Origin of the sequence: Streptococcus sp. 263_SSPC (assembly GCF_001071995.1) — a bacterium.
Taxonomy (GTDB): domain Bacteria; phylum Bacillota; class Bacilli; order Lactobacillales; family Aerococcaceae; genus Granulicatella.
Genome location: NZ_JVNU01000040.1, coordinates 1 through 40,934, shown reverse-complemented (window position 1 = coordinate 40,934; position 40,934 = coordinate 1). Strand labels below are relative to the sequence as shown.

39 protein-coding genes, 5 tRNA genes and 1 other annotated feature are annotated in these 40,934 nt (G+C 40.9%); of the genes, 39 read left to right on the top strand and 5 right to left on the bottom strand.

The window, feature by feature from the left end:
* The first annotated feature begins 2 nt into the window (after positions 1 to 2).
* From ADH02_RS06385 to ADH02_RS06355, 7 genes are all read left to right on the top strand, one after another.
* Positions 3 to 75 (top strand) — tRNA-Thr (locus tag ADH02_RS06385).
* Between the two features lie 13 nt (positions 76 to 88).
* Positions 89 to 160: transfer RNA gene (locus ADH02_RS06380), tRNA-Gly, on the top strand.
* A 25-nt stretch (positions 161 to 185) separates the two neighbouring features.
* Positions 186 to 271, top strand: a tRNA-Leu gene (locus ADH02_RS06375).
* An 18-nt stretch (positions 272 to 289) separates the two neighbouring features.
* Positions 290 to 363: transfer RNA gene (locus tag ADH02_RS06370), tRNA-Arg, on the top strand.
* A gap of 4 nt (positions 364 to 367) precedes the next feature.
* A tRNA-Pro gene (locus tag ADH02_RS06365) sits at positions 368 to 441 on the top strand.
* A 134-nt stretch (positions 442 to 575) separates the two neighbouring features.
* Positions 576 to 1,043 carry a CtsR family transcriptional regulator gene (locus ADH02_RS06360; protein ID WP_048783518.1) on the top strand — a complete coding sequence of 156 codons (468 nt, stop codon included), beginning with the start codon at positions 576 to 578 and terminating at the stop codon, positions 1,041 to 1,043.
* Positions 1,044 to 1,062: 19 nt separating this feature from the next.
* Positions 1,063 to 3,540: an ATP-dependent Clp protease ATP-binding subunit gene (locus tag ADH02_RS06355; protein WP_048783516.1), complete on the top strand. Its 2,478-nt coding sequence runs from the start codon at positions 1,063 to 1,065 to the stop codon at positions 3,538 to 3,540.
* 49 nt (positions 3,541 to 3,589) lie between these two features.
* On the opposite strand, the gene ADH02_RS06350 is transcribed toward ADH02_RS06355, so the two are convergent.
* Positions 3,590 to 4,447: a helix-turn-helix domain-containing protein gene (locus tag ADH02_RS06350; RefSeq protein WP_048783515.1), complete on the bottom strand. Its 858-nt coding sequence runs from the start codon at positions 4,445 to 4,447 to the stop codon at positions 3,590 to 3,592.
* A gap of 153 nt (positions 4,448 to 4,600) precedes the next feature.
* Here ADH02_RS06350 and ADH02_RS06345 point away from each other — a divergent pair, with 153 nt between their 5' ends.
* Together ADH02_RS06345 and ADH02_RS06340 are read left to right on the top strand one after the other, a co-directional pair.
* Positions 4,601 to 5,356 carry a hypothetical protein gene (locus ADH02_RS06345; protein ID WP_048783513.1) on the top strand — a complete coding sequence of 252 codons (756 nt, stop codon included), beginning with the start codon at positions 4,601 to 4,603 and terminating at the stop codon, positions 5,354 to 5,356.
* A gap of 68 nt (positions 5,357 to 5,424) precedes the next feature.
* Positions 5,425 to 7,164 (top strand): M3 family oligoendopeptidase, encoded by a 1,740-nt coding sequence (locus ADH02_RS06340; RefSeq protein WP_048783509.1) that lies wholly within the window; start codon positions 5,425 to 5,427, stop codon positions 7,162 to 7,164.
* Positions 7,165 to 7,606: 442 nt separating this feature from the next.
* On the opposite strand, the gene ADH02_RS06335 is transcribed toward ADH02_RS06340, so the two are convergent.
* A complete protein-coding gene (locus ADH02_RS06335; protein WP_048783507.1) occupies positions 7,607 to 7,984 on the bottom strand; it encodes a hypothetical protein in 378 nt (125 codons plus the stop codon).
* Positions 7,985 to 8,288: 304 nt separating this feature from the next.
* Between ADH02_RS06335 and ADH02_RS06330 the strand changes: the two genes are divergently transcribed.
* Positions 8,289 to 9,614 (top strand): aminopeptidase C, encoded by a 1,326-nt coding sequence (locus tag ADH02_RS06330; protein WP_048783505.1) that lies wholly within the window; start codon positions 8,289 to 8,291, stop codon positions 9,612 to 9,614.
* A 682-nt stretch (positions 9,615 to 10,296) separates the two neighbouring features.
* Here the strand turns inward: ADH02_RS06330 and ADH02_RS06325 are convergent.
* Positions 10,297 to 12,822 (bottom strand): ATP-binding cassette domain-containing protein, encoded by a 2,526-nt coding sequence (locus ADH02_RS06325; RefSeq protein ID WP_048783503.1) that lies wholly within the window; start codon positions 12,820 to 12,822, stop codon positions 10,297 to 10,299.
* Positions 12,823 to 12,982: 160 nt separating this feature from the next.
* Here ADH02_RS06325 and ADH02_RS06320 point away from each other — a divergent pair, with 160 nt between their 5' ends.
* The 18 genes from ADH02_RS06320 (at position 12,983) to ADH02_RS06235 (ending at position 28,924) form a co-directional block, all read left to right on the top strand.
* On the top strand, positions 12,983 to 13,390 hold the full coding sequence (locus tag ADH02_RS06320) for a cytidine deaminase (protein ID WP_082161731.1): 408 nt from the start codon (positions 12,983 to 12,985) through the stop codon (positions 13,388 to 13,390).
* 665 nt (positions 13,391 to 14,055) lie between these two features.
* A complete protein-coding gene (locus ADH02_RS06315; protein WP_048783500.1) occupies positions 14,056 to 14,742 on the top strand; it encodes a helix-turn-helix domain-containing protein in 687 nt (228 codons plus the stop codon).
* Between the two features lie 2 nt (positions 14,743 to 14,744).
* Entirely contained in the window at positions 14,745 to 16,160 is a 1,416-nt protein-coding gene (locus tag ADH02_RS06310) for a Y-family DNA polymerase (RefSeq protein ID WP_048783498.1), read from the top strand.
* Positions 16,157 to 16,510, top strand: coding sequence for a hypothetical protein (locus ADH02_RS06305; protein ID WP_048783496.1), 354 nt, complete (start codon positions 16,157 to 16,159; stop codon positions 16,508 to 16,510). The genes ADH02_RS06310 and ADH02_RS06305 overlap by 4 nt, the downstream gene beginning before the upstream one ends.
* An 86-nt stretch (positions 16,511 to 16,596) precedes the next feature.
* On the top strand, positions 16,597 to 16,899 hold the full coding sequence (locus ADH02_RS06300) for a type II toxin-antitoxin system RelB/DinJ family antitoxin (protein WP_048783495.1): 303 nt from the start codon (positions 16,597 to 16,599) through the stop codon (positions 16,897 to 16,899).
* The gene (locus tag ADH02_RS06295; RefSeq protein ID WP_048783493.1) at positions 16,900 to 17,226 is read left to right on the top strand and encodes a type II toxin-antitoxin system RelE/ParE family toxin; all 327 of its coding nucleotides are present in this window, start codon (positions 16,900 to 16,902) and stop codon (positions 17,224 to 17,226) included. It begins immediately after the preceding gene.
* A 116-nt stretch (positions 17,227 to 17,342) separates the two neighbouring features.
* Positions 17,343 to 17,418 (top strand) — a sequence feature (ribosomal protein L21 leader region).
* A 15-nt stretch (positions 17,419 to 17,433) separates the two neighbouring features.
* The gene (gene rplU, locus ADH02_RS06290) at positions 17,434 to 17,742 is read left to right on the top strand and encodes a 50S ribosomal protein L21 (RefSeq protein WP_005607264.1); all 309 of its coding nucleotides are present in this window, start codon (positions 17,434 to 17,436) and stop codon (positions 17,740 to 17,742) included.
* Between the two features lie 5 nt (positions 17,743 to 17,747).
* Complete coding sequence (locus tag ADH02_RS06285; protein ID WP_048783492.1) at positions 17,748 to 18,080, top strand: ribosomal-processing cysteine protease Prp; 333 nt, start codon at positions 17,748 to 17,750, stop codon at positions 18,078 to 18,080.
* A 22-nt stretch (positions 18,081 to 18,102) separates the two neighbouring features.
* Positions 18,103 to 18,393 (top strand): 50S ribosomal protein L27, encoded by a 291-nt coding sequence (gene rpmA, locus ADH02_RS06280; RefSeq protein WP_048713162.1) that lies wholly within the window; start codon positions 18,103 to 18,105, stop codon positions 18,391 to 18,393.
* 278 nt (positions 18,394 to 18,671) lie between these two features.
* Positions 18,672 to 19,640 (top strand): class I SAM-dependent methyltransferase, encoded by a 969-nt coding sequence (locus ADH02_RS06275; RefSeq protein ID WP_048783491.1) that lies wholly within the window; start codon positions 18,672 to 18,674, stop codon positions 19,638 to 19,640.
* 53 nt (positions 19,641 to 19,693) lie between these two features.
* Positions 19,694 to 20,881: an acetate/propionate family kinase gene (locus tag ADH02_RS06270; RefSeq protein WP_048783490.1), complete on the top strand. Its 1,188-nt coding sequence runs from the start codon at positions 19,694 to 19,696 to the stop codon at positions 20,879 to 20,881.
* 352 nt (positions 20,882 to 21,233) lie between these two features.
* Entirely contained in the window at positions 21,234 to 21,629 is a 396-nt protein-coding gene (locus ADH02_RS06265; RefSeq protein WP_048783489.1) for a DUF1310 family protein, read from the top strand.
* A 295-nt stretch (positions 21,630 to 21,924) separates the two neighbouring features.
* A complete protein-coding gene (locus ADH02_RS06260) occupies positions 21,925 to 23,787 on the top strand; it encodes a right-handed parallel beta-helix repeat-containing protein (protein ID WP_048783488.1) in 1,863 nt (620 codons plus the stop codon).
* Between the two features lie 229 nt (positions 23,788 to 24,016).
* Positions 24,017 to 24,385 (top strand): ArsR/SmtB family transcription factor, encoded by a 369-nt coding sequence (locus tag ADH02_RS06255; RefSeq protein WP_048783487.1) that lies wholly within the window; start codon positions 24,017 to 24,019, stop codon positions 24,383 to 24,385.
* Positions 24,378 to 26,507 (top strand): heavy metal translocating P-type ATPase, encoded by a 2,130-nt coding sequence (locus ADH02_RS06250; protein WP_048783485.1) that lies wholly within the window; start codon positions 24,378 to 24,380, stop codon positions 26,505 to 26,507. The genes ADH02_RS06255 and ADH02_RS06250 overlap by 8 nt, the downstream gene beginning before the upstream one ends.
* A gap of 182 nt (positions 26,508 to 26,689) precedes the next feature.
* The gene (rsgA, locus tag ADH02_RS06245) at positions 26,690 to 27,580 is read left to right on the top strand and encodes a ribosome small subunit-dependent GTPase A (protein ID WP_048783483.1); all 891 of its coding nucleotides are present in this window, start codon (positions 26,690 to 26,692) and stop codon (positions 27,578 to 27,580) included.
* Positions 27,581 to 27,596: 16 nt separating this feature from the next.
* Entirely contained in the window at positions 27,597 to 28,241 is a 645-nt protein-coding gene (gene rpe / locus ADH02_RS06240) for a ribulose-phosphate 3-epimerase (protein ID WP_039849202.1), read from the top strand.
* An 11-nt stretch (positions 28,242 to 28,252) separates the two neighbouring features.
* Positions 28,253 to 28,924 carry a thiamine diphosphokinase gene (locus tag ADH02_RS06235; protein WP_048783481.1) on the top strand — a complete coding sequence of 224 codons (672 nt, stop codon included), beginning with the start codon at positions 28,253 to 28,255 and terminating at the stop codon, positions 28,922 to 28,924.
* 109 nt (positions 28,925 to 29,033) lie between these two features.
* On the opposite strand, the gene ADH02_RS06230 is transcribed toward ADH02_RS06235, so the two are convergent.
* Entirely contained in the window at positions 29,034 to 29,549 is a 516-nt protein-coding gene (locus tag ADH02_RS06230) for an HXXEE domain-containing protein (RefSeq protein ID WP_048783479.1), read from the bottom strand.
* A gap of 168 nt (positions 29,550 to 29,717) precedes the next feature.
* Between ADH02_RS06230 and ADH02_RS06225 the strand changes: the two genes are divergently transcribed.
* Positions 29,718 to 30,260: a TetR/AcrR family transcriptional regulator gene (locus ADH02_RS06225; protein ID WP_048783477.1), complete on the top strand. Its 543-nt coding sequence runs from the start codon at positions 29,718 to 29,720 to the stop codon at positions 30,258 to 30,260.
* 752 nt (positions 30,261 to 31,012) lie between these two features.
* Here ADH02_RS06225 and rpmB read toward each other — a convergent pair.
* Complete coding sequence (gene rpmB, locus ADH02_RS06220) at positions 31,013 to 31,201, bottom strand: 50S ribosomal protein L28 (RefSeq protein WP_048713558.1); 189 nt, start codon at positions 31,199 to 31,201, stop codon at positions 31,013 to 31,015.
* 247 nt (positions 31,202 to 31,448) lie between these two features.
* Here rpmB and ADH02_RS06215 point away from each other — a divergent pair, with 247 nt between their 5' ends.
* From ADH02_RS06215 to ADH02_RS06170, 10 genes are all read left to right on the top strand, one after another.
* Entirely contained in the window at positions 31,449 to 31,811 is a 363-nt protein-coding gene (locus tag ADH02_RS06215; RefSeq protein ID WP_048783475.1) for an Asp23/Gls24 family envelope stress response protein, read from the top strand.
* 37 nt (positions 31,812 to 31,848) lie between these two features.
* Positions 31,849 to 33,534, top strand: a complete 1,686-nt coding sequence (locus ADH02_RS06210) for a DAK2 domain-containing protein (RefSeq protein ID WP_152903904.1) — start codon at positions 31,849 to 31,851, stop codon at positions 33,532 to 33,534.
* Between the two features lie 1,011 nt (positions 33,535 to 34,545).
* The gene (recG, locus tag ADH02_RS06205; RefSeq protein ID WP_048783472.1) at positions 34,546 to 36,597 is read left to right on the top strand and encodes an ATP-dependent DNA helicase RecG; all 2,052 of its coding nucleotides are present in this window, start codon (positions 34,546 to 34,548) and stop codon (positions 36,595 to 36,597) included.
* A gap of 36 nt (positions 36,598 to 36,633) precedes the next feature.
* Positions 36,634 to 37,641, top strand: a complete 1,008-nt coding sequence (gene plsX / locus ADH02_RS06200) for a phosphate acyltransferase PlsX (protein ID WP_048783470.1) — start codon at positions 36,634 to 36,636, stop codon at positions 37,639 to 37,641.
* Positions 37,642 to 37,794: 153 nt separating this feature from the next.
* Complete coding sequence (locus tag ADH02_RS06195; protein WP_048783468.1) at positions 37,795 to 38,289, top strand: Lrp/AsnC family transcriptional regulator; 495 nt, start codon at positions 37,795 to 37,797, stop codon at positions 38,287 to 38,289.
* Positions 38,286 to 39,464 carry a pyridoxal phosphate-dependent aminotransferase gene (locus tag ADH02_RS06190; RefSeq protein WP_048783466.1) on the top strand — a complete coding sequence of 393 codons (1,179 nt, stop codon included), beginning with the start codon at positions 38,286 to 38,288 and terminating at the stop codon, positions 39,462 to 39,464. Before ADH02_RS06195 ends, ADH02_RS06190 begins: the two co-directional genes overlap by 4 nt.
* A gap of 141 nt (positions 39,465 to 39,605) precedes the next feature.
* Positions 39,606 to 39,884, top strand: a complete 279-nt coding sequence (locus ADH02_RS06185) for a hypothetical protein (RefSeq protein WP_048783464.1) — start codon at positions 39,606 to 39,608, stop codon at positions 39,882 to 39,884.
* 6 nt (positions 39,885 to 39,890) lie between these two features.
* Positions 39,891 to 40,250, top strand: a complete 360-nt coding sequence (locus tag ADH02_RS06180) for a YbaN family protein (RefSeq protein ID WP_048783463.1) — start codon at positions 39,891 to 39,893, stop codon at positions 40,248 to 40,250.
* Positions 40,251 to 40,262: 12 nt separating this feature from the next.
* Positions 40,263 to 40,526, top strand: a complete 264-nt coding sequence (locus tag ADH02_RS06175; protein WP_048783461.1) for a hypothetical protein — start codon at positions 40,263 to 40,265, stop codon at positions 40,524 to 40,526.
* A 113-nt stretch (positions 40,527 to 40,639) separates the two neighbouring features.
* On the top strand, positions 40,640 to 40,934 hold a 295-nt coding region (locus ADH02_RS06170; protein WP_048782010.1), incomplete at its 3' end, for a transposase.

Sequence of the window (40,934 nt, the reverse complement as noted above, 5' to 3'; positions counted from 1 at the left end):
TAGCCGGCTTAGCTCAGTTGGTAGAGCATCTGATTTGTAATCAGAGGGTCGAGGGTTCAAGTCCTTTAGCCGGCATTTAAATCAAATTGCGGAAGTAGTTCAGTGGTAGAACACCACCTTGCCAAGGTGGGGGTCGCGGGTTCGAACCCCGTCTTCCGCTTAGCCAATGTAAAACCATAGCCCATGCCGGGGTGGCGGAATTGGCAGACGCACAGGACTTAAAATCCTGCGGTCAGTGATGACCGTGCCGGTTCGACCCCGGCCCTCGGCATTTAATTGAATATAAATTGCACCCATAGCTCAATTGGATAGAGTACTTGACTACGAATCAAGCGGTTACAGGTTCGACTCCTGTTGGGTGCATACTCGGGAATTAGCTCAGCTTGGTAGAGCACTTGGTTTGGGACCAAGGGGTCGTAGGTTCGAATCCTGTATTCCCGATACGTAAACAAATGAGGAAGCTAGACATTGTGTCTAGCTTCTTTTTTTACCAAAAAATGCAAGATGATTGGCAAAAGAAAGTTTCTTTTGTATAATTAAAGTCAAATATAGTCAAGGTAAAAGGAGGAAGATGGATGCAAAATCAAAATCAAAATATGTCGGATTTGATTGAAAGTTACTTGAAGAATGTACTGCATAAGAATGAAACAGTTGAAATCAGACGCAGTGAGATTGCAGACCAATTCAATTGTGTTCCTTCCCAAATTAATTACGTGATTAATACCCGCTTTACGATTCAACAAGGTTATGTCGTTGAAAGTAAACGTGGTGGCGGTGGTTATATCCGCATTATGAAAGTAAATCTCGTGGACGAGATGGATGTCTTAAATGCTTTAGGAGATCTTGTTCCAGAAGAACTTTCAGAGCGCGAAGGCAATCATTTATTACAAAACTTATATGAAAATAAGCTGATCACGAAACGTGAGGCACAAATGATGTCACTCATGATGGAGAAGGATACATTCCCTTCAAACGTGAAGAATGCTGCAGAAGTTCGCAGTAATATGATGAAGAAATTAATCGACAATTTGAAATACCGTTAAAGAAGAAAGGAATAAACGCATGAGTGAAATTTTTACACCAAAAGCAAAGAGTGCGATGGTCTTAGCCGCAAGAGAAGCCATCCTGTTCAAACACCAAGCCGTGGGAACAGAACACTTACTATTAGGATTAATCCTTGAACAAGAAGGCATCGCGGGAAATGTGCTTCGTGCTGCAGGCTTAACTGCGGAAATCGTTCGTTCTGAAATCGAGTCACTCACAGGATACGGCTCAAACCGTAAGCAAATGGATCCGTACTTAATGCCTTATTCACCAAGAGCGAAGAAAGTGATTCTATCGGCTACTGATGAAGCAAAACGCCTCGAAGTACCACAAGTCGGAACAGAGCACTTACTATTAGCATTATTACGTGAAGAAGTATTAGCAACGAAGATTCTTCGTGATAACCAAATCGACCCTCAAGAGTTGATGAAAGAAATCTACGGCAAAATCGGAATTCAACCTTCAAACGCTGCAGGTTCTAAGAGAAAAGCACGCCAAGAGGCTTCCCAAGAAGGAACTCCTACATTAAATAGCTTAGCGCGTGACTTAACTGAATTAGCACGTGAAGGCAAAATCGACCCAGTTGTTGGTCGTGAAGACGAAGTGCGCCGTATTATCCAAATCATCAGCCGTCGTACGAAAAATAATCCTGTCCTCGTTGGGGAACCAGGTGTTGGGAAGACAGCCATTGTTGAAGGCTTAGCACAACGTATGGTGAGCGGAGAAGTTCCAGAAGAAATCGCCGAAAAACGTTTGATGATGTTAGATATGGGTGCGGTTGTTGCGGGAACAAAATACCGTGGTGAGTTCGAGGAGCGCATGAAGAAAATCTTGGATGAAGTATACCGTGAACAAGATGTGATTCTCTTTATCGATGAGTTGCATACCCTTATCGGTGCAGGTGGGGCAGAAGGCTCTATCGACGCTTCAAATATCTTAAAACCAGCGCTTGCTCGTGGTGAAATCCAAGTTATCGGGGCGACTACGCTTGATGAATATCAAAAATATATCGAAAAAGATGCAGCCTTAGAACGTCGTTTTGCCTCTGTTCATGTAAACGAACCTAGCGCAGACGATACGGTTGAAATCTTAAAAGGACTTCGCAAACGTTATGAAGACCATCACCGTGTGGAAATCACAGACGCAGCGATTGAAGCAGCCGTTCAATTATCGGTTCGTTATATTACGTCTCGTAAATTACCAGATAAAGCGATCGACTTGATGGACGAAACAGCTGCAAAAGCCCGTCTAGACCGCAGTGGTAAACACTCTCCGCTTCAAAAACTCGAAGTAGAAGTGGCAGAACTTGCAGTGAAGAAAGACGTAGCGATTCGTGAGCAAAAATTCGAAGAAGCAGCTCGTTTACGCAAAAAAGAACAAGCCAAACGCGACAAGCTTGAAAAACTAGGCAAAAAAGTAGAAGTCGAAGCGAAAAAAGAATTCGTCGCAGCTATCACGGACGAAGATATCGCAGAAGTGGTATCACAATGGACTGGAATTCCATTAAAACAAATGGAGAAAAAAGAAAGCGAACGTCTCGTTCATCTTGAAAAAGAATTGCACCAACGCGTGATTGGACAAGAAGAAGCCGTCTCAGCGGTTGCTCGTTCGATTCGTCGTGCTCGTAGCGGATTGAAAGATCCAAAACGTCCAATCGGTTCATTCTTATTCCTTGGACCTACTGGAGTTGGGAAGACAGAGTTAGCGAAAACATTAGCGGAAGCGATGTTTGGCGACCAAGACGCTCTCATTCGTATCGATATGTCTGAATACATGGAGAAACACGCGGTTAGCCGTTTAGTCGGTTCACCTCCAGGATACGTTGGATTCGATGAAGGCGGACAATTAACGGAGAAGATTCGTAACAAGCCTTACTCTGTGATTCTGTTAGATGAAATCGAAAAAGCCCATCCAGATGTATTTAACATTCTGTTGCAAGTCTTAGACGATGGCCATCTAACGGATTCAAAAGGACGTAAAGTCGACTTCAGAAATACGATTCTTATCATGACATCAAACCTTGGGGCAACGGCTCTTCGAGATGAAAAAGCGGTGGGATTCGGTGCAAAAACCGTACAACATGACCATACGGCAATGGAAAAACGCATCCGCGAAGAGTTGAAGAATGCGTTCCGTCCTGAGCTATTGAACCGAATCGATGAGATTATCGTCTTCCATAAATTGACGAAACCTGAATTACGTCAAATCGTTCAATTGATGACAAAAGACATTAAGACTCGTCTGGCAGAACTCAATATCGAATTGAAATTCACTTCAGGAGTTATCGACCTGATCGCAGAAGAAGGATTCGACCCAGAATACGGGGCGCGTCCAATTCGTCGCGCGATTCAAAAGAAAATCGAAGACCCGCTTAGTGAAGCACTCCTCAGTGGAGAAATTCGCTTCGGTCAAAAAGTGACAATCGGTTCTCAGAAAGGAAAAGTGACAATTAAAGAAACAAAAGTCGCTCCTAAAAAAGAAGCCGTTAAAGCATAAAAATCATAACGAAAATAGCCACTTCTAACTGAATAGAAGTGGCTATTTTTTAATAACTTTGTTTTTGTAAGAGTAGGTGGCCAAGCGTAAGGTCATTCATGTCTTTGACGTTTAGCCCTGTTTGTTCTGCGAAACGGTCAATTCGATACTGTAAGGTGTTGCGGTGTAAGAAGAGTTTTTGGCTGGCCTTTGAGACATTTCCATGAGCGTCCCAGAGAGCTTCAATCAGTTCTTTTACGTCATCTTCGCTTAATAAGAGAATCAACTCGTCAGCAATCGGTGCGATATCGACCAAAGCGTTGGCAATCGCCCATAACATCACTGGCGCAAATTCCAAACTCGAGCGCTTGTGCGAATGCATTAAGTATTCTACGAAGAGCGCTTTTTCGGCTTGATAGAGAAGAGGCACAGGGCTTGACGTTGCCCAGCGGTTTCCGATAAAGAGTTGTAATTCCACTGCAAAGTCATCTTCAATGGCGGATTGCACTTCAAAGAGCGTGCTTGCTAGCGAAGGAGCGACTTCTGGGTTCACGACTAGCGTGTAATGATGGCGGAAGTTTTTGAAGACGGCAAGGGTCCCAACCGTTAAGTTCTCGACGAACTCCAACCAGTCTTTTTCTTGAAAGACGCCTTCTTGCTTAGGAAATACCGCCAAGTGGACGCATTGGATATACGCAGTTGAAGTTGGCAATGCCCCTTTTCCTTCTAAGTACGCTAGCCAAGGATGCGTTGGGATTGAAGATTTTGTCGGTTGTGTATTTAAGGTTTCGATGAGGAATTGTTCGCGCTCAGTTAAGCTCGATTCTAAGAGATAAATCACTTCGCCGTTCAGCGTTACAGGAACCGTGTTTTGACCGTTTTCTCCAAGAAGAGCATCCGGGAACAATTCTTTCCAAGTCTTTTTCATAAGAACTCCTTTTTTGAAAAGTGTTTGCCTCTTAAGTATACACGTTTGACAACTAGGATGAAAGTTAATTAAATGAATTCTTGGAAATAGGATATTCTTGAGAGAAAAAACGTGATAATATTGTACTTGTAAGCAAATTAAAGGGGGATATACATGAGTGAAATTATTTCAGCTCTAATCGGGGCCTTAGTAGCATATTTAGCCTTAACAACAGCATATAGACGTTCATTAGATTTAGAATCAGAATGGAGAAAAACATTATTTAATGCAGCGGGGGCCGAGGAAATATCTATGCAAGAGATTCAATTACTTAGAACTGCTCTTCGTTACAAAAAAAATAACAGCCCTGGAAAATATTCTTTTAAATGGATGACTAATCTTATGATTGATTTTTGCGACTTTATAAGAATTAATGAAGAAACATGGGTAGGCAAAGATGATAAATTGGATTTAGATAAGGAGCTTCAAGAAATTATAAGAATCTTTATTAGATGCGTTTTAAAGTATAATTGGGAAGTTAATGAAAAATTTATTGGTAATTTTTTCAATAATAAAAGAATTGAGGAACAGCATTTTATAAAAGAGTCTTTTGAGTTGGCAAAGGAAGAATTTGAAAAAATTAAGTATAAGTATTCGGAGTTTGATTTCGAAAAATATGAAGATAATAACACAGAAAATATAAACAGTAGTCATCTTAAAGATACCAATAAAAATTTAAAAGGATTGGATAAATTCAAACAATTTTTAGAAAACATTGATCCTATCTGGTTTCCTATTATTTTAACATTAGTCACTGGTTTTAAAACAATTTATGATTTTTTTATAGGTCAAGGTATAAGCGAAACAAACTTTATCTCAGTAATATCCATTATATGTTTATGGTGGTTTATTCGTGAACGTAAAAAGTAATTCAAACTATCTATTTATAAAGAAATTCGGTAGAATAGGACATATAGTCAATATAAGGGGGATACGAAATGTCAACAGAATGGTCATTAAAAGAAATTTACCCTTCATTTGAAAGTGAAGAGTTTCAACGTGACTTTGAACGTTTTTCAAACTTTAGAGAGGTATTCAATGGCTTAACGCTCGAAGATAACTTAGAATCTATCAAAGCGGCAATCGCAGCGCTAGAAGAGTTTAGCGTCTTAAGCAGCCGTCTTGGAAACTACATTAATTTAACATTAACTGCGAACACAACAGACGAAACAGCGAATAAATACCGTACTTTATTCGGTAATGCGTATGCTGCGTTAAACAGTGCGTATACAAAAGTCTACAAATTTATCGGAAGCGTGGAAACAGATATCACTTCCGACGAAAATCTAAAAGACTACGAATTCTACTTTGCAGAAGCAAAACAACAATACAAACATCTATTATCCGATGAATTAGAAGATGTGATTGCGAAATTCTCTATCAGCGGTGGAGACGGTTGGGAACAACTCTTCGAAGCGATGACTTCAGGCGTTGAAGGCGAATTTAAAGGCGAAAAAGTAACGCTTAGCGAAATTCGTAATATGGCGTATGATGCGGATGCAGCGGTTCGTAAAGAAGCGTACGAAACAGAATTGAAGATGTACGATACGATTAAAGAACCAATCGCATTTGCCTTAAACAATATTAAACAACAAGTGCTTACAGAAACAAGCTTACGTGGTTTCGAATCACCACTAGCACAAACATTAGAAGCGTCTCGTATGTCTCGTCAAACATTGGATGCCCTTCTTGAAGCGATTCGCGAATATTTACCACAATTCCGCGCTTACTTGAAACATAAAGCTTCCCTCTTAGGTCATGAAAATGGATTACCATTCTACGACTTATTTGCACCAATCGGAGAAAGCTCACGTCGTTTCACAATCGAAGAGTCTAAAGAATTCTTATTAGAAAACTTCAAAGGCTTCTCACAAGATTTAGCAGATATGACAAAAGAAGCTTACGAAAACAACTACATCGACTTCTTACCACGTAAAGGAAAAGTGGGGGGCGCGTTCTGTAGCAACCTACCATTCATCAAACAATCACGTATCTTAACAAACTTCTCTGGTTCATTAAGCGACGTTGTAACAATTGCGCACGAATTAGGACATGCGTACCACGGTTTACATATCGAAAACCACCGTGTATTAAACCAAGAGTACTCAATGCCTGTTGCGGAAACGGCGTCAACTTTCAACGAAAATATCGTGATGAACACAGTGATTAGCGAAGCAAGCGATGCTGAAAAAGTAGCCTTACTCGAATCACAATTACAAGATACAACACAAATCATCGTGGACATCTACTCACGTTACTTATTCGAATCAGCAGTATTCGAAAACCGTGAAAAGAGCTTCATGTTCTCGAAAGATTTAGAACAATTAATGTTGGATGCGCAAAAAGAAGCATACGGCGACGGATTAGATCCTGACGCAATGCATCCATATATGTGGGCTTGCAAACCGCACTACTACAGCAGCGGCTTAAGCTTCTACAACTTCCCATACGCATTCGGAGGATTGTTCTCTAAAGGTTTATATGCCATCTATCAAGAGCAACCTGAAGGATTCGTTGAGAAATATCAAGAGTTATTGCGTGCGACAACAGTGACTTCTGCGGAAGATACTGCGAAGGTGTTGGGCGTGGATGTGACGGACAGCGCATTTTGGAAGAAAGCACTCGCGCAAGTTGCCGATAACATCGAGCAGTTCATTGCTTTAACTCCGGTAAAATAAAACAGAATATCTGACAGATTCATCCATCTTTCGATGGGATGGATAAACCTTCGAGCATCAGTTTGATGATTGAAAGAGTCATAGTGGAGTACCGGCTCGTGCCTGTAGTCACTCACCTTTGAAGCCTCAAAGAGGGAGTAAGGAATCAATTCCTAACTCCCTCTTATTCGTTTCAATACGATTTCCCACTATTCTTTCAATCAACTGATGCTCTTTTTGTTTATCCATCACTCCCTACGATTGGAGCAGCAAGATATTCTGTTTTATTTCCCTTTTTTTTGATAAACTGCTGCGATGTTATCGGCAATGCTTAGGAAGGGAGCGGCAGGAGTGTGGTGCTGAACATTATGTAACTGGAAAAGGGATGGAGTAATAAAACATGCCCTACTACTGTAAGGCATGTTGTTTGATGATTGTGATTTTGTTGTAAGAAAATTGTACTTTATTTTTTTGAGAGGATTCTTATTGAAATTAGTATTCCTATGACAAAAGCAAATGAAAAGATACTTGTTTCGAGGTGTGATAGAAATAAAATTTGTATTGGTTTTGCGTAACCAAAGTAGAGAAGTGTCAAAAGAATAATGGGGATGCAATATGTTGTAGCAGTCACAATACCGCTTCTAAGGATTTTAGCTCTTGTTACAATCGTGATTACTAAAGTTGTCCATATGATATTTGAGAAGAATAAAAATCCAATTCCCCATAAGGCGTTAGGAGAGAGCCTTTGTATGTCATGAGTGAGCATATGAACTCCATAAACATTGAAGAAAGGAAGCAAGAAAAAGCTGAATAGAATTACTACTGCAAAAATTTTTTTCATTGTTAGATCCTCCTTTAAATATATTGATAATCACTTGTTTTCAAGATAATATCTTCAACTTTATTTTACTATTTTCAAGAGAGATAAACAATAAAATGTGTAGAAATTCACATATAATGGTTAAAAATTAAGGTTTCGCATTGGCGGTGTGTGCTGAGTGAGGGGGAGGAACGGCAGAAGTGTGATGATTTTGGAGGGAGTGGGGCAAAATAGGCTTTTTTATTGGATTTAACCGATTTTTTATATTGCATATAGGGGGAAAGAGGAGTACCATTAGAGTATCAACCTTAAAGGAGATGAAGTGATGTTTACGTTAACAAAGGAATTGACGAAACAATATAAAGAAAGTTTTCAAAGTAAGCCAGAGCGTATCGTGGCGCAAAATGCTGCGGTGAAGAATGGCTTGAAAGGATCTAGTGAGACGGTCGCTTCCGTTGTGGAAAATCAGCCGGTGTATTCGATTGATTTGGAACACGGAAAAGTAGCCAACCAAAAGGCTTCTGGTCGTTGCTGGATGTTTGCGGCGCTCAATACATTCCGCCACAGACTCTTTAATAACTTCAAGCTCGAAGAATTTGAACTCTCACAAAGTTATACATTTTTCTGGGATAAATACGAAAAGGCCAATTATTTCCATGAAAATATTTTAAAGACAGCGGGCGAACCTGTGACAAGCCGCAATGTAGCCTTTCTATTACAAACGCCTCAACAAGACGGTGGGCAATGGGATATGATTGTGTCACTGTTCAAAAAATATGGGGTTGTACCAAAGAGTGTGATGCCGGAAAGTTTTTCAAGCTCGGCTTCAAGCGATTTGAACAAATACTTAAATAAAAAACTTCGCCAAGACGCAAAAGTGCTTCGTGACTTAGTGGCACGTGGAGCTAGCGAAGAGGAAATCAACGAAACGCGTAAACAATTAATGCAAGAAGTGTACGACTTACTTAGCGTGACTCTTGGAACTCCGCCAGAAACATTCGACTTCGAATATCGTGATAAAGACAAGGAATTCCACCGTCACTTGAATTTGACGCCACAAAGCTTCTTCGAACAATTCGTGGGCTTGAACTTGGACGATTACGTGTCTATCATCAACTCACCAACAACGGACAAACCATTCAACCGTTCATACACTGTTGACATGCTTGGAAATGTCGTTGGAAACCAAGTACGCTACTTGAACCTAGACATGGCAACGTTCAAAGAATTAGCGATTCGTCAATTAGACCAAGGGGAATCTGTCTGGTTCGGTTGCGATGTTGGTCAATCTTCAAACCGCAGCAATGGTCGTCTTGCGCTCAATAACTTCGACCTTAAAGGCTTAACTGGAATCGACTATTCACTAACGAAGGGCGAACGTCTTGAATACGGCGATAGCTTAATGACACACGCGATGGTATTAACAGGGGTGAACCTTGTCGATGGTAAACCTAATCGCTGGAAAGTGGAAAATAGTTGGGGCGAAGAATCTGGGGTTGAAGGGTTCTGGATGATGAGCGATGCGTGGATGGATGAGTATACGTACCAAATCGTTGTCAGAAAAGAGTTTCTTACAAAAGAGCAACTCGACGCTTTCAACAGCGAGCCAATTGTGTTAGCGCCATGGGATCCAATGGGTTCTTTAGCGTAATCTTGTAAAAAAACAAAATAAGTCCTCTGGACATCTTCATAGTGGTGACAGTAAAGGCACCGGATTGAGCCGAAGTCTCAATTCCTAGCAAGCTTCAAACCGAGGGTAAGTGATGAATCACGAACCCTCGGTAATTCACATTGCTTGCACTTCTTTACTGTTCCCACTATAGAGTCCAGAGGATTTTTGTTTTTTTAGTTTAGGTAATAGAATCCTTGCATCCTAGAGCTAACTCATTGGTTGTGAAAGGGTAGAATTTGTATAAATAAACTGCAACAGTTCCACTATCAACATCTTCAGATGTATTAATAGTGGTAAATGTAAGGATACCACCTGGAGCCTGTAGTCTCCAGGTTCCCAAGCTTCAAACAGCTGCTAGGAAATAAATTTCTTAGCAGCTGTAATTCACATGGGGTATTTGTCCTTACAAATACCACTATATAATCTGAAGATGTTTTTCGTTCCACTGAACGAGTTTGGTATTCAATTCTGTCCTTACGCTGACCTTGGTGCTAATACAATTGGTTGTGAAAAGTCGAGTTGTCTTTTGCTTTTTAGGCTAGAAGGGTGCAGGGACGGGGAGCGAAATTAACATATATATTAATTAACAAAGATGTTAATTGAGGCAATAAAAAAGGTGGGTAAAGGCCTGGGCCCTTATCCACCTTTTGAAGTTTAGTTATTATTCGCTGCGGAGCGATTCGACTGGGTCTTTCTTCGCGGCGATGCGTGAAGGGATGAGTCCAGCTAACATGGTTAATACAATCGAGATACCAATAAGGATAAGCGCTGCTTCCCATGGTAATTGCGCCACGTTTTCCACGTTTGTCATTTTCGCAACGACGGCATTGATTGGAAGTGTCGCAAGGAGCGTAATGGCGATACCGAGCACACCGGAGATAAATCCTTCGATGGCTGTTTCGGCGGTGAAGATGCGACGGATGTCTTTCTTCGAAGCCCCCATTGCACGTAAGATTCCGATTTCTTTTGTACGTTCGAGAACCGAGATGTACGTGATGATCGCAATCATAATCGATGATACGATGAGCGAGATGGCAACAAAACCAACGAGTACGGTTGTAATCACGCCCACCATTGTCGTAATCGAAGACATGATGGTTTGAATATCGTCGGAGTAGGCGAGCACTTTGTCGTCTTCGCCGGCGTCTTTTTTCGCTGTGTTATAGGCGTTGATGAAGTCCTTCAACTCTTGTTTTTGTTGGAACGAAGAGGTATAGAACTCGATGGCAGCTGGTTTGGATTTGTCGATGACACCTAGTTTTGCGAGGTTTTCCTCGTAAGTGGCAGCCGAATTTTCGTTGTATTGTTGGATGTATTGCGCTTGTTGTTCAGGCGTCAATTTGACCAACTGGATTTTTTCTTCTTCGGTTAAATCAGCCGAATTGAATGGTTTTGGATCTTTGGCAAATGCTTTTCCAGTAAATACATTAATGGTTGGGTTGGCTTCTTGCTCTTTTACGATGTCACTGTTTTGAATTTGCTCAGAAGTGTAATCGATCAGGGCGCTTGTATAAGCCACACCGCCAGAAGGAGAGTTCACACCAGAACTGGTGCCTTCTTTTTGACGAAGAATGCCAACGATTGTAAGCTCGAGGCCATTCTCGATTTGCGTCTTCATGTAGGCTTCGTCATCAATTTTATTCATCCATTGGTTGTTTTCTTTCACGAAACGGTTCGTGTTCACAACGGCTTTGAATGTTTTTCCGATGAAATCACTATATTGATACGTTTGTGATTTAAGTTCGTCTAGTTTCTTCACATCGTTTAATTCGCTAGGGTCTTTGATGCGTAAGCTATAAAGGAGCAGGTCGCTAATTTGGTTATCTTCATCGACGATAAGGACGATTTCAGATTTATCCTTTGGAAGGCGACCTTCTAGCACGTCATATTGCGCGTTCAGCATCTCCTCGTCGCTTGAAAGTTGGCTCCAATAGTCGATATTTTGCAAGTAGCCTTTAATCGTTTGGTTCGCCGTATCGACTTCGCTTGCTAGGTTTGACGGAAGAATGCTCTTTGGACCGTTTGATGTGTCGCTAGCGTAAATATACGGTTGCAGGTTGTATTGGTAACGAATGTCTTTTGTCAGTTTTGCGACTTCGGATGCGTGTTCGTCCAAGTAAGCCTTGAAGGACGCGATGTCGTTTTTCCCAATTTGTTTTTTCAATAAATTCGTCAACACTGTATTGACACCGAGCTCGTTATTGTCTTTATAAGGCTTATCGCTTAAATCCGGAGAGGTCGCTAGCAGGTTACTGTGGTTCTGCTCGCTAATCGTTAGTGGAAGAGAGACGAGGGTGTCTTCTTGCACCTTCTTCACGTAGTCGCTCACACCGTTTGAGAGGGCTAAAATAAGGGCAATCCCGATAATCCCGATGGAACCGGCAAAGGCAGTCAAGAAGGTACGGCCTTTCTTCGTCAATAGGTTGTTAAACGAAAGGGCCAGCGCCGTCATAAAGCTCCTCTTCGTCTTCGTAAACTGAATGTCGCCTTGTTTGGTTTCTTCGGTTGGATCGTATGGATTCGAGTCGCTCAAGATGTTTCCATCTAATACTTGTACGATACGAGTGGAGTACGTCTTTGCCAGCTCTGGGTTATGTGTCACCATGATGACCAGACGTTCCTTGGCGATGTCTTTTAATAAATCCATGATTTGAATAGAAGTCTCAGAATCGAGCGCTCCTGTAGGTTCGTCGGCTAAAACGACTTTTGGATCATTGACAAGGGCACGCGCAATCGCAATCCGTTGCATTTGTCCCCCAGACATTTGGTTTGGTTTCTTATATAAATGGTCTTTCAACCCAACGCGTTCGAGCGCTTCGATGGCACGTTTCTTGCGTTCCGCTTTGGAAACCCCAGAGAGGGTCATTGCAATCTCGACGTTTGAGAGTGCCGTTTGGTGACCGATAAGATTATACGACTGGAAGACGAACCCAATCGTGTGGTTTCTGTAACTATCCCAATCGCGGTCTTTAAATTGCTTTGTTGATTTTCCTTGGATGAGTAAATCACCCGATGTGTATTGGTCGAGTCCACCGATGATATTTAATAGGGTAGTTTTCCCTGAACCCGATTGCCCGAGAATCGAGACAAACTCATTTTCACGGAAGCGAATCGAGATATCTTTCAACGCGTGAAACTCTTGATTTCCCGTATGATACACTTTTGAAATATGTTGTAGCTGTAGCATCGTTTAGCTCCTTTCACTAATGAACCTAGTGTACCACAGTTGCAGGGCGATGACATAGGACCGGGGGCGGAATTTTAGTAAAAAGTTGGCAGGGAGAAATGTTGAAACTCCCTATAAAATCTGTATAATAGGTATACAACACAAAAAAGGAGTACAACCCATGACAACAATTGATAAAGTGGCTCTGATGGAGCAAGCGAAAGAAGTTTTAAAGAATGCTTACTGTCCGTATTCAAAATTCCCTGTAGGAGCTGCGGTTTTATATAAAGATGGCCGTGTGATTACGGGAGCGAATATTGAAAATGTATCGTTTGGGGTAACCAACTGTGCAGAACGTAGCGCGATTTTCTACGGAGCTTCACAAGGCTATCGTAAAGGCGATATTTTAGCGATTGCCGTTGCGGGGGAAACAGAAGGATTCTTACCACCATGTAACATTTGTCGTCAAGTGATGGTTGAGTTCTGCGGACCAGATACTCCTGTATTCTTATTGAATGGAAAAGGCGAAATTCTAGAATTACGTCTAGAAGAATTAGTTCCTTATTCATTCGTTAGCTTAGAAATGTAATGAATTTTAGAAGAAATGAAGCAGCCAGTCGTTGTTTCGTTTCTTCTTTTTTGTCCAAAAAAATTAAAAAATAAAATCGACGAGTTTCGCTGGATCTATTCCGAAAACTGAATTTTTAGGATATAATCGCCTGAATTTCTAGTTATAGAAGGATATAAAAGTTATTCAGCTGGTTTATCGAACGGCAGTCAGCAAACAAGCAATCGATTGGCTAGAGATCCATTTGTACAAGGATCTCTATAAAATGAGGGACGCACTTATACAAAATTTGTTTGATTTACAGCGTGTTGAAATGAGTTCTTTGTATAAAATTTTCTCGCGCGATTTTTGCATGAAAAAAAGTAAAATGTAACATATATGCTACACTTCAAAAAAATGATACCTTCAAATCCTAGCGGATTTGGCCATAAAGGCTGTAATGGGGCACCAACTTGAGCCAAAGTCTCAAGTTCTACCAAGCTTCAAACTGACTCTACGGGAATTCCCTAGAGTCAGTAATTCACTTTGGTTGCCATCCCCCATTACTGCTATTATGGCATCCGCTGGATTCTTCGGTATCATTTTTTTATTTGATTGACGACCAGTCTTTCTACTTGCAAGTGGGGAGGGACTGTTTTATACTGAAGTCAACCAAATAGGTTTACATGTTTTTCAGGAGGTGTACGATGTATCAACCAGAGAAATTAAAAGAAAGAAGAGTGGCGCAGGGTCTCACGCAACAAGAGCTCGCTAATGCACTGGGTGTCTCTAAGCAGGCTTATTCTGCCTGGGAGCGTGGAGTGAAGGTGCCAGCGTCCGATAAAGTAGAACAGCTGGAGAAGCTTCTATCCGTGCCAAAGGGATATTTTACAGAAATAGAAATTGTACGACTATACCATACGCTCACGCCGCCAAACCAAGAGAAGGCGGTACGCTATGTCCGCGCGCTTGCAACCGAGGAACAAACGCCGAAAGTGGTACCGATGAAGAAGAAACTAGTCGCGTATCATGTGTACGAGAAGATGTCGGCCGGGATTGGGGCGACGATTTACAACGACCGAGACTACGATACGGTTTACTACGATGAAGAGTTGGCGCATGATTTTGCGTCATGGGTATCGGGGGACTCGATGGAACCACGCTACCATAATGGATCGGTGGCGCTCATTCGTGAGACGGGATTCGATTATGATGGAGCGGTCTACGCGGTGGTATGGAACGGTCAGACGTTTATTAAGCGCGTATACCGTGAAAAGGACGGGTTGCGTTTAGTATCGTTCAACCCAGACTATGCGGACTTATTTGCTCCGTATGAGGAAGAACCACGAGTGGTAGGAATGATTGTTGGAAACTTTATGCCGTTGGAGGGATAAAGATGGGCTGCTTTGACTATTCGAAGGAACCGAGAAGCGACATTGCCTTTGTGGACATGAAGTCCTTTTACGCGAGTGTGGAATGTGTCGCCAGAGGCCTGCATCCGTTGAAGACGTCGCTATGCGTGATGAGTCGTGCGGATAATTCGGCGGGGTTGATTTTAGCGTCCTCCCCAACGTTTAAGAAGGTCTTCGGAAAATCCAATGTCGGTCGTGCCTATGAGTTGCCCTTCGATGTCAAAACGCGTCGTTTTAGTTATGCCAATGCACGTCGACAAGGAATCGAAGTAACGCCGCAATATGTGCGCTTTATCGAAAATTGGGCGAAGGTGACGCATATCGTGCCGCCTCGGATGGACGAGTATATTAAGGTGAACATGCAAATTCAACGCGTGTTTCAAAACTTCGGTGGACCAGAGGATATTTTTCCGTATTCGATTGATGAAGGCTTTATCGATTTAACGTCGTCACTGAATTATTTTGTACCGAATGATGCCTTGTCTAGACGTGAAAAGCTCGACCGTGTGTCTGCGGATATTCAACGGGCGATTTGGAAGGAGACGGGGATTTACTCGACGGTTGGAATGTCGAACGCGAATCCTCTCTTGGCCAAATTAGCGCTTGATAATGAGGCGAAGAAGATTCCGCATATGCGTGCGAACTGGTCGTATGAAGATGTCGAAGAGAAGGTCTGGGGAATTCCAGAGATGACAGACTTCTGGGGAATTGGCTCGCGGATGGAGAAGCGGTTGAATGCGCTCGGGATTTATTCGATTCGGGAACTGGCTAATGCCAATCCTGACCGATTGAAACAAGCGCTTGGCGTCGTGGGGCTCGATTTATGGTTTCACGCGAATGGCATCGATGAGAGCAATGTGCATGTGCCGTACCGTCCGAAATCAAGAGGACTCGGGAACTCGCAGGTGCTTCCGCGCAACTATGTTCGCCAACGCGATATCGAAATCGTGCTTCGCGAGATGGCGGAGCAGGTGGCGATTCGAATGCGCAGGATTAAGAAGAAGGCGACGGTTGTTTCGATTCATGTAGGCTACTCCAAGGACGAGGGCTTGTCATCGATACAGGCGCAGCGCAAGATTGACCCGACGAATCGAACTTCTGTGTTATCGGAAGTCGTCTTGGAACTCTTTCGTAAGAAATACAAAGGAGGTGCGGTGCGTAATGTGTCGGTGCGGTATTCCGGATTTGTCGAAGAAAGCTTTGGACTCATTTCACTATTCGAAGATATTGAAGCAGTTGAGAAAGAAGAAAGGCTCCAGACGGCGATTGATACGGTCCGCGACCAATACGGATTCACCTCGCTTTTAAAAGGGAACGCTCTGGAAGGTGGTTCGCGCGTGGTGGCTAGAAGTCAGTTAGTCGGAGGACATTCCGCTGGAGGATTAGACGGTTTGAAATAATGGAAAGAGCGTATTTGCCGTATCGCTCGGCAAGAGAGCATAAGGATCGCGGCATGGCGAAGTGGATGGGATTTTTCCTGTCTGAACATACGACGTCCCTAAAGGATGAACGTAAGCGCGAGGACCAGACGAGTCTGCTGACGGTGGAAGAGAAATGGATGCTGCTGTCGCAACTGTATGTCGGCAAGTTGCAAGCCAGCATTACGGTGCCGTATCGGATGATGCGACAAACGCTCATTGGCGAAGTGAGTGAATTATACGAGAGCGAAATCTCGCTAAAAACAGAAGAAGGCTACCGGCGCATTGCAGTGGAAGATATCTTGCAAATTCAGTTGGTGGAAGGTTTTTGAAATGTGTTGCAATTGTATCGCGAATGTGTTGTTTTCTAGTGTTATTTCTTTTATAATTATGGTACTAGAATAACAGAGGTGAGACTATGGCGAATATGAAAACCGCAAGTGTGAATGTAAGAATACAAGAAGATATCAAAAAGCAAGCAGAGGAAATTCTAGATCAATTAGGACTTCCAAGAGCAGTAGCGATAGATATGTTTTATAGACAGATTATCCTAAACAAAGGTATTCCTTTTGAGTTAGTTATTCCAACTGCACCGAAATCACGTGAAGAACTCACAAAAGAAGAATTCGACAAGATGATGAAATTAGCTGTTGAACAAGTAGAAAAAGGACAAACAACACCGGTAGAAGAGGTTTTTGAGGAACTATATCGAGGTATGTAAATGGAACATTATAGGATAGAGATTTCTGATTTAGCTAAGGCACAGTTAGTTGAAATTAGAGATTATATAGCTAAAGAGTTATATTCTCCAGCAACTGCCAGAAAGACGCTACATTTATTGGAAAAGAATATCCTTTCTCTTTCTAAATTACCCCATCGACATGAAAAAGTGGAGGATAAGGAATGGGGAAATAAAGGGATTAGGAAGTATCAGGTGAAGAACTTTCTCGTTTATTATTCTATTCATGAAGAAAGTCGAGTTGTTGCGATTCTGGGTATTATGTATGCTAAAAGGAATCCAGCTTATTTATTGAAAAAGTTACAGTAAATGAACACTCAAAACACGGTTTGTGAGTGCGCATTTACTGAACGTCCCCCGTTATTCACTAGAGTTGACGGGGGCGTTCTTTTTTGCTAAAATAGTCGTGTTGTAATTGTGAAGCACCACAGCTACAACCGCTCGGATTAGAGTACAAAAGACCGGAATCGGCACTTTAAACTGGCGAGTCTTAGTCTAAAATATAGGAGGTGCAATATGTACGCAATCGTAAAAACTGGTGGAAAACAAGTTAAAGTTGAAGTTGGTCAAGCAATCTACGTTGAAAAATTAAACGCAGAAGCTGGCGACAAAGTAACTTTCGAAGAAGTAGTATTTGTAGGTGGAGATGACGTTAAAGTTGGTGCTCCATTCGTAGCAGGTGCAACTGTTGAAGGAACTGTTGAAAAACAAGGCCGTCAAAAGAAAGTTGTAACTTTCAAATACAAACGTCGTAAAGACTCACACCGTAAACAAGGTCACCGTCAACCTTATACAAAAGTTGTTATTGACGCAATCAACGCTTAATCACGATGATTCAAGTGACTGTACACAAAAAGAACCAACGTATCGTTTCCTTTGAAATGACTGGTCATGCAAACTTTAGTGAACATGGTTCAGATATTGTTTGCGCAGGGGTATCGGCTTTAGCCATTACAACTGTGAACAGCATTGAGAAGTTAGCGGGATACCAACCGATTGTCGAAGTCGACGAGGTTGAGGGTGGTTACTTATATATGGAAGTTGTAGAAGACTTGACTCAAGAGCAAGAACATACAACTCAAATTTTATTAAATAGTCTATTACTAGGGTTAGAAGATATTCAATCGGAATATCAAGACTTTCTAGCTGTAACTGTTGCATAATCAATCAAGGAGGTGCACAACTATGTTAAAAGTGAATTTACAATTATTCGCCCATAAAAAAGGGGGCGGTTCTACATCAAACGGACGTGACTCACAAGCGAAACGTCTAGGTGCTAAACGTGCTGACGGACAATTCGTTTCAGGTGGTTCAATTTTATACCGTCAACGTGGAACAAAAATCCATCCAGGTGAAAACGTAGGTAGAGGTGGAGACGATACTTTATTTGCTAAAGTAGACGGAATTGTACGTTTCGAACGTAAAGGCCGTGACAAAAAACAAGTATCTGTATATCCAGTAATCGCTGCTGAATAATATTGAGTAGGATGTGACATTCAGTCACATCCTTTTTTTTAGGGAATTTGAGAGGTGACAAAACTACTGCGAACTTTTCAGATGTCTCTATAATTGCTATACTAGCTGTATCGGAGGAAGTTATGCGTGGCTATTATAGAATCTGAACGTTCTGCGTAGTTTTGTTAGCAAAAAATATGAATGAATCTATTTCATATTATTCAAAGCTCAAAAACTCTTAAAAAATAGAAGGAGGGATTCTTATCGAAGCAGGTAAAGAAATCAAAGCGTTCGAAGAATTGGCAAAAGCTGTAGAGGTGCTTCAAAAAGAAATCGGTTATTCGAATGTAGAGGCGCTAGGTGAGACGTTACAAAATATCGTGGGCAACAACACTGCGCAACAAGTCGAAGGATTGCCAAGTAACGAAGTCGCTGAAGAATTAAACAAAGCGTATAAACAATTAGATTTAACAAGCTATTCGAGTGAAGAGATTCGCCGAATGATTCAATTCACGTTCTTAAAAGCCGCTAAGGAAGATGGCTTACAAATGAACCATCAAATGACGCCGGATGCTATCGGCTTACTCGTGGCGTATATGATCGACCAAATGACGAAGAAAGATGAGCCACTGCAAATTGCGGACTTTGCGGCAGGTAGCGGGAACTTGCTCAGCACGATTCTGTTATTCTTACAATCTGCTGGCAAAACTGTAAGTGCAACAGCCATCGATAATGATGAAGTGCTTGTTCACTTAGCCTTACAAGCTTTCGCGTTACAACAGTTGGATGTGAAGACTTCCTTACAAGATGGCTTGCAAGATTCACTCGTGGATCCGCAAGACTTCGTAGTGAGTGATTTACCAGTCGGCTACTATCCAGTGGATGCGAATGCCGCTCGTTTTGAAACGAAAAACGACGAAGGGCATTCATTCGCGCATCACTTACTCATCGAGCAACAAGTGCGTTACTTGAAAGAGGCAGGAGTTGGATTCTTTATCGTTCCAACGAACCTTTTTGATACACCTGAAGGAGAGAAGTTGCTTTCTTATTTACAAAAAGAAACATACGTGCAAGCTATGTTGGCATTTCCACGCAATCTCTTCAAAGATGTGCAATTTAGCAAGTCGCTTTTAATCGTTCAAAAACGTGGAAAAGGCGCTAAACAAGTGAGTCAAGTGCTCCTTGGAGATATCCCAGAATTTAAGAACAGAGAAAAATTCAGAAAATTCACTCTAACATTCGAAAAATGGGTACAAGAAATGTTATAATAAATCTGTTAGACCCACTAATGGGCTTAATTTGAAATTAAAGGAGAATGTGCATGTCAAAATCAATCGCGATTAATGCAGGAAGTTCAAGCTTGAAGTTCCAATTATTTAATATGCCACAAGAAGAAGTAGTGGCTAAAGGTTTAGTAGAACGTATTGGATTAGGTGATTCAATCTTCTCAATCAGCTATGGAGACGACCAAAAATTTGAAGTGGTAGAAGATATTCCAAACCACGAAGTTGCGGTAGAAAAATTATTAGAACAATTAGTAGCTTTAAACATTATTTCTTCATTCGACGAAATCACTGGTGTTGGTCACCGTGTCGTTGCTGGTGGGGAATTATTCAAAGATTCAGCTTTAGTTGATGACACTGTTATCCAACAAGTTGAAGACTTAGCAGAATTTGCACCATTACACAACAAAGCTGAAGCGGTAGGAATGCGCGCATTCAAACACATCTTACCAGACATTACAAGTGTTGCTGTATTCGATACTTCATTCCATACAACAATGCCTAAAAAAGCTTACTTATACAGCATTCCAATGGAATACTACAAAAACTTCAAAGCTCGTAAATACGGAGCTCACGGAACAAGCCACCGCTACGTTTCACGCCGCGCTGCTGAAATGTTAGGTAAACCAATCGAAGAATTAAAAATCATCACTTGCCACTTAGGTAACGGTGCTTCAATCACTGCAGTTGATGGCGGTAAATCAGTAGATACTTCTATGGGATTCACTCCATTAGCAGGGGTTACAATGGGTACTCGTTCTGGTGATATCGATGCTTCATTAGTAGCATTCTTAATGAACAAATTAAACATTACAGATGTTAACGAAATGGTTGACATCTTAAATAAAAAATCAGGTTTATTAGGCCTTTCAGGTGTATCAAGCGACATGCGTGACGTTGAAGCTGCAAGTGCAACAAACGAAGATGCTAAAGTTGCAGTAGAAATCTTCGTTGACCGCGTTCAAAAATACATTGGACAATATGTTGCTGTTATGAACGGTGTGGACGCTATCGTCTTCACTGCTGGTATCGGTGAAAACTCTAAGACAATTCGTGCTCGTATCATCGACGGTTTAACTTGGTTCGGTTGCGATATCGATCCTGAGCGTAACGATACTCGTTCAGAAGCTATCATTTCTTCTGAAGGTGCGAAAGTGACTGTATTAAACATCCCAACTAACGAAGAGGTTGAAATCGCGCGCGATATCGAACGTTTACGCAAATAATAATACAAACCGAAGGTTTGAAGAGAAACTTCTAAATCCTTGGATTTGTTTATAGTAGTGATTGTAGGAGACCGGCTCGAGCCTGTAGTCTCTCACCTATCGAATTCAAAGAGCCCCATGGCGGAACATCCGCTGTGGGGCTCTATTTCATTTCGATTCTTATTCCCTACTATCACTACTATAAAATCCAAGGTTTATCCGTTTCTCTTCAAAGGAGCAGATTATTGCGTAAATCCTCCTCAGTGAGTACGTGACAAGTGCTTTGGGATGTGGGGTAAATTTTTGGAGGTAGAGTACGTGACACAAGTCATGATATACTATAAAAAACGCTTTGTTAGAAAGTGGGAGTCTGATGAACATAACAAGAAAAATAATAAAGGGATTTGTTGCTCTATTAATTCTTATTGGTTTAGGGTTAGGTGGAATAAAAATCATGCAACAAGTTCAGTATAATGAAATGGTCAGCACGGTCAAAAGTGAAGAAGTGAAAAATATTATTGAACATAATTTAAAGCTAAGACATGAAGGTGCTTTAGAGAATGGTGATGTCATTCAATCCTATCAAATCGATGTTGATTCTATTGAACATAGTCCAATGGGAGGAATCATCTTTAAAGTGTACATTAATAATGATGAACAGTTATACGTTCATTTCTTAATAAATAAAGACTTAAATAGTGGTCAATTAGTTAACGAGGGTGGTGGGACTTCTCAGAAATTCAGAGAATTGATTACCGCTGATAAGTAAGTTTTCATTTTTACAGCTGGAGCATTTGAAACCAAAAAGAGTATTATTCATCGTTATTGATGAGTGATGCTCTTTTTTATTCGTAAATGCGTTTTTAGGAATAACCATTGAAAAATTCGAAACTATATAGATTTCCTTCTAGATTATGTGGAATTAGAATTTTCATGGAAAGAAACGGGTTCATACATTTGAAATTTTTTTAAAGGCGGGGAAGGATTTCTAAAAAGGGGTTTGGAATTTTCCATAAAAAGCAATTCGAGCTTCAAAGTCCATTCTTAAAATAGAAGTGTGAAGAATGAATCGAATGGAGATGAAAATCATTATGGTTTCAAACGGAAAAAAGAAATTCTTACTAGCGGCTGTGCTCGTTGGGCTTAGTGCTGCAACGCTCGCGCCTACAAATGTGGTAAACGCGGATGAGATTTACTACGAAAATCAATATGGAGCCAATCAAAACTATCTTCGCTATGAAGCGGTGGACGGTCAGTTGAAGGATGCGGAAATTGTCAACAACCGTACATTTGATGAATTGGCGTATGAAGCTTCTGATAACTCGTACGTAAAAGTCGATAATAAAGGAACTGTGACGTTCACGGCGAAGGAAGGCGCAGATGGATTAACGATGCGCTATTCCATTAAAGATGGAGACAAAGGGGAAGTCAAGGTTTATGTGAATGGCAATCTAATGCGCACTTTCCACTTGGATTCGAGCTCTGCCTATCAATATGTGGATGGAAGTAATGTCTACGATACAAAGGCGACGGGTCATAGTCATGCTCGCTTTAGTTTTGACGAAGTGCATGGATTCTTCGGGGTCCACGTGAATCCTGGAGACACAGTGACGATTGAAAATAATGGCGTTGAATTGGCGCTGGATTTTGTGGAATTAGAAAATGTACCTGCACCTATTCCTCAACCAGAAAATAGTATTTCAATCACAGATTCAGCGTATGGTGCCAAAGATGGGCAAGATAGTACAGTTGCGTTTGAAAAAGCGCTAAAAGCAGCGATTGAACAAAAGAAAACTCTCTATATTCCAGTGGGGGAGTTCAAAATTAACAAAAAGATTGATTTTACTGCTGACGGCTTAACGGTTACAGGAGCAGGAATGTGGTATTCGAAATTGAATTTCACAACGAATGCAAAAGGACAAGGCGGATTCGAGATTGGCCACGATTCTAACCGATTGACGTTTAGCAACTTTGCGATGACATCAGCCTTAACGTCACGTTATGACCATTTAGATGATAAGGCTCAATACAAAGCTTTTGCGGGAAGCTTTGGTAAGGATTCAAGAATCGACCATATGTGGATTGAACACTTTGAATGTGGAGCTTGGATTGGCGACTATGCCTCAATAGGTATGAGATACACGGATCATTTGGTGATTGAAAATAGCCGTATCCGCAATAACTTAGCGGACGGGGTGAACTTCACGCAAGGAACTCGTAATTCTGTAGTGCGTAACTCGAATATCCGTAACAATGGGGATGACTCGCTAGCGACATTCTCAAGTAGTATCCACACGAATGTATATGCGGAGAATAATTCGTTTGAACATAACACGATTGAACTTGGTTGGAGAGCTGGTGGTGTTGGTATCTTCGGCGGGAAAAATCATAAAGTAACGAATAACTTGATTAAAGATAGCCGTGGTGGCGCTGGAATTCGTGTATCAACGGTCTTTGCGAAAGATGGAGAAGGCCTTGGCTTCAAAGACAATAACGAGATTTTAATCAAGGATAACATGATTGTAAATTCAGGAACGACGAATGATTTCTATTGGGATCATCCAAAACCTCGTAGTAACATTGACTTTGAAGAAACATTTGGACCTATTAAAGGCATTACGGTTCAAAACAATGTCTTCGTGAACCCGGTGTATACGGCTGAAGCGATTACGCATGCCGGTGTGGAATTAGATGGAAAAGTAAAAATCATTGATTCGAACGTTCAAGGCAATACCTCTTCGGATCCTTATAAGGTAGATGCAAGTATGAGCCATTCTGTTGAAAACGGAAAAGAAGTGTATAACTTTACGTACGGTGATCAACCAACTTTCCTTCCAGAAAACAGCACGGCGTTTGAGCGTGACTACAACTATCGTGGCGAACGCGAAGTGGACGGCCACATCATCCGTCTGTGGGAGCACAAATAAATATTGAAGAAAAAAGCATTGCTGGCTTTCCGGGACTGACCCCAAAAAGTGAGAATTTAATAAAAAGACACCTCCATGTGCATTTGATTATATTGTGTCAAATCCAACTTGGAGGTGTTTTTATTTAGTTCTCATTTACGGGGGTCAGTGCCAAAAAACACTTGACTTAATTAATGAAAAGGGTCATACTATGTTCAATCGAATACTTGAATGATATTGAGGTAAGAATATGATTAAAAAAGATACTTGTGAAATTTATTGTTATGACGAAGAAAAGGTCAATCGAATACAAGATAATTTACAGACAGTAGATATTTCTAGTGTTGCCCAAATATTAAAAGCTATTGCAGATAAAAATAGAGTAAAAATTACCTATGCATTGTGTCAAGATGACGAACTGTGTGTGTGTGATATTGCAAATATTATAGGTGTTACGGTTGCAAATGCCTCTCATCACCTACGAACGCTGCATAAGCAAGGGATTGTTAAGTTTCGAAAAGAGGGAAAACTTGCATTTTATTCATTAGATGATGAGCATATCAGACAAATTATGATGATTGCATTGGCACTTAAGAAAGAGGTGAAGATCAATGTCTAGTGGGAAAGCAAAACAGTTCGAAGAAGAAATGAAAGCCTATCGTGTTCAAGGATTTACTTGTACTAACTGTGCAGCCATTTTTGAAAATAATGTTAAAGAACTTCCCGGTGTTCAGGATGCGAAAGTAAATTTCGGAGCATCTAAAGTTTATGTTAAAGGGACGACAACCATTGAAGAATTAGAAAAAGCAGGAGCATTTGAAAATTTAAAAATTCGAGATGAAAAAGAACAAAGGGTAGAAGGAGAACCTTTTTGGAAGCAGAAAGAAAACATTAAGGTATATATATCAGCTCTTTTACTTGTAGTTAGCTGGTTCTTAGGAGAGCAGTATGGTGAAGAGCATGTTCTACCGACAATTGGTTATGCAGCGTCCATTTTAATCGGTGGATATTCGTTATTTATTAAAGGTCTCAAAAATTTAAGCAGATTAAATTTCGATATGAATACGCTTATGACTATTGCCATTATAGGAGCTGCAATTATTGGTGAATGGGGTGAAGGGGCAACCGTTGTTATCCTATTTGCGATTAGTGAAGCATTAGAGCGTTATTCAATGGATAAAGCACGTCAATCTATTGAATCTTTAATGGATATTGCCCCAAAAGAAGCGTTAATTCGACGAGGCAATGAAGAAATGATGATTCATGTTGATGAGATTCAAGTTGGAGACATCATGATAGTTAAGCCCGGTCAAAAGTTAGCAATGGATGGAATAGTGGTTAAAGGTACATCGACATTAAATCAGGCTGCGATTACAGGTGAAAGTGTTCCAGTAACGAAAATCACAAATGATGAAGTATTTGCAGGAACCTTGAATGAAGAAGGGTTACTTGAGGTTAAAGTAACAAAACAAGTTGAAGATACCACTCTTTCAAAAATCATTCACTTGGTAGAAGAAGCCCAAGCAGAACGGGCCCCCTCTCAAGCGTTTGTCGAGAAATTTGCAAAATACTATACACCAGCTATTGTCATACTAGCTCTTTTAATTGCAGTAGTTCCACCATTATTTGGCGGAGACTGGAGCCAATGGATTTATCAAGGATTAGCTGTATTAGTGGTTGGTTGTCCTTGTGCCTTAGTAGTCTCAACTCCAGTTGCTGTGGTTACAGCAATAGGAAATGCAGCGAAAAATGGTGTATTAATTAAAGGTGGTATCCATTTAGAAGCAGCAGGACACTTAAAAGCGATAGCCTTTGATAAAACAGGAACATTAACCAAAGGAATTCCAGCTGTAACAGACATTGTGACATATGGTAGAAATGAAAATGAATTAATAACCATAACATCAGCCATTGAAAAAGGATCGCAGCACCCTCTTGCTTCAGCGATTATGCGAAAAGCAGAAGAAAATGGATTAAAATTCAATGAAGTAACAGTAGAGGATTTTCAATCTATTACAGGTAAAGGCGTTAAAGCCAAAATAAATAATGAAATGTATTATGTGGGAAGTCAAAATCTTTTTGAGGAATTACACGGAAGCATTTCAAGCGATAAAAAAGAAAAAATTGCCGATATGCAAACTCAAGGTAAAACGGTGATGGTGTTAGGAACAGAAAAAGAAATTCTTTCGTTTATTGCCGTAGCCGATGAAATGAGGGAATCGTCTAAAGAAGTTATCGGCAAGTTGAACAATATGGGAATCGAAACAGTGATGCTAACAGGCGATAACCAAAGAACGGCAACAGCCATCGGAAAACAAGTTGGTGTTTCGGATATTAAAGCTGACTTACTTCCAGAAGATAAGCTTAATTTTATTAAAGAACTTCGAGAAAAACATCAAAGTGTGGGGATGGTCGGAGATGGCGTGAATGATGCTCCAGCCCTTGCGGCATCTACCGTTGGTGTAGCAATGGGTGGTGCTGGAACTGATACAGCTTTAGAAACGGCTGACATCGCCTTAATGTCTGATGATTTGAGTAAATTGCCATATACAATAAAATTAAGTCGTAAGGCTTTAGCAATCATCAAGCAAAACATTACCTTCTCTTTGGCGATTAAATTAGTGGCATTACTTTTGGTCATGCCCGGTTGGTTAACACTTTGGATAGCGATATTTGCTGATATGGGAGCAACTTTACTTGTAACATTAAACAGTTTACGCTTATTGAAAATCAAAGAATAGGTTCTAAAATGGGTATACTGACCCCAAAAAGTTAGACAGAAAATCTAACTTTTGGGGTGTTTTTATTTAATTCTCATTTACGGGGGTCAGTGCCTTTCAGTAATGCTTTTTTTCTTCAAGTCATTTGTCATGCGTTCTCGTTCGCTATATAATAAGTATATCTTTACTTTGAAGGAGTACTTATGACTCAAGGAATTATTATTAAAGCGTTGAGCGGGTTCTACTATATTGAATCGGATGGAGTCATCTATCAAACTCGTGCGCGCGGAGTTTTCCGCAAACGAGGCCAATCGCCACTTGTTGGGGATGTGGTGGAGTTCGAGAGTAGTAATTTGCAGGAAGGAACGCTAACGAAAATCTTGCCGCGAAAGAATGCCATCGTTCGTCCGCCTGTTGCCAATGTGGATGTCGGGATTATCGTGATGTCGGCTGTCGAACCAGAATTTTCGACGCATTTAGTGGACCGCTTCCTCGTCTACTTGGAAGGCTTGGATGTGAAACCAGTCATCATGATTACGAAGACGGACTTGCTGGATGAGGCAGGGATGTCACGCCTCGTGGACATTAAGGCGCGTTATGAAAAAATCGGCTATCCGGTTTATTTCGGGCAAGAAGTGATGAAGGATAAAGCACCATTGTTAGAAAGCCTACGTGGTGAGAAGGTCATCTTCTTAGGGCAGTCTGGGGTTGGAAAATCGACCTTGCTGAACGAGATGATTCCAGATTTAAACCAAGAAACGGGAGAGATTTCAAATGCATTAGGGCGTGGGCGTCATACGACTCGTCACGTATCGCTTCATGAAATCGAAGGCGTGTGGATTGCGGATACTCCGGGATTCAGTACGGTTGATTTTATGGAGATTGAAAAAGAAGACTTACCGCATTTATTCCCTGAGTTTGTCGAAGTAGAGCATGAATGTAAGTTCAGAGAGTGTTCGCACCAACATGAGCCAAACTGTGCTGTGATTGCCGGAGTGGAATCAGGGGACATTTGGCAAGAGCGATACGACCATTATTTGAATTTCTATGAAGAACTGGACCAAAGAAAACCAGTCTATAAACGAAAAAAGTAGATAGAGGAGACAGAACATGAAAGTAGCACCATCAATTTTAAGCGCAAATTTTGCAACACTAGGAGAAGACGTTAAGAAAGTCGAAAAATTAGGAGCAGACTGGATCCATATCGATGCCATGGACGGACAATTCGTTCCAAACTTAACATTAGGACCAAACATCGTTGAAGGATTACGTCCTGTGACTGATTTAGTATTAGACTGCCATTTAATGGTACAAAACCCAGAACGTTTCATTCCACAATTCGCAAAAGCAGGAGCAGACTACATCTCTGTTCACGTGGAAGCAACGCCACATATCCACCGTGCGCTTCAAGCGATTAAAGCAGAAGGCGTAAAAGCTGGTGTCGTGATTAACCCAGGAACACCAGTCAGTGCCATTTCAGCAGTCTTAAGCGAAGTAGACTTAGTATTGGTGATGACAGTGAACCCAGGATTTGGCGGTCAATCATTCATTCCAGAAACATTGGATAAAGTACGCGAATTAGTCGCATTGCGCGAAGAAAAAGGCTACCACTACTTAATCGAAGTGGATGGCGGAGTGAACGGTGAAACAGCAAAACTTTGCGCTGCTGCAGGGGTAGACGTTGCCGTTGCCGGTTCATATGTATACTATGCAGACGATATTAAAGCTGCGATTGATTCAATTAAAGAGGCATAAGAGGGACGAAGATGGAAGTTGTGATTATCTTGGGAGGACCAAACACCAAAGAAAACATCAAGGAGCTCTTAGAAAACCGATACGGTAAGGCCTATGAAGACTTCCGCTTTGTCGGCGTCGATGGTGGCGCGCTTCGGTTATTAGACCAGCATCTTCCCATGGAAGTAGCGATTGGGGACTTTGATTCTGTGACAAAAGAACAGCGCGACTTGATTCATGAAGCAGCGGGTACTATTGTCCAGCTCCCTTCTGAAAAAGACGATACTGATTTTGAGGCAGCTTTATTATGGGTGAAGGAGCATTACGAAGGAACACCGATTCATGTACTCGGTTCCTTTGGCGGGCGAGTGGACCACGCGATTAGCACCTTATGGACGATGATGCGACCAGACTTAGCACCGCTTATTCCATACGTGGTATTTGAGGATGCAACGAATGTCGTGAATTTCATCCAGCCAGGCACATACACGATTGAAAAGATGGACTTTACGAAGTACTTATCTTTTATTAGTATGACTCCTGTGGAAAATGTAACCCTCGTTGATGTGAAATACACGCTCGATTCAAAAAGCTACGCATATCCAGTGGCCCTCGTCAGCAATGAATTTACAAGTGACAAGATGACCATCTCCTTTACAAAAGGACTCATCTTAGTCGCCCAAACTCGAGATCATTGGAGATAAAACAAACATCGCACAATTAAATTGCACCCCAAAGGTTAGATAAAAAATCTAAGTTTTGGGGTGCTTTAATTATGAAGTTGAGTTATGCGAAGACAGTTCAACCACCTATTCAAATTTGTTTTGCGTATTTTTCTAAATGTGTTTGGATTTTTGGCATGATGAGATGCATGATTTTAAGATTCGAAAAAGCTATTACCATGGCCAATAAAAGATAGACAACGACTGATAACAAAGAAACGTCAGAAGGCCAATAGTGGAAAATAATCATTAAAACCATTGGCAGCTCTAGTGTTACTGTGACGACTCCAGGAACATAGCCTCTAAATTGCAGGCACATGATATAATGGATTATGAAATGAGATGTATACGCTACTACAAAAGATAAGTAGAGTAGGCTGTTGTGAGTCAATTGGCAAAATCCAGAAATAAACAGCAAAATGATAAACTCTTCTAAAACGCCTACTGCAAAGGCAGACCCTTGTGTAACAGAACCAAAGAACGGTATCTTAAAAGTTGCTAACTTTTGATGATGGCGTATTTTCCATAAGGGCATAACAATCATTTCTTCAAAATCGTGTAAAATAAATAAAATAGGTAGCATCCAAACGTTAAAAAGAATGCTCATATTGTTTACCTCCTTAGTAACAACTAACAATTGTATAATGTTAACGATAAATTTTAATTATCTATCACGCGCGATAGTTTTAGTGTAAGGAGATACGATTTCAAAAACAAGATGTTAAGTGAAATTGGCACAGTTTGACCAAAAGTGTGCCAGGAAAGGAAAAGTATCATGGAATATCAAACGCGACAATGGTTGGAAGAAGCCTTGTTTGATTTGTTAGCAACTAGAAAGTCTTTGCAAAACATTAGCATCGCAGAACTCAGCGAACATGCTCAGATTGCTAGACGAACGTTTTATCGTTATTACCATTCAAAAGAGGAAGTCCTCACGAACTATATCGACCGCTTAATCCAGAGATATATTATCGAACTTCAAACAGAAAAATTGGATGATTTTGAGGATCTTGTAAACTTATTTTTTAAGTACTGGAGCCAGTACACTGAACCATTAAAAATTTTGCAAGATGCAAGATTGCAAGCACTTGTTTTACAAAGGTGGTATGATAAGCTTCCTGCTGTTTATACTAGCATAAAGGCACCTTGGCATATCACAAACAGTACGCAAAGACAAATCAATTATGATAGTAGATTTATTATCGGTGGTCTCTACAATGTTTTTGATGAATGGTTAAAAACAGATAGTCAAACAATGCCTATTGATGAATTAGTCACTACAACCTTAAACACTATAAAACGTGTAAAGGGAAGTTAATTAAGAAGCTGAGATTTTTAGGATAGTCATGAACGTTCCAACTACTTGTTTTAAAAATATCTAAAACAAGAGATAGCTTGTATTTTTCACAAAGAGTTTTGAAATTCCAAAATTCACTTATAAGTGAATTTTGGGATTTTTACGTACGCTGTTATTTTCAAAGAGAGGTGCTCTATGTTTCTTATAGATAAGCCTTTTTCGGAAGTTGCAAATCCAACAGGCTTCAAAATTTACAAATGATGTAAATAGATTTCATTTTATTGAGAAGCCTTCAAAGCGTATAACAATGGGCTTTTCACAAACTCCATTTTTTTGAAATAAAACGCAAAAAAGCGTGAGAAGCACCACCCATGGTCCCTTGGTTTCCTGGCATTAATCTCAGGTAAAGTAGAGTTGAAAAGAGTGGCGGATCCTAACTCTTTGGTTTATAAGAGGCTTGAAAAGAGCGAAAACTTCTAGAGACAGAAAAAGATATTTGAGGAAATAGCGGTTAGTGTAATGAATAAGTAACCAATGTGAATTACCAAGGGTTAGCGACTCGTCGCTTATCCTTGGTTTGAAGCTTGGTAGGCAAGGAGACTTTAGGCTCCTGCCGGTACCATTACACTAAATTCCGCTATGCATTCCTTCAAATATCTTTGAATGTCTTTTAGCAGTTTCAATTCTCTTTTCAAGCCTTCGGCTTATTTATTTTTAGAAAAACAAAAAGAGCTTAGGGATATCGCCTAAGCTCTTTTTAATAGTGCTCTGTATTAAACACGTTCTACTTTACCTGATTTTAATGCACGAGTTGAAACCCATACTTTTTTAGGCTTGCCATCGATTAAAACGCGAACTTTTTGTAAGTTTGGTTTCCAAGTACGACGGTTAGCGTTCATAGCGTGAGAACGAGTGTTACCTGTTTCAGCACGACGTCCAGTGAAATAACATACTTTAGCCATTGTTATTCTCCTCCTTTATTTAATTCATTATCAGCTGATATAATTTTGAACTAAATCATATACTTAAATAATTTAGCATAGTTGACCTTAGATTGCAAGCGAGCAGGTTAATGAGTTTCTAAGAGGGTTAAAAATTGGTAAAAGGCTAGGTAAACCGCTTGGAATATGATATTATAGTATAGAAATAATGTGTCAATCTGTCTAAAAATTAGGCAGACACCTTTATACATTTAAGGGAGGTATTTGTATGACAGTGAAAATTCAAACAGAAAATGGACAAATTGAACTTAGCAATGAAGTGATTGCAACGGTTGTTGGTGGAGCCGCTACAGATAACTATGGTGTTGTTGGTATGGCAAGCCGCAATCAAATCCGCGACAACTTTAATGAAATCTTGAAGAAAGAAAACTTCACTCGTGGAGTTGTGATTCGTCAAGAAGACGATGGTGTTGCAGTGGATGTCTACATTATTGTAGGTTATGGTACAAAAATTTCTGCGATTTGTAGAAACGTACAAGAACAAGTGAAATATAACTTAGAAACAATGTTAGGATTTGCTGCAAAAACAGTGAATGTCTATGTTCAAGGAGTTAAAATCATCGAAGCGTAATGCTTGTTGATTCTAGTCAGGAGGAAATAAGAATAATATGGCAACTATGAAAACAATTACGGCTCAAGATTTCCGCGCAATGGTGGAAATCGGTGAAATGCGTTTATCTGAAAACGCAGAATTCGTAAACTCATTAAACGTATTCCCAGTACCAGACGGAGACACAGGGACAAACATGATGCTCTCATTCAAATCTGGTGCGGAACGTGTTGCAAACTCTACAGCAACAACTGTAGGTGATTTAGCACAAGATTTAGCAAAAGGATTATTAATGGGTGCTCGTGGGAACTCAGGGGTTATCTTATCTCAATTATTCCGTGGTTTCTCTAAAGCCGTTGTCGGAAAAGATGAAATCACTGGTGAAGAATTAGCGCAAGCATTTACGAACGGTGTGGAAACAGCTTATAAAGCGGTTATGAAACCTGTAGAAGGTACAATCCTTACAGTTGCTCGTGAATCAGCTAAACGTGGTGTTCGTAAGTTAGAAACTTCAAACGACATCATCGAAGTAATGGGATCTGTTTTACGTGGTGCTGAAAAAGCATTAGCGAAAACTCCAGATTTATTACCAGTATTAAAAGAAGTTGGCGTAGTGGACTCAGGTGGTCAAGGTCTTGTATTCATTTACAACGGATTCTTCGAAGCATTAACAGGGGAAGCAGTTCCTGTTCAATCATTACAAAGCAATAAAATCGATTTAACTTCAGTGGCTCACCACGAAGCAGGCGTTGACTACGAACACGTATCAACAGGCGACATCAAATTCGGTTACTGTACTGAAATCATGGTGAAAATCGGTGAAGGCGAAACAGTCGTAGATACTTTCGACTACGATACTTTCCGTAACTATTTAAACGAACTTGGAGATTCTTTATTAGTAGTAGCTGACGATGAAATCATCAAAGTACACGTGCATACAGAACGTCCAGGGGAAGTCATGAACTACGGACAACGCTTCGGTTCATTAATGAAAGTGAAAGTGGACAACATGCGCTTGCAACACGAAGAAGTGTTAAAAACAGACTACACTGCAAAAGTTAAAGAAGCAGCGCAAAAACAAAAAGCGGAATACGGAATCGTGGCAGTTGCTGCAGGTGAAGGGATTCAAGAATTATTCAAGAGCATGGGTGTAACGACAATCATCAACGGTGGTCAAACAATGAACCCAAGTACAGAAGATATTCTTCAAGCGGTAAAAGAAGCACATGCTGAAAAAGTTATCGTGTTACCAAACAACAAAAACATTCAAATGGCTGCAAACCAAGCGGCTGAAGTGTCAGAAGATGCTGCAGTTGCCGTAGTTGCAACTCGTACAATCTCAGAAGGGTTAGCTTCATTATTAGCCTTCAACCCAGAAGCAAGCTTAGAAGATAACAAAGCTGCAATGAGCGAACAAATGGCGCTTGTATCAAGTGGTCAAATCACTAACGCTGTTCGCGATACAAACATTGATGGTGTTGAAATTAAGAAAGACGACTTCATGGGGATTGTTGACGGTAAGATTTTAGTAAGTATTGCGGGACGTAAGGAAGCAACTCTTGCGACGATTGATAAAATGATCAACGACGATTCAGAGATCCTAACAATCATCTATGGTGAAGACGCAGACGCAAGCGAAGTGGAAGAAATCACTGAAGCTGTAGAAGCGAAATACCCTGATGTAGAGGTTGAAGTCCATGAAGGAAACCAACCAGTATACACTTACTTATTATCTGTAGAATAATAAAAAATAATTGAAAGACTTCGAATCCTTACGGATTCCTCTATAATAACTGTAATGGGGTACCGGTTCGAGCCGAAGTCTCTCACCTTTAAAGCCTCAAAGCTGGAGTAAGGAATAAATTCCTAACTCCAGCTTTTTCGCATTTAATACCATTCCCCATTACTGTTATTATAGAATCCGTAAGTTTCTCCGTCTTTCGATTTTTCTCTTATTAATAAGTAAGTGTACTGGTTGGTTTTCATGCTCACATCAGGGGATTTCGCTGAGCAGCTGGCGCTTTCTAAATTTCTCTTGCTTCTGAGTCTTCACTCGCCTCGGAAGGGAAAATAGCGCACTGAGTGGGTGCTCCCTAGTTTTTTTAGTGCGGAAAGGTTCAACGAGGGAAGACTGCACTTTGTGGAATGCAGACAAAAACTTCTGGCACTGTAAGAGTTGAGGAGGGAGGAAGGAAAGTTGAAGGAGTGAAGATTCTTTTGGGCTTTACTCGATGTAGACTGGGAAGACTGCACTTTGTGGAATGCAGATCAAAACACCCTGCACTGTAACGGTCAAGGAGGGAGGAAGGAAAATGAGGGAGGGCAGTGTCTTGAAATATTCCTGGGAAGCCTTTCGGATTCTATATTCGCATGAATAGCGAGCGTACTCGATGCGAATTACTGATACTTGGAAAGAATTAGCACTTCAATAAGTGGAATGCACACCAAAACTCCCAGCAATGTAAGAGTTGAGGAGGGAGGAAGGAAAGTTGAAGGAGTGAAGATTCTTTAGGATTTCATCGGAATCACAGTACCGAGTAAGCAACCAATGTGAATTAGCGAGGGTTAGGAATTTATTCCTTAGCCTCGCTTTGAAGCTTGGTAACCCTGAGACGAAGACTCAGGGAGGTGCCGGACTTGTGATACCGATGAATAAATCCTAAAGAGAATCTTCACGACTGTTGTAACTTTCCTTCCTCTTGACGATTAAAGAGAACTTGAATTACACTTATTAAAGTAGAAAGGATGTGATTGGATGAATGAAGTCTTTCAAAGTGTGCAAGTCTTGCCGGGCGTTGGACCAAAACGATTAGAGCCATTAGCCGAGCTTGGCATCGAGACAGTCTATGACTTGTTAACGCATTTTCCGTTTCGTTATGAAGATATACAGATTCGTGATGTGCAAAGTATCATGGACCAAGAGAAAGTCACGCTAAAAGGGCTAGTGGCAACACAACCAGTTGTCAGCTATTATGGCTTCAAGAAGAATCGTTTGGCGTTTCGCATGGCGATTGACCAACAAGTCATCCAAGTTGCGTTCTTTAATCAGCCGTATTTAAAAGATAAAGTGGTTCAGGGCGAAGAGATTGCTATCTACGGGAAATGGGATGCAAAGCGTTCTACCTTGATGGGGATGAAAATCTTATCGAACCGAAACGTGGAGGATGAAGAAGGTGACCAAGTCGAGGCGGTTTATCGCACGAATAAATCGTTGAAGCAGGCGACGATTCTCAAACTCGTTCGTACGGCGATGGATCGTTTTGAAGATAAAATTCCTGAAGTATTGCCAGAAGAGTTGACGGCGTCGCACCACTTGATGGGACATAGAGACGCTGTACGGGCAATGCATTTTCCAAAAGATGAACTGGAAAGACAGAGTGCGCAATATCAGCTTGTCTACCAGGAGCTCTTCTTATATCAACTGCGGTTGCAATGGATGCGTCAGAAGCGACATCAGCAAACAAAAGGTCAAGCGGTACTGTATGATAATGCTCAGTTGAAGGCCTTTATTCAGACGTTGCCGTTTGAATTGACGGATGGGCAAAAGAAAGTCGTGAATGAGATTTGCTTTGACTTGCGCGCGCCTTATGAGATGAATCGTCTCTTACAAGGGGATGTAGGGAGCGGGAAGACGATTGTGGCGACGATTGCCATGGTCGCAACGGCTCTAACAGGTAAGCAAGCAGCGCTCATGGTTCCTACAGAAATCTTGGCGGAACAACATATGCTGACGATTGAAAAATTGATTCAAGGGACACCTTTGAAGGCAGTGTTGTTAACTGGAAGTATGAATCGTTCGCAGAAAAAGCGTAAAGAGTTACTCGCACAAATTGAGAGTGGCGAGGCGAACCTTGTAATCGGGACACATGCTTTGTTCCAACAAGATGTGAACTTTAAAGACTTGGCCTTTGTCGTCATCGACGAGCAACATCGCTTCGGGGTGCAACAACGTCAGGCACTCGCTGGAAAAGGAGCAGGCGTGAACGTCCTTCAAATGACGGCAACGCCGATTCCTCGTACGCTGGCGATTACGGCTTTTGGGGAAATGGATACGTCTATTTTGAGTGAAATTCCTCGTGGCCGTCAGCCAATTAAAACATCTTGGGTTCGCGAGCAGGAAATGGAGCAGATTTTTAACTTCGTGGAACGTCAAATTCAAGAAGGGCGACAAGCATATATGATTTCGCCACTGATTGAAGAGTCGGAACATCTCGATGTGCAAAACGCTGAAGAGATTTACCGCATGATTTCAGCGCATTTCTCAGACCGCGTGAAAGTGGGACTCCTGCACGGGAAAATGCCGGCGGAAGAAAAAGAAGCGGTGATGGCGGACTTTAAAGCCAACAAGCTACAAGTACTTGTTTCCACAACGGTGATTGAAGTTGGGGTGGATGTGCCGAATGCCACAGTGATGGTGATTTTAGATGCGGACCGCTTCGGGTTAGCGCAGCTGCACCAATTGCGTGGACGTGTCGGCCGTGGACAACATGCCTCAAGCTGTATTTTAGTGGCGAGTCCAAAGACCGAAAACGGGAAAGAACGCATGCGCATTATGTGCGAGTCAACGGACGGATTTTATCTCAGTCAAAAAGACTTGGAGCTCCGTGGTTCTGGGGATGTATTTGGGATTAAACAGTCCGGTATTCCAGACTTTAAGATTGCCGATTTAATACGAGATTATGATATACTAGAACAAGCACGTAAAGATGCAATCCTTTATGCCTCGGAAGATCCAGCAGGAGAAAAAGCCGAGACAAAACGCATGAAGGCATTTATCGAACAAACAACGAAAGAAATCAATGGATAACTTCACGGCCACGTGGCTAGAAGAGGAGGAACAACAATGGTAAGAATTGCAATTGACGCGATGGGTGGAGATAATGCTCCAAAAGAAATCGTCCAAGGGGTCGTCCTTGCAGCAAAGGAAATGCCAACTGTCGAGTTTCAATTATACGGAGACGAAGCAAAAGTGAACGCATGCTTGGAAGAATCCCTTCCAAATATTCGAGTGATTCACTGTTCAGAAAAAATCAATTCTGATGACGAACCAGTTAAAGCGATTCGTTCGAAGAAAGACGCTTCAATGGTCGTTGCGGCTAAAGCTGTGAAAGAAGGGGAAGCCGATGCGCTCTTCTCTTGCGGAAATACAGGGGCTCTTCTAACGGCTGGATTATTAGTGGTTGGCCGTATTAAAGGAATCGACCGTCCAGGACTAATGCCAGTGTTGCCTGTTCTTGGAAAAGACAACCGTCAATTTATTATGATGGACGTTGGAGCCAACGCGGAATGTAAACCAAAAAATGTTCACCAATTCGGTATTCTTGGAAGTTATTATTCAAAATACGTTCTTGGTTACGAAAACCCAACAGTCGGCTTATTAAATAATGGAGCTGAAGAAGGAAAAGGGAACGAACTTGCAAAAGAAGTATACGGACTCCTAAAAGAAGACGATAGCTTAAACTTCATCGGGAACGTGGAAGCTCGTGAAATCTTAACTGGTGCTGCGGATGTGGTTGTCACAGACGGATTCACAGGAAACGCCGTATTGAAAACAATCGAAGGAACAGCGCTTGCGATGATGGGACTTCTAAAAGAAGGCATCAAGGGGCAAGGTATTCAAGGAAAACTTGGCGCGCTCTTATTGAAGAATACGTTCTACGGATTAAAGAACACATTGGACTACTCACAATTCGGAGGTGCAGTGCTCTTTGGTCTTAAAGGAGCAGTCGTGAAATCACACGGTTCTTCAAAATCAGATAGCGTGTACCATGCGATGAAACAAATCGACACAATCGTATCCAGTGGAGTAATCAACGACTTAGTTGCTCACTTTGAACAAACAGCAGAGTAAAGATATAAAGCTCTCTTCTATCATGGAAGAGAGTTTTTTTGATAATATTTATAAATTTCATAAAGTCGCAATAAATTCTTAGGAATTCTAGCGAAAAAAGGGTACAATAGATAAGTACATAAAGTTGCGGACGCGACTAAAGGAGGAAAGCCTATGTTCAAAGAAGTGAACGAGCAAATCTTAAAATTAATCGAGAAGAATAGTCGTTTAACACCAGAAGAAATTGCCTCTTTATTAGAAATTGACGTGGATGAAGTGAAACGTCGTATTAAAGAGATGGAAGAAGCCAAAATTATTTGTGGCTACCATACATTAATTAATTGGGAAAAAACTGATAACGTGAATGTTTCAGCGATTATCGAATTAAAAGTAAATCCTCAAAAAGGAAAAGGATTCGACCGTATTGCAGAAAAAATCTATCATTTCCCAGAAGTGGAAGCTGTCTACTTAATGTCAGGTGGATATGATTTCATGGTGCAATTGAAGAAAGCACCAATGCGTGAGATTGCGAACTTCGTATCTTCACGTCTTTCAGTGATTGACGAAGTACAATCTACTAAAACACATGTTGTATTAAAACAATACAAAGATCACGGCACAATGTTTGTCGGTAAAGCAGATGATAAACGTCAGGTGGTTACTCCATGAATTTAGAAAATATGTTAAATAATAAAATTAAGGACTTGAAACCTTCAGGAATTCGTCGTTTCTTTGATATGGCGAGTGAATATAAAGATATTGTTTCCCTAGGGGTTGGAGAGCCTGATTTTGATACGCCTTGGCATATTCGTCAAGAAGCGATTAAAGCGTTGCAAGAAGGCCGTACATTCTATACAGCTAATGCAGGGTTGAAAGAGCTTCGTGAAGAAGTATGTATCTTTACTGAAGGCCGTCACGGGGTAAAATACGATTCAATGCACGAATGTGTGATTACTGTTGGGGGAAGTGAAGCCGTTGATATTTCAATGCGTGTTCTCTTGAACCCAGGGGATGAAGTGATTATTTGTGACCCAGGTTATGTATCATACGTTCCAGCCGTAACAATGGCCGATGGAACACCTGTGATTCTTCCGTTAAAAGAAGAAAATCAATTCCGTATCACGCCAGAAGATTTAGAAGCAGTGATTACACCGAAAACAAAAGCGATTTTAATGAACTTCCCAAATAACCCAACTGGTGCGATTATGGGACGTGAGGACTTAGAAGCGGTTTGTGAAGTGTTGAAACGCCACGACATTATCGTTGTTTCTGACGAACTATACGGAGAGCTAACATACACAGGAAAACCTCACGTATCTGTTGTAGAAATCGATGGTATGCGTGACCGTACGATTTTAATCGGAGGATTCTCAAAAGCATTCGCGATGACTGGATGGAGACTTGGGTATGCCTTAGCTCCAGCGCCAATCATGGAACAAATGTATAAGATTCACCAATTTGCGATTATGTCAGCTCCAACACTTAGCCAATATGCGGGTGTGGATGCCCTTCGTAATTCAGATGATGATATTGCAGAAATGCGCGATAGCTACAACCAACGTCGCCGTTACTTGGTGAAACGTTTCAAAGACTTAGGCATTCCTTGCTTTGAACCATTTGGAGCTTTCTACATCTTCCCGAATATCTCTCAATTCGGTTTGAGTTCTGAAGAATTCGCAATGCGCTTAGTAGAGGAAGAACGTTTAGCCGTTGTTCCAGGAACAGCCTTTGGGGACTCAGGGGAAGGCTTCCTACGTATCTCTTACGCTTACTCAATCGAAGACTTGAAGACAGCGTTAGATCGTATCGAACACTTCATTACGAAGTTAAGAAATGAAAAATAATTCAATAAAATACCGACGCTTCTTTTGGAATTGCAAGATTTCAAAAGAGGCGTTTTTTATGTATTAAAAATCGATTAAAATAAATTTACTAGTGGTTTGGGGTATGCTACACTATGCTTACTAAAAGAGAGGAGATAGTGCTTGAAAGAACGTTTTACCAAGTTTATTGATACGATTATCGCACTTGATAAGGGTGACCATACATTAACCGATAAGCAATGGATGAAGAAGCAAAGATGGATCTTCGCCCTGAAGCTGTTTTGGGTGATTGTGCTTGTGGCGACCTTCCTTCTAGCGATTAATGTCTCCGTCAGTTATTTTGTCTATTTCTTCTATTTTGTGAGTGTACTCTATATTCTGACAAAAATATTAGAGGTTTTTATCAATCGAAGAGTGGCGCAATTAGCCGAGGAGGAATAGAAAAGAATGCGAGTGGTGTATTTTATTATCGCGTGGATTTCGTTAGCGCTGGGGCTTATTGGAATTGTGCTCCCAGTACTTCCGACGACACCGTTTCTACTGCTAACAGTAGTATGTTTTTCAAAGAGTTCTACTCGGTTTGAAGAGTGGTTTCAACAGACGAAACTGTATCAACTATATGTCGCAGATTACCGTGAAACGAGGTCGATTGCGAAAAGCCGTAAGAAGAAAATTATTGTTTATATCTATATTTTGATGGCCATTTCCATTTACTTGGCTCCGATTTTGGCGGTGAAAATTGGACTTGGCGCGCTGACAGTTTTTATTACTTACTATCTATTTTGGGTAATTCCGGATAAAAAATAAGGAGTGTTTCAGATGGTTGAGAAGTTTAGGGAGAAGTTTAGAGCGTTAATAGAAGATTATAAGGTGACAAAAAATGATAACGAAGATTTTGTCTGGTGGTATGTGCAACGAGTAGCTCCATTTAATTTTCGCTACGTGATTGCAGCGGTGTTAGTGCTATGTATGGCGGCTATTTATTTTAATATTAAATACGCGCTCACAACAGTGCTCGTTTTATGGGTCATTGCCGTTACGATTACCATCGCAGAAAGAGTTTATCGAAAACTAAAACAATAATAGAAGATACAGAAGAATCTAGGGCACTGACCCCCGTAAATGAGAATTAAATAAAAACACCTCCAAGTTGGATTTGGTACAATATTATCAAATACGCATGGAGGTGTCTTTTTATGGTTAAAAATCGTGTTGCTTATTCAGCCGATACTAAAAATAAAGCCGTAGAAATGAAATTACAGGGATATAGTACAAAACAAGTAATGCAGGAGTTAAACATTAAAAACAAAACGCAAGTAGAAACATGGTTTAGATGGTATAAAAATGGAGAAACACATCGTTTCCACCAACAGGTGGGTAAACAATATTCTTATGAAAAAGGAATGGCTAAACTTTCTGAAATCGATCAATTAAAATTAGAATTACGAAGAAAAGAAGTTGAATTAGAAATATTAAAAAAATACAAGGAAT

Excerpts from the sequence above, each read along its gene's own strand:
- ADH02_RS06335 (WP_048783507.1), bottom strand. The coding sequence starts at position 7,984 with ATGAAAAAAATTTTTGCAGTAGTAATTCTATTCAGCTTTTTCTTGCTT.
- ADH02_RS06195 (WP_048783468.1), top strand. The coding sequence starts at position 37,795 with ATGTTCAAAGAAGTGAACGAGCAAATCTTAAAATTAATCGAGAAGAAT.
- ADH02_RS06315 (WP_048783500.1), top strand. The coding sequence starts at position 14,056 with ATGTATCAACCAGAGAAATTAAAAGAAAGAAGAGTGGCGCAGGGTCTC.
- ADH02_RS06345 (WP_048783513.1), top strand. The coding sequence starts at position 4,601 with ATGAGTGAAATTATTTCAGCTCTAATCGGGGCCTTAGTAGCATATTTA.
- ADH02_RS06260 (WP_048783488.1), top strand. The coding sequence starts at position 21,925 with ATGAATCGAATGGAGATGAAAATCATTATGGTTTCAAACGGAAAAAAG.
- ADH02_RS06230 (WP_048783479.1), bottom strand. The coding sequence starts at position 29,549 with ATGAGCATTCTTTTTAACGTTTGGATGCTACCTATTTTATTTATTTTA.
- ADH02_RS06250 (WP_048783485.1), top strand. The coding sequence starts at position 24,378 with ATGTCTAGTGGGAAAGCAAAACAGTTCGAAGAAGAAATGAAAGCCTAT.
- ADH02_RS06360 (WP_048783518.1), top strand. The coding sequence starts at position 576 with ATGCAAAATCAAAATCAAAATATGTCGGATTTGATTGAAAGTTACTTG.
- ADH02_RS06320 (WP_082161731.1), top strand. The coding sequence starts at position 12,983 with ATGACAACAATTGATAAAGTGGCTCTGATGGAGCAAGCGAAAGAAGTT.
- ADH02_RS06325 (WP_048783503.1), bottom strand. The coding sequence starts at position 12,822 with ATGCTACAGCTACAACATATTTCAAAAGTGTATCATACGGGAAATCAA.
- ADH02_RS06285 (WP_048783492.1), top strand. The coding sequence starts at position 17,748 with ATGATTCAAGTGACTGTACACAAAAAGAACCAACGTATCGTTTCCTTT.
- ADH02_RS06340 (WP_048783509.1), top strand. The coding sequence starts at position 5,425 with ATGTCAACAGAATGGTCATTAAAAGAAATTTACCCTTCATTTGAAAGT.
- ADH02_RS06355 (WP_048783516.1), top strand. The coding sequence starts at position 1,063 with ATGAGTGAAATTTTTACACCAAAAGCAAAGAGTGCGATGGTCTTAGCC.
- ADH02_RS06270 (WP_048783490.1), top strand. The coding sequence starts at position 19,694 with ATGTCAAAATCAATCGCGATTAATGCAGGAAGTTCAAGCTTGAAGTTC.
- rpmB (WP_048713558.1), bottom strand. The coding sequence starts at position 31,201 with ATGGCTAAAGTATGTTATTTCACTGGACGTCGTGCTGAAACAGGTAAC.
- ADH02_RS06295 (WP_048783493.1), top strand. The coding sequence starts at position 16,900 with ATGGAACATTATAGGATAGAGATTTCTGATTTAGCTAAGGCACAGTTA.
- ADH02_RS06300 (WP_048783495.1), top strand. The coding sequence starts at position 16,597 with ATGGCGAATATGAAAACCGCAAGTGTGAATGTAAGAATACAAGAAGAT.
- ADH02_RS06235 (WP_048783481.1), top strand. The coding sequence starts at position 28,253 with ATGGAAGTTGTGATTATCTTGGGAGGACCAAACACCAAAGAAAACATC.
- rpe (WP_039849202.1), top strand. The coding sequence starts at position 27,597 with ATGAAAGTAGCACCATCAATTTTAAGCGCAAATTTTGCAACACTAGGA.
- ADH02_RS06265 (WP_048783489.1), top strand. The coding sequence starts at position 21,234 with ATGAACATAACAAGAAAAATAATAAAGGGATTTGTTGCTCTATTAATT.
- ADH02_RS06180 (WP_048783463.1), top strand. The coding sequence starts at position 39,891 with ATGCGAGTGGTGTATTTTATTATCGCGTGGATTTCGTTAGCGCTGGGG.
- ADH02_RS06215 (WP_048783475.1), top strand. The coding sequence starts at position 31,449 with ATGACAGTGAAAATTCAAACAGAAAATGGACAAATTGAACTTAGCAAT.
- ADH02_RS06190 (WP_048783466.1), top strand. The coding sequence starts at position 38,286 with ATGAATTTAGAAAATATGTTAAATAATAAAATTAAGGACTTGAAACCT.
- recG (WP_048783472.1), top strand. The coding sequence starts at position 34,546 with ATGAATGAAGTCTTTCAAAGTGTGCAAGTCTTGCCGGGCGTTGGACCA.
- ADH02_RS06350 (WP_048783515.1), bottom strand. The coding sequence starts at position 4,447 with ATGAAAAAGACTTGGAAAGAATTGTTCCCGGATGCTCTTCTTGGAGAA.
- ADH02_RS06330 (WP_048783505.1), top strand. The coding sequence starts at position 8,289 with ATGTTTACGTTAACAAAGGAATTGACGAAACAATATAAAGAAAGTTTT.
- rsgA (WP_048783483.1), top strand. The coding sequence starts at position 26,690 with ATGACTCAAGGAATTATTATTAAAGCGTTGAGCGGGTTCTACTATATT.
- ADH02_RS06255 (WP_048783487.1), top strand. The coding sequence starts at position 24,017 with ATGATTAAAAAAGATACTTGTGAAATTTATTGTTATGACGAAGAAAAG.
- ADH02_RS06225 (WP_048783477.1), top strand. The coding sequence starts at position 29,718 with ATGGAATATCAAACGCGACAATGGTTGGAAGAAGCCTTGTTTGATTTG.
- rplU (WP_005607264.1), top strand. The coding sequence starts at position 17,434 with ATGTACGCAATCGTAAAAACTGGTGGAAAACAAGTTAAAGTTGAAGTT.
- ADH02_RS06210 (WP_152903904.1), top strand. The coding sequence starts at position 31,849 with ATGGCAACTATGAAAACAATTACGGCTCAAGATTTCCGCGCAATGGTG.
- plsX (WP_048783470.1), top strand. The coding sequence starts at position 36,634 with ATGGTAAGAATTGCAATTGACGCGATGGGTGGAGATAATGCTCCAAAA.
- ADH02_RS06175 (WP_048783461.1), top strand. The coding sequence starts at position 40,263 with ATGGTTGAGAAGTTTAGGGAGAAGTTTAGAGCGTTAATAGAAGATTAT.
- ADH02_RS06310 (WP_048783498.1), top strand. The coding sequence starts at position 14,745 with ATGGGCTGCTTTGACTATTCGAAGGAACCGAGAAGCGACATTGCCTTT.
- rpmA (WP_048713162.1), top strand. The coding sequence starts at position 18,103 with ATGTTAAAAGTGAATTTACAATTATTCGCCCATAAAAAAGGGGGCGGT.